Raw genomic sequence first — 40,916 nt, 5'->3', positions numbered from 1 at the left:
GGCCCACCCCCCTCCGGGGGGCGGCGTCCAGTATGTGGCGGGGGGGGGGCTTGCCGCGCCCGACCTCGGTGGCGCTGAAGATCCGGCCCTCGAAGCGGCCGTACAGTCCGGTACGGCCCAGGGTGTGGCGCATCTTCTCGTGGCTGCCGCTGGACGCCACACACGTGGGGAGCCGGATCGCGTCCAGCGCCTCCACCAGCCCGTCCACCGGCGTCAGCCCGGCGTCCACGGCCTCGGCGTGCAGCTCCCGGAAGCGCTTGTCGAACAACGTCGCGGCCTCCTCACCGAGCCGCTCGGCGACCACCGCGTGGTTGGCCGCCTCCGACCGCCCGACGAACCGCTCGATCACCTCGGCCTCGGTCAGCGGCCAGCCGAACTCCTCCCCCAGCTGCACCAGGACGCGGACGGCGATGATCTCGCTGTCCACCAGGACGCCGTCACAGTCGAATATCACCAGCTCTATCGGGTCGATCATCCAGACAGCATAGGGGCGGGCCCGATCCGGTCAGGACCCCGGCGGCGGGAAGTTCGTCGCCGACTGCGGAACGCTGTCCGGCAGGTGCAATGGGTTCGAGCACGGGTAGCTCGCCACGACGGCCTTGGCGTACTTCAACGCGAAGTCGAGGGCCGCCCGGTGAAGCGTCTCCGACCTCGGCCCCTCGGGACCGCCCGTGCTGATCACGACGTGCACGTACGGCCGACCCATGCGCGTGTTCTCCGGGTTGTCGCACCGGAACCCGAGATCCGCGAAGTACGGCCCGCTCCACCCCTGCACGTCCGCACCGAAGTCGAGCCGGCTCTGACCCGGGAGGTTCAGCTGCGAGCCTGCGCCGTCGGTGTAGTGCATGGTGGACTCGTCCATCAACTGCACGTCGACCAGCACCAGGGACTTCTCCGGGTTCTGGTGGAGATTGCACCTCTGATCCTCGATGCCCGGGCGAAGGCGTTCCCCGTGCCCGTTCAGGTAGTGCTCGACGAACGTCCTGGGCAACTCGTCCGTCAGCGGTGCGAGGTCGTCCCGGGTGAGCACCGACCAGCAGGCACTGGTCGACAGCGCCGCCGGCGCGTGAGCCGACCGCCACCACCACCCGAACCCGGCCCCGGCGAGAACCACCCCCGCGACCCCGGCGGCGAGCCACCGCCGCCGGCGCCGCCTGTCCTCAGCCACTGACGGCCCGGCCGAAGCGGTCCGCGGCGTAGGTACCGCCGGTCAGCACGCTCTTGGCGGCCCCTGTGGCCAGCGCCTGGACCCGCTCCTGATTCAACCCCGTTCCCTGCGCGGCCTGTTCCACCGTCTTCTTGGCGGAAGCGGCAGCCGCGTTGAAGCCCGCGTCGTCGGCGTTGCTGATCAGACCGGTGGAGATGTCCGCTATCGCCTGGCTGGTCGCCTGCGCCTGCGCCTCCCACATCTCGTGCGCGGCCTGGACCGCCCCCACGATCGCCCAGTCCTTGGACATGCCCTGGAGGCTGCTCTGGAGGTCCTTCCACACGTCCTTGGTGGCCTTGTCGAAGTCGGTGTGCAGAGTGCCCGCGCTGGTCCCCGCCTTGCGCAGCGCCTCCGGGCTCACCTTCACCGTCGGTCCGCCGGGGGCCGCCGTGGCCACCGGGGGCGGCGTCCATCCCGGGGCCGCCGTACCAGCCGCCGCGGCGGCGAGGTCCGGGAACTGCTTCTTCGCCGACTCCGTCAGGTTCCCGGAACTGTCGAAGAGCCACGGATTCATCTTGCGCTCGAAATCCAGATCAGTCACTCGTTCCCGCCCCCAAACCGTGTGGCCCCGGCCGACGAATAGCCCATTCGTTCGACCCCATGGCAGCCTAACCATTGGTCTTTGTTGCGTAAAAAAGTTGAGCGAAATTTGAGCGCGTAGCCGACGCCAAGCCGGAAGGGCCCGGCGGCCTGAGCCGCCGGGCCCCTCTCCACCGATGAGGCGTCAGCTGGCCTGGATCGAGGTGTCGTCGATCACGAAGCTCGTCTGCAGCGAGGAGTCCTCGACGCCGGTGAACTTCAGGGTGACGCTCTGGCCCGCGTAGGCCGAGAGGTCGAAGGTGCGCTGCTGGTAGCCGGTCGCGGCGTCCACGTTGGAGTAGGTCTTCAGCGTGGTGCCGTTCACCGACACGGTCAGCTTGTCGTACGCCGTCGCGCCCGCCTCCGCGGTGTCGATGTGCAGCCAGAAGCTCAGCGTCGCCTTGCAGCCCGCCGGGATCGCCACCGATTGGGACAGCGTGTCGGTGTGGCTGCTGCCGTAGCCGTCCAGGTACGCCTTCCAGCTGCCGCCGTGGGCCGGCTCGGAGGAGCCGTTGTCGATCACACCGCTCGAAGCCGCCCACGGCACCGCCGAGCCCGTCTCGAAGCCCGGGTTGCCCAGCAGCTGCGCCGGGGTGCAGGAACCGCCACCACCGGTGGTGACCGCCCAACCGAAGCTGGTGGTGGCCGACTTGCCGGCGGCGTCGGTGACGGTGACGGTCACGGTGGAGCTGCCGGCGGTGGAGACGGTGCCGGAGATCAGGCCGGTCGAGGAGTTGATCGACAGCCCGGCCGGCAGGCCGCTCGCGGCGTAGGTCAGCGGGGCGGTGCCGCCGGAGGCGTTGATCTGGAGGTTCACCGCCCCGCCGACCGCCGTGGACTGGTCACCGGGGCTGGCCACCGAGACGGCGGCGCCGGCCGGCTTGGTGAGCAGGCAGCCGGGCACGGTGAGGTCGACGGCGCGGCTGGAGTTCAGGCAGGTGGTGAACCAGTAGGTCTCCTCGCCGTAGCTCTGGCCCTTGGTGGCCGTGGTGGTGCCGTCGGCGGCGACCTCGCACGGGTTGTTGAGGGTGCACATCTGGCCGTCGTCGTTGCCGGTGTTGTTGATGCCGACGATCCGCCCGCTCGCGGAGTCGATGATCGGCGAGCCGGAGGTGCCGTGCGTGGTGTTGCAGCCGGAGCTGTAGCGCAGCGAGTCGTGCCAGGTCCACTGGTCCTCGCGCAGGGTGGGCACGAACCCGTTGACGGAGCAGTTCCAGACCTGCTTCCAGTACGAGGACGGGATGTACATCGAGGATCCGTCGACGGGGTGCGCGTCGTTGATCGTCAGCGCGGTGGCGCCGTACTTGGAGGTGATCGAGCCGTAGGTGTCGGTGAGTCGGTAGAGCGCGACGTCGGTGCCGGTCATCGTCGCGTAGATCACCCGGTCGGCCTGGACGGTGCCGAGGCTGTTGCCGGCACCGTCCAGCAGGGTGCCGCTGCGGCTGGCGCTGACGTTCTGGATGACCTGGCCGGCCGAGGGCATGGTGGGCAGGCAGTGTCCGTTGGTGAGCATCATGGCCCGGTCCCCGTCCACCGAGGCGGGGAACCGGACCAGCGAGGCCGAGCAGTCGTCCAGGGCGATGGTCGACGTCAGGTCGGCCGCCTGGACGGCGTGCGCGGGGGCGGCGGCGAAGGCCAGCCCGCCCGCAACGACGGCGGTCGCGCCGGCCACCGCGACAAGTCTCTTGAACATGGCTCTCCTTGTGGGGGATCGCGGAGTGCCCGGCTGGTCGCCGAGGTCCGCGCCCGCACGAAAGTGCCATGGTCACTTCAAGCGGTCAACGGTTCCTGCACAACTCGCCACCGGCTGGCGCATGTTGTGCCATCGAATGACAACCACCTGTCCCGGTATGCCCGTTACGGACTACGGCTGCGGGAATGAGTTCGGGTCCACGTCGTTGGTCTTGGCGTTGCCGTCGGCCACCGGCTGAAGGGTGATCGACCAGGACGTCGAGGTACTGCCGGTCTCGAACGGGAAGTTGTCCTCGAACTTGGTGAACGCACAGCTCTGCGTGAAGGCCTTGGTCGCGGAGTCCCAGTCCGCACCCTCGGAGACGTAGACGTCGTACGTCCCGTCCTCCACGCCCTCGATGCTGGCCTTCTGTCCCTTGGCCACGAACATCGAGTGCACCGTCTTGCCGTTCAGCACGAGCGAGACGACCGCATCCGTCTTGCCGCCGTTGTCGACCTTGAACACGCCCTCGCCGCGCAGCTTGCCCGTGCTGACCATCGTGCCGTTGTCCAGCGAGCGGGACTGCTGCTTGGGCAGCTCGGGGACGGTGAGGCTCGCCGAGTAACCGGCCGCTGCCAGTTTGGTGAGGAGCGCCGACACCGACGCCAGCCCCTGCGAGGCACCCAATTTGGCCTCCGCCGAGCTCAGGGCGCAGACGTCCCTGGCCTTGATGGCGCCACGGACACCCGCGACGTCGTCCTGGAACACGCTCAGCGCGATCGCCAGGTCATGCCTGTCCTCCGTGACCGCGGCCGGGGCGTCCGCGATGTCCAGAGCCCTGTAAGCGCTGTGCGCGGCGGTGCCGAGGGTGCTGAGCACGGCGTCGAAGTCGCTCAGGCTCTTGGCACCGGGGATCTGGGCCAGCGCGCTGTTGACCGGATCGATGTTCTTGCTGAGCACCGGACCGAACGGCACCTCGCTCGGCGTGGCCTTCGAGGAAGGCCCGCCCGCGGACGTGGCCCCGCCCGCCGCCGTACCGCCGGTCGACCCGCCCGAGCAGGCCGCGAGCAGCAGCGCCGAACCGATGGCCAGACCGGTCTTGCCGATGGACTTCATGATCCCACCCCAGTGACGCCCGGCGCACACTGCGTGCACACCCCTGCGACATGGTGCCGACCACGAACCATCCCGGTCAACCCGTTTCGGCCGATCACCCGAAGGGGCCGCCCCGGCCCACCCATCCGGGTCAACTACGATCGGGCCCGTGCTCAGTCTCACCGGACTCCCCCTCCAGATCATCGCCTCGGTCATCGCGATCGTCGTCTTCGCCGCCACCATGTGGTTCTGGCCGAAGTTCGGCGGGAAGGGCTGGAAGTCCTGGCTGGGCCGGATCGGCGCCTTCCTGGCCACCCAGCTCTCGGTGCTGGCCGCCATGGGCCTGATCGCCAACAGCTACTTCGGCTTCTACAGCTCCTGGACCGACCTGCTCGGCACCAGCGGCGGGCTCGGCACGGTGGTCGACCACCAGCCCAACGCCTCCGGCGTGTCCATCACCGGTGAGCAGAAGTTCTACTCGGCCCAGGGCTCGGACCGCGACCGCTCCGGCCTGATCCAGAAGGTCGACGTCAAAGGAGCCGGCAGCGGCCTGAGCACCGAGGCGTACGTCTACCTCCCGCCGCAGTACTTCCAGCCGGGCTACGCCAAGCAGCGCTTCCCGATGGCCGTGGTGCTCACCGGCTACCCGGGCACCCCGGAGAAGCTGATCTCGCTGATGCAGTACCCGGCGTCCACCCTCGACGCCATCGAGCAGAAGAAGCTGCCGCCGACCATCCTGGTGATGACCCGCCCCACCCTGGTCGGCGACCGGGACACCGAGTGCGTCGACGTGCCGAACGGCCCCCAGGTCGAGACCTTCTTCACCAGCGACCTGCCCAAGGCCCTCGCCACCACCTACCGGATCGGCACCGACCCGGCCAACCGGGCCGTGATCGGCAACTCCACCGGCGGCTATTGCGCGCTCAAGTTCGCGCTGCGCAAGCCCGACTCCTACCCGGCGGCGGTCGCGCTCTCCGGCTACTACAGCGCCGCCCACGACCCGACCACCGGCGACCTGTTCGGCGGCGACGACAAGCTCAAGCAGGAGAACGACCTGCTGTGGCGGCTGAAGAACCAGCCGGCCGCCCCGGTCTCGCTGCTGCTGACCACCGCGTACGACGAGAACAACTACGACGAGACCAAGGCCATGGTCGCCGCCTTCAAGGCCCCCACCAAGATGTCCACCATCACCCTGGACACCGCCGGCCACAACTTCCACACCTGGACCCGGGAGATCCCCCCGGCCCTGGAGTGGCTGGGCAAGCACATCACCATGCCGGCCGCCGCGTAGGACCCACCCAGGGCACCGTCCCGGGGAAACGGGGATACGGAGAAAGCGGCGCAGATCACCTGATCCTCCCGAGGAGGCCCCGGTCTTCTGGCCGGGGATGAATCGGGGTTCCGTAGAAGCCGGGACGGCTCTGAGAGCGAAGCTCGGAAGCGAGTTTGACGGTTCGTCTTACTCATGCGGGTTCCATGTGTAAGGCTCGGGCCGTGAGGGTGGCGTACAAGTGCCGGGCATACCCGGCCCCTGAGCAGGCGGCCATGCTGGGCCGCACGTTCGGGTGCGTGCGCCTGGTGTGGAACAAGACCCTCGCGGAACGCCACCGGGCGTACCACGGGACGGCGTGAAGACCTCGTACAAGCAGACCGACGCGGCGCTGACGGCGCCGAAGAAGACGGACGACCTGTCGTTCCTGTCCGAGGTGTCGTCGGTGCCGTTGCAGCAGACACTGCGCCACGTTCTCGAACTTCTTCGCCGGACGGGCGAAGTACCCGCGTTTCAAGTCCCGCACCGCGCGGCAGTCCGCGCACTACACGCGCTCCGCGTTCCGCATGAAAGCGGGTGAGCTGTGGCTGGCCAAGACCAGTGCGCCGCTGGTCTTCGTGTGGTCGTTCGGCGATGTGGACGTGACCGCACTGGACCCGACGATGGTGATCGTCTCCCGCGACCCCGACGGCCGCTGCTACGTGACCTTCGCCCTGGACACCGATGAGAACACCGCTTTGGAACCGCTCGGCCACGCCATCGGCGTGGACCTCGGGCTGAAGGACTTCGCCGTGACCTCGGATGGGGAGCGGATCGCCAACCCCCGGCATCTGGAACGCAAGCTCGCGAACCTCAAGCGGTACCAGCGCAGGATGGCCCGCTGCCAGCGCGGCTCCAACAACCGAACCAAGGCCAAGGCGAAGGTCGCCCGCGCCCACCGCAAGGTCAAGAGCGCCCGCCAGGATTTCCTGCACCGCGCCAGCACCAACCTGGTCCGCAAGGCCGGCGTGATCGCCATAGAAGACCTGAACGTGGCAGGCATGGCCAAGAACCGGAAACTGGCCCGTTCCGTCTCCGACGTCGGCTGGGGCGAGTTCCGCCGACCGCTGGAGTACAAGTGCGAGCGCTACGGCCGACAGCTCGTCGTGATCGACCGCTGGTACCCGTCGTCCAAGACCTGTAGTGGCTGCGGACATCTGCTCGCTGAACTCAGCCTCAGCACCCGGCACTGGACATGCCCTGCCTGCCGCACCCGGCACGACCGGGACAGCAATGCGGCGAAGAACATCCTTGCGGCTGGTCGAGCCGTAGCCCGAGGCGACTCGGGCGATGCCTGCGGAGCTGGTGTAAGACGGCAAGGGGCATCCCTTCCGCTGTCGGCTGTGAAACAGGAAGCATCCCAACCGGTGCGCTCACGCGCAGCGGCTCAGCCGCAAGGCTGAGGGGGCTCCCCCGCCCTCAGGCGGGGGAGGAAGTCAAAGCCTCGTCTCACGGTTCTCTCAGCCGCGCCACGCACCATATGGCGCATGACCACGAGCAGCTACTCCCCGCCAGCCGGCGATCCGTGGCCCGAGGCCGCGAACTACCCGCCGCCGGAGATGCCGCAGCCGGACACCAGCCGGCCGACCCCGGCGCCGCTCTTCCCCGAGCAGCCCCTGCCGCCCGTCGGCCCCAAGGGCCCGGCCTCCTGGTCCGGACGGCTGCGCACCCTCCCGGCCCGCGCCTGGCGCGGCCGGGCGGACGACCCGCGCTGGGTGCGCCCGGCCCTGCTGGCACTGATCGCCGCGACCGTCGTCCTCTACCTGTGGGGCCTGGGCGCCTCCGGATGGGCCAACGCCTTCTACTCGGCCGCCGTCCAGGCCGGCAGCCAGAGCTGGAAGGCCTTCTTCTTCGGTTCCTCCGACGCCGGCAACTTCATCACCGTCGACAAGCCCCCGGCGTCGCTGTGGCCGATGGCGCTGTCGGTGCGGATCTTCGGCCTCTCCTCGTGGTCGATCCTGGCGCCGCAGGCGCTGATGGGCGCCGCCACCGTCGGCGTGCTGTACGCCACGGTGCGCCGCCGCTTCTCCCCGCTCGGCGGCCTGCTGGCCGGCGCCGCGCTGGCGCTCACCCCGGTCGCGACGCTGATGTTCCGCTTCAACAACCCGGACGCGCTGCTGGTGCTGCTGCTCACCGTGGCCGCGTACGGGATGGTGCGGGCCATCGAGACGGCGAGCACCCGGTGGCTGCTGTTCACCGGGGCGGTGTTCGGCTTCGCCTTCCTCACCAAGACCCTGGCGGCGTTCCTGATCCTGCCCGCCTTCGCGGTGATCTACCTGGTCGTGGCCCCCACCGGCTTCTGGCGGCGGCTGCGGCAGACCCTGCTCGCGGGCCTGGCCCTGGTGCTCTCGGCCGGCTGGTGGGTGGCGATCGTCGAGCTGCTGCCCGCCTCGGCCCGCCCGTACGTCGGCGGCTCGCAGGACGACAGCTTCCTGTCCCTGACCTTCGGCTACAACGGCCTCGGCCGGGTCGACGGCAACGAGCGCGGCAGCGTGGGCGGCGGCGGACACCTCCCCGCCGGGCTCGACCTGCCGGCCGGCGCGATGCACAACCGGGGCTGGGGCCAGACCGGCATCACCCGGCTGTTCGGCAGCGACATCGGCGGGCAGATCGCCTGGCTGATGCCGGCCGCGCTGATCCTGCTGGTGGTCGGCCTGTGGGCGACCCGCCGCCACGCCCGTCCGGACACCGCGCGCGCGGCGTTCCTGGTCTGGGGCGGCTGGCTGATCTCCACCGCGCTGATCTTCAGCTTCATGTCCGGGATCTTCCACCAGTACTACACGGTGGCGCTGGCCCCGGCCGTCGCGGCGCTGGTCGGCATGGGCGCGGACGGGCTGTGGCGGGCGCGGCACCGGCTCCCGTACGCGCTGCTGCTGGCGGGCGTGCTCGCGGTGACGGCGGGGTGGGCGTTCGTCCTGCTCGGCCGCAGCTCCGGCTTCCTGCCCTGGCTGCGTTGGGCGGTGCTGGTCGGCGGGCTGGCGGCGGCGGCCGCACTGGTCGCCGGGCAGTACGCCGGAAGGGTCTCCGGCCGGACCGGCGCGCGGATCGCCTCGGTGGCGGGCCTGGTGGGCCTGGCGGCGGCGTTCGGCGGTCCGGCCGCGTACGCGGTGGACACCGTGAGCACCGCGCACAACGGCTCGATCATCACCGCCGGGCCGTCCGTGAAGGGCGCGTTCGGGCCGGGATCGTTCGGGCGCAAGGGCGGCAAGGGCGCGATGGGCAACGGCCGGATGTTCGGCCAGGGCGGCCAGGGCGGTCCGGGCGGCTTCGGCGGCCAGGGCTTCCCCGGCGGCCAGGGCGGTCAGAACGGCCAGGGCTTCCCCGGCGGCTTCCCCGGCGGCCAGGGCACCCACGGCTCCGGCCGGGGCTCCGGCGGCGCCAACACCCCCGGCAGCCACCACGAGCGCGGTGCCGGAGGCGGCAGCAACGGCGCCCCCGGCGCCAACGGCTTCCCCGGCGGCCAGGACCCCGAGGGCACCGGCCCGGGCGGCTTCGCCGGCGGCATGGGCGGCCTGCTCGGCGGCACCAAGGTGAGCGACGAGGCCGCGGCGCTGCTCTCGCAGGACGCCGACCACTACACCTGGGCGGCCGCCACCACCGGTTCGCAGAACGCCGCGAGCTACCAACTCGCCACCGGCAAGCCGGTGATGGCCCTCGGTGGCTTCAACGGCACGGACCCCTCGCTCAGCCTGGACGGCTTCCAGAAGTACGTCCAGGAGGGCAAGGTGCACTGGTTCATCGCCGGCGGCTCGCACCGCGGCTTCGGCGGCGCGGGCGGCGAGGGCGACGAGGGCGGTCAGCAGACCGAGGCCGCCCAGATCGAGGCCTGGGTGACCGGCCACTTCACCGCCAGGACGGTCGGCACCGCCACCTTCTACGACCTGACGGCCCCGAAGTCCTGACGGCCCCGAAGCCCTGACTCCGGAATCCTGATCCGGGAGCTTGATCCCCGCTCCCGGACCGGGCTCCGGAGTCCTCACCCGGGAGTCCACGCTCCGGGAAACCCTGATCCCGGAGACTCGACTCCCCCCGGGGGCGTGCCGCGTTCGCGCGGCGCGCCCCCTGTTCCTCGACTTCCGCACTGCTGCGGCATGGCCTTCCGGTCGGCCTCGGTGACGCCCGCTCAGCCGCCGATCGCGGACATCGGCCGCTCGGGCCGGACGAAGTCGGCGCTGCCGATGGCGTGTCCGGGCCCCTTGCCGGCGACCGAGGCCCGCCAGGCCTCCTCGATCCGGCCGTCGTCCGCGCCGCCGCGCAGCAGGGCGCGCAGGTCGGACTCCTCGGTGGCGAACAGGCAGTTGCGCAGCTGCCCGTCGGCGGTCAGCCGGACCCGGTCGCAGCCGCCGCAGAACGGGCGGGTGACGGAGGCGATGACCCCGATCACCGTGTCCGTCCCGGCGATCCGCCACTCCTCCGCCGGGGCGTTGCCGCTGCGTCCGACCGGCAGGAGGTCGAAGCGCTCGCCCAGCCGGGCCAGGATCTCGTCGGCCGTCACCATCGCGGCCCGGTCCCAACTCCCCTGCGCTTCCAGCGGCATGGACTCGATGAAGCGCATCCGGTAGCCGTGTTCGACGGCGAAGGACGCCAACTCCGGGATCTCGTCCTCGTTCACCCCGCGCACCGGCACGGCGTTGACCTTCACCGGGTCCAGTCCGGCCGCCTTCGCCGCCGCCAGTCCGGCGAACACGTCGCCGATCCGGTCCCGCCGGGTGAGCGCCGCGTACCGGTCCGCGCGCAGCGTGTCCAGGCTGACGTTCACCCGCCCCAGCCCGGCCTCCCGGAGCTGAACGGCCGTACGTGCCAGGCCGATCCCGTTCGTGGTCAGCGACAGCTCCACCCCCAGCCCGGCCAGCCGTCCGACCAGCCCGGGCAACCCCCGGCGCAGCAGCGGCTCCCCGCCGGTGAGCCGCACCGAGCGCACCCCAAGCCGCCGCACCGCGATCCGCACCAGCCGGACCACCTCGTCGTCGTCTAGCACCTCCGCACGGGGCAGCCAGTCCAGGCCCTCCGCCGGCATGCAGTAGGTGCAGCGCAGGTTGCAGCGGTCGGTCAGCGAGACCCGCAGGTCGGTGTGGACCCGACCGAAGCGGTCCACCAGCGGGCGCGGTGCGGTGTTCATCGACCCAGTACAGGGGCAAGCGCGCCGCCGGACCAGCGGCCGAACCGCCGGGGAGCACCCCCGACCTGCGCCTTCGTCCTGTGGATTCGTACAAGTCGCGAACCGCTGCACGACCGGGCCCGGACCGGGCAGGCTGGGCGCATGCAGAACACACCGCCCGCCGTCCCGGCCCTCGTCCTCGCCGCCGGGGGCGGACGCCGGCTCGGCGGGCGGCCCAAGGCGCTGATCCGGTACGCGGGCCGGCCGCTGGTGGAGCACGCGGTGGCCACCGTACGGGCCGGCGGCTGCCCGGACGTCACGGTGGTGCTGGGCGCGGAGCGCGAGCGGGTCCGCTCCACCGCGCACCTGCCGGGCTGCCGGCTGGTGGCCAACCCGGACTGGGCCGAGGGCATGGGCTCCTCGCTGCGGGCCGGGCTGGCCGCGCTGGCGCCGGACGCCCCGGCGGTGCTGGTGATGCTGGTCGACACCCCGGGCGTCACCCCGGCCGCGGTGGCCCGGCTGCTGGCCGCGCACCGGGCCGGCGCCGAACTGGCCGCGGCGGCGTACGGCGGGCGGCGCGGGCACCCGGTGCTGATCGGCGCGCGGCACTTCGCCGAGGCCGCCGAGGGCGCCGCCGGCGACACCGGGGCCCGCGCCCTGCTGGCGGCGCACGCCGCGGAGCTCGTCCTGGTCGAGTGCGCGGACGTCGCCGTCCCGGACGACCTGGACACCCCCGCCGACCTGGCCCGCTGGTCGGCCCGCTGACGTGCTCCGCAGGCCCGCCGCGCATCCTCCCTGCGAAGGGTCCGGCCTCGCCCTCCCCGGTCACCGCCCCCTGATCCGTCCCTGAGGATTGCCCCATTCCGCGCCCAGAGCCGGACGTTTCGGGGAGCATGGGATGCATCCACCCACCCGACACCGACGGACGGAGCCCGCGATGGCAGGACTGCCCGACGACTTCACCGGACACGACCCCGCGCGGCCAGGGCCCGGGGCGGGCGGTGGCGCCCGGGCGATCCGCTGCCCCGCCTGCCGCCGCGAGCACCTGTACGAACCGCCGGCGCTGCCCTGCCCGTGCGGCGCCTCGCTGAAGGTGCCGCTGCTGCGCGGCGGGGTGCCGGTGCAGGTGCGGTTCCGGTCCTGGGAGGACTCCTGGCTGAGCATGCGCTGCCCGCACTGCGGCCGCTCCGACCAGTGGCCGCAGCCCGAGTTCACCTGCAACTGCGGCGCCACCGTCCGGCTCCCGGTGGACCGCACCACCCGGCTGGGCAACGGCACGGCCGGACCGCTCGCCGCCCCCGGCCCGCAGGCCTCCCGCCCGTACCCCGCCCACCCGATGAACACCCCGGTGCCCGCCCCGCCCGCCCCGCCCGCGCCCCCCGGCGGCTCGGCCGGCGGCTCCCGCCCCTTCCGGCACCGCACCCCGTTCCGGCCCCACCCGGTGCGCACCTCGCAGGACGCGGTGTTCACGGCCGCCCGCTACCTGGAGTGGCTGGGCTTCGACGACCTGGAGCTGACCGAGGCCCAGGAACGCGACGGGGTCACCCTGCTGGGCAGCCGGATGGTCGCCCAGGTCGACACCTGGACCGAGCCCGCCGACGTGAAGTCGGTCGAGTGCCTGTGGCTGCAGACCCTGCACGCCGAGGAGATGGCCGCCGCCATGTTCACCCTGGCCGGCTACTCCCACCAGGCCACCGTGCGCGGCGAACAACTGCTGGTCGCCCTGTTCAGCCTGGACCTGGCCGGCGTGCCGCAGCCCGCCAACGGCGCCGCGGAGGCCCTGATGGAGACCGGCTGGACCTCCTGAGACGGGACATTGCCCCCCTAGATCATCTCGTCCGGAAAATCAACAACCTCCGCTCGTGATCTGGTGCACAAGCTCGCCCCCGTGTTGAATTGCCGCCACAGCGCGGGCCTTTCGCCCTGCCGTCGCCATGCGCACGGGTCGTGGCGGCAGGGCCCCAGGGGCAGGTCCGCGCCCTGCTGGATGGCGCACACAAGGAGGTGGCGTTGTCGGAGCACGGATGGAGCCCGAACGGCCCGGACGAACGGGGGCGGGCAGCAGCGGAGGAACCGGGCGACACCGTGTGGCGGCTGCGGTCCCGGGGGTGCTGGCAGGAGGCCGCCGAACTGCTGCGACCCGCCGCCGAACACGATCCGGCCGTCGCCCTCGCACGGGCCGAACTCCTCATCGAACAGTGCCTGTTCACCGCCTCGCAGTGGACCCAGGCGGAACAGGCGTTACGACTCGCCGAAGCCCTGGCGCAGGGCACCGAACAGCGCGCGGCCGCCGCCTGCGCCCGCGGCTTCCTCGCCTACCTCGCCAGCGTGCTCGGCCCGCGCGACCGGCTGGACGAGGCGCAGGCGGCACTCGGCCGCACCTCGGCCCTGCTGCCGCCGGACGCCCCGGGCCGCCCGCTGCTGGACTTCCGGCGCGGACTGGTCGCCGAGAACCTGTTGCGCGACCGCGGCGCCGCCTGGATCGCCTACCGCCGGGCGCACGAGGGCGCCGGCGAGCGCGGGGACGAACTGCTGCGCTCCTACACCTGGCGGCACCTCGCCGCGCTGGCGCTCTCCCGCGGGGACCGCGGCAACGCCCGGGAGGGCTTCGACGCCTCGCTGCGGCTGCGCGAGCAACTCGGCTTCACGGTGGGGGTGGCGCCGGCGCTCGCCGCGCTCGCCGAGGTGTCCGAGCCGCCGGAGGCCGTACGGCTGCGCGCCGAGGCCGCCCGCCTGGTGCACGCCCTGGGCGGGGTGCCGGTCTGGCTCGCGCGCCAGCTGGGCATCTCGCGCACGCCGGGGGGCACCCCGCGCACGCCGGGGCGCGCGCCGGGGGCTCCCCCGGATGGGCGCATCGCCAGCGAGACCGGAGGGACCATCAGCTAAGGTGAGGCTAACCTGTCCGGAGTGAGCAGTGCCCCGGACAGGTCGCCTTGCTGTTCCCCGGGCACCGCCGTGCCCCGGTCCGGCCGGGCCCCGGCGTCCCCGTGGCCGGGCCGCCGGGCGGTCCTCCGGCGGCCCCGGTCGACCCGATGGGGCCCGCCCATGACCGCGAGCAGCACCCGCCCCGGCCCCGCGCCGTGCGCCCCCCGCACCACCCAGGCGCACACCCCGGCCCACGCGCCGGACACCTCCACCCCCTGCGTCCCCTCGTACCACCGGCTGACCGCGCTGACCCCGATCCTGGACGTGCGCTGCGCCCCACCCCGCCGGGGCGGCGGCTGGCTGCCCGTCGCCGACCTCACCACGGACCCGGCCGCGGTGCGCGAGCTGATCGCCCACGACGCCCGACGGGGCCTCGCCCGCTACGGCCGACCGCTGCGCCCGGACGTCGCCGCCGGCTTCGGACTGCACCGCCTGGTCTGGTCGGTCTCACTGCTGTTCACCGTGCCGTGGTTCCTGGAACGGCGCGTGCCGCTGCTCGGCCCCGGCGACGTCTCGCTGCGCCGCGACCCCGCCTCGATCGAGCTGACGGTGCGCCCGGAGGCCTTCGGCTGCCTGCCGGACGACCCGGCGGCCGGCTCGCCCGAGGCCCGTACGGCGCCGGACGGGGCCGCACTGGCGGCCGAACTGCGGTACGCGCTGGGCGAGTTCCTGGCACCCGTGCTGGCCGCCTTCGGGCCTGCGGTGCGCCGCGGACCCCGGGTGCTGTGGGCGATGGCCACCGACGCGGTGGTGGAGGGGCTCTGGTACGCGGGTGGGCTGCTCGGGGAGCAGGAGCGGGCGCGCGCCGAACTGTCCGCGCTGCTGGCAGCCGGGGGCTCGACCTCCGAGCCAGCGCGCACGCCCGGCGCGGGCCAGGGCCCCGCTCCCGCCCCGGCCCCCTTCACCCCGGGCGCCGGTTTCGCGCCCCCGACGCCCGCCCGCACCGGCGCTTCGGGTACGGCCCGGGCCCGGGCCAGCTGTTGCCTCGTCTACACCGTGGAACCCGGGGCAATGTGTGGCGGCTGCCCCCGCGTCACGCGGCGTTGACGGAAATGCGTGCGATTCCAGATTCGAAAAGCCCGCAATTCCGGGAACCTCCCACGCCGAATTCATATGACCATGCGATTTGTGATGGGTCAGAAATCCCTCTCCCCAGCGCATTGACGGCGAATCGGCCATTCGCTCGCCAGGCATCCGCCATGATGGTCCCCGCCCCGCTGCCGGAACGCAGCGGCGGCGCAGGAACGCGACGCAGAAAGCGAGGCTGGTTCCGGCGATGAAATTGTCCGACATACCGCTCGGCTGGGCCGTCACCGGGGTGGCGGGGCTGCTGGTCAGCGCCCTCCTGGTGGCCCTGGCCCGGAGCCGGGGATCCGCCGCCGGCGGGGATTCCTGGGAGCGTTCCGAGGAACGGCGCCGCAACAAGGAGTCCCTGTACGGCGCCGCCTCCTACACGCTGCTGTTCTGCTGCGCCGGGGTCGCGGCCGCGCTCTCCTTCCACGGACTGGTCGGCTTCGGCGTGCAGAACCTCGGCCTCTCCGGCGGCTGGGAGTACCTCGTCCCGTTCGGGCTCGACGGCGCCGCGATGTTCTGCTCGGTGCTCGCCGTCCGCGAGGCCAGCCACGGCGACGCGGCGCTCGGCTCCCGGCTGCTGGTCTGGCTCTTCGCCGGCGCCTCGGCCTGGTTCAACTGGGTGCACGCCCCGCGTGGCTTCGGCCACGCCGGCGCCCCGCAGTTCTTCTCCGGCATGTCGCTGTCCGCCGCGATCCTGTTCGACCGCGCGCTCAAGCAGACCCGCCGGGCCGCACTGCGCGAACAGGGCCTGGTGCCCCGCCCGTTGCCGCAGATCCGCATCGTCCGCTGGCTGCGCGCCCCGCGCGAGACCTACGCGGCCTGGTCGCTGATGCTCCTGGAGGGCGTGCGCAGCCTGGACGAGGCGGTGGACGAGGTCCGCGACGACAAGCGGGAGCGCGCGCTGGAGAAGGAGCGGCGCAAACTGGCCGGGCGCCGCGAGCGGGCCGAGATCCGGGCGATCAACCGCGGCGGCAGCCACTGGCGCGGACGCGGCGGCGGCGCACGGCAGTTGGAGTCGGCCGGCTCGGAGCCCGCGATAGCCGGCTCAGCCGAGGCCGGTCGCGAGGTCGAGGCCGGTGTACGGGGAGCCGGTGCCCGGGAAGCCGGTGCGCGCGAGGTCGAGGCGGCCGAGGGCACCGTCGTCCAGCCGGGCCTGCCGGCCCGTCCGGAGCGGCGCACCATCGACCTCACCGTCGACGAGGACACCGTCACGCTGCCCCGGCTGGACTCGCTGGAGCGCAAACTGAAGGACCTGGAGCAGCAGTTCGGCTGATCCGTTCCGGGCCGGCCCCGGCCCGGAACGGTCAGGCCGCGTTCGACCCGCTGAGCTCGAACCACATCCGCTTGCCGGATCCGCGCGGCTCCACGCCCCAGGAGTCCGCCAGCGCCTCGACCAGCATCAGCCCGCGCCCGGAGGAGGCCTGCTCCCCCGGCGTCCGGCGGGTCGGCCACAGGTCCGACTCGTCCTCCACCTCGACCCGCAGCCGGGCCCGGCCGCCGTCCGAGGCCGGCTCCCGGTAGAGCCGGGCGGTGAACATGGCGTCCCGGTCGGTGTGCCGGATCGCGTTGGTGACCAGTTCGGAGGAGAGCAGCTCGGCGGTGTCGATGAACTCGGCGACGCCCCAGCGGCGCAGCGCGTCGCGCAGTTCGGCGCGGACCTCGGCGATCCGCGCCAGGTCGGCCTGGCCGATCCGGCGGCGCAGCTGCTGGGCGGCGAGCCCGCCCGCCGGGCCGTCCCAGCGCAGGAGCAGCAGCGCTATGTCGTCCTCGCGCTCGCTGGAGTCGGCGGCCTGGGAGGCGATCCGGTCGGCCAGTTCCTCCAACGGGTCGCGGGCCGCCTCGTCGGCGAGCGGCAGCGGGCGGGCCAGGGCGCGGGTCAGCCGTCCGATTCCCTCGTCCAGGTCCATGCCGCGGGCCTCGACCAGGCCGTCGGTGCACAGCAGCACCGTCTCGCCCGGGTCCAGGCTGAACCGGGTGACCCGGTACTCCTGGTCCGGGTCGATGCCCAGCGGCAGCCCGCCGGCCACCGGCACCACGGCGGCGGTGCCGTCCGCGCGGCGCACCACCGGGTCGAGGTGGCCGGCACGGACCGCGTAGACCACGCCGTAGTCCACGTTGACCTCGGCGTAGGTGCAGGTCGCGAAGTGGTCGGTGTCCAGGTCGGCGAGGAAGCGGGAGGCGCGGGCCATCACCGCGGCGGGCGGGTGGCCCTCGGCGGCGTAGGCGCGCAGCGCGATCCGCAGCTGGCCCATGATCCCGGCGGCGTGCACGTCGTGCCCCTGGACGTCGCCGATCACCAGGCCGACGTGCCCGCCGGGCAGCGGCACCACGTCGTACCAGTCGCCGCCGATCTGCAGGCCGGAGCCGGCCGCGAGGTAGCGCACCGCGGTGGTCACGCCGGGGATGGAGGGGACGGTGCGCGGCAGCATCACCCGCTGCAGGCCGGCCGCCAGCTCGTGCTCGGCGTCGTGCAGCCGGGCCCGGGCCAGCGACTGGGCGACCAGCCCGCCCAGGGTGGTCAGCAGGGTGCGCTCGTCGGCGTCCAGTTCGCGCTCGTCGTCGAAGCTGACCACGCAGACGCCGATCGCCCGGCCGCTGGCCACCAGCGGCAGGTAGGCCCAGGAGCCGCGGCCGGTGCGGCTGGTCTGTTCCCAGACGTCGGGGTGACGGTCGCGGAAGTCCTCGCGACTGGAGATGAAGACCGGGACGCGGTGCTTCAGCGCCTCGGCGGCCGGGTGGCCGGCGGGCAGCACGGCGCGGTCCCAGACGGCGAGCGCCTGGGAGCGGTAGCCGGAGGCGCCGAGGATCCTGGCCCGTCCGGCCTCGAAGGAGGCGAGCACCAGGCCGTCCGGCGGCAGTCCGGGCAGCGGCAGCTCGGTGAACACCCGGGCCACGTCACGGACGGTGACCGCTTCGGAGAGGGCGCGCGCGGCCTCCTTGATGAACCGGGAGCGCTCCTCGCGCAGCAGGGCGAGCCGGTCGGCCCGGTCGCGCTTGTGCAGCTCGACGGTGGCGTCCCAGACGAAGCCCACCATCCGGGAGGCGCGGCCGAAGGCGTCCGCGAGCACCCGGCCGCGGAAGCGCACCGCGCGCATCGTCCCGTTCGGCCCGACGGTGCGGTAGTAGGCGCCGCACTGACCCAGCTCGGCCACCGCGCGCTCGACCCGGCGGCGCACCACGGGCGCGTCCTCGGGGTGCAGCAGGGACAGGAAGGAGGCGGCGGTGCGGTCGAAGCGGTCCCGCTCGACGGCGTCCAGGCCGATGATCGCGCAGGCCCGCTGGTCGCCCTCCAGGACGTCGCGGCGGATGTCCCAGTCGAAGGAGCCGATGCCGTTGGCGGCCATCGCGGGCTCCAGCCAGTCCGGCATGGAGTCGGCGGAGGAGGGCGGCAGTCCGCCGGACAGCACCGGCGCCAGCCGCCCGGAGGCGAGCACGGGCGGCGTGCGCACGGAGTTGCGGCGGGTGGCCTGCGCGGGCGGGCGGGCGGCTGGCGGCGACTCCACGGCGGGCGCGCCGGGAGGAAGGGCCGGCCCCGGCGACTCTGGCTCAGTGGGCATGCTGCTCCTGCCGCTGCCGTGGCGGACCGCGCCGACCGTCCGGACGGGCCGCGTGGCGGTGTGATGGGTCGTGCTGGATCGGACGGTGCCGACGGACGGTGGTCAGTCGAGGTTCGGTCTCCCCGCTGCTTCCCGCACGTGGACACACATTCCCACCATCCTGTCCAATGTTCGGCCGAGCGGCAATGCCAACGGGCCGGAAATCTTGTGCCCCACCTTGTGTTCAGGGCTTGCTTCGGGAACGGATCGATCGATGGCGAACGACCCTGCGGGCCTGGGCGGTTGGGTGCGCGGTCGTCGCCGCGGTCGTCGTCGCGGTCAGCGCTGCGGTCCTCGTCGCGGTCATCGTCTCCGTCACGGCGTGGCGAGCTCGAACCAGGTGACCTTGCCGTCGCCGCGCAGCTGCACGCCCCAGGAGTCCGCGAGCGCCTCCACCAGCAACAGGCCTCTGCCGGAGGTCGCGTACTCGGCCTCCGGATCGCGCCGGCGCCCGGGCAGCCGGCTCGCGCCGTCCTGCACCTCGATCCGCAGCCGGCTGTCCGAGCCGAGCACGGCGTCGAAGACCGCGCCCTTGGTGGTGTGCAGCAGCGCGTTGGTGACCAGTTCGGAGGAGAGCAGTTCGGCGGTGTCGGACAGCTCCGGCACCCCCCAGTGGCTCAGCGCCGTGCGCAGCCGGTGCCGCACCGCACCCACCGCCACCAGGTCGGCCGGGTCGAGCGTCAGGTGCAGTCGGCGGTGCAGCGCGCACCCCGGGGCCGGCGCACCCGGCAGGTCCGCCCCGGTGCTGGTACTGGTGCTGGTGCTCGTACCGCTGCCGGCGGCTGGCCCTCGGGCCGGCCCGGACCGGTAGGCGTCGCCCGAACTCGTCCGCTGCCGCGGGAATCGCGACTGACCGTCCATCACCACATTCCCCCGCCCTTGAATCCGGACCCCCGCCTCCGGATCCCCCGCCGGCCGGGTGGCCCCCTCGTTCTGACCACCCATCCTCATGCCCAGTTGACGGCGTTTGCAACAGTGTGCGTCCGATCACGTGGGGTGAAAGGGGCACGGGGAGGTTCACGTGATCCAACTGCCCGCGCCGGACAGGTTTGCGAAGCGCAGAGGCTGTTTTCGAGCCCGCCCCCACCCGATCCCGCGCACGCCCGGCGCCCGTACGGCCCGCGCGCCCGCCCCTGCCACCACCGTGCGCCAGCCCGGTGTCCGCCCCCTCGGCGCCCCGCGCGCCCGCCCCTTTCCGGACCCTCAGCCCCGCCGCCCTCCCGACAAGCCGAACCCCCGTCGAGCGGCAACGCTGGACATGACGCCCCGGTGTGGGTTCAATGACCCGAGATGTTTGAACGCCGTTCTAACATCACCCCGGAAGCCCCGGCCCCGAGCCGACCCCCCTCCCCGGCGACCGTGAGCGAGGAACCGTGCGACTGACCCCCACCGAGCGGGACCGGCTGCTGATCTTCACAGCAGCCGAACTGGCCCGCGCCCGCCGAGCCCGGGGCGTACGCCTCAACATCCCCGAGGCCACCGCCCTGATCGCGGACACCGTCTGCGAGGCCGCCCGCGACGGCCTGCGCCTGGCCGAGGCCATCGAGGCCGGCCGCTCCGTGCTGACCGCCGACGACGTGCTGCCCGGCGTGCCGGACGTGGTCACCGTCATCCAGGTCGAGGCCGTCTTCGACGACGGCACCCGCCTCGCCGTCGTCAACGACCCCTTCAAGGGCGCCGGCTCGCTCGGCGACGAGGCCCCCGGCGGCGCGCTGATCGGCGACGGCGCCGGCTACGACCCGGTCGAGGAGACCCTGCTCATCCCGGTCCACAACACGGCCGCGGTACCGATCTCGGTCACCTCGCACTTCCACTTCTTCGAGGCCAACCCGCGCCTGGCCTTCGACCGCGCCGCCGCCTACGGCACCCACCTGGCCGTCCCGGCCGGCTCCTCGGTGCGCTTCGACCCGGGCGCCACCGTCGAGGTCGGCCTGGTCCCGATCGGCGGCGACCGGGTCGCGATCGGCTTCGCCGGCCTGGTGGACGGCCCCCTGGACGCGCCCGGCGCGAAGGAGGCCGCACTCGAGAAGGCCCGCGCGACCGGCTACCTGACCAGCTTCGACGACGCGGAGGTGCCGTCGTGACTTCGATCTCTCCCCACGACTACATCTCCGTGCACGGCCCGCGCGCCGGCGACCGGATCCGCCTCGGCGACAGCGGACTGATCGTCCGCGTCGAGTCCGACTCCCAGGCGCCCGGCGACGAGTTCCTGGCCGGCTTCGGCAAGACCGCCCGCGACGGCCTGCACCTCAAGCCCGCCGCCGTCCGCGACACCTGCGACGTGGTGATCAGCAACGTCCTGGTCATCGACGCCGTCCAGGGCATCCGCAAGACGTCCATCGGCCTGATCGGCGGCCGGATCGCCTCGATCGGGCGGGCCGGCAACCCGGACACCCTGGACGGCGTGGACGTGGTCGTCGGCACCGGCACCACGATCGTCTCCGGCGAGGGCCTGATCGCCACCGCCGGCGCCATCGACACCCACGTCCACCTGCTCTCGCCGCGGATCATGGAGGCCTCGCTCGCCTCCGGCGTCACCACGATCATCGGCCAGGAGTTCGGCCCGGTCTGGGGCGTCGGCGTCAACTCGCCCTGGGCGCTGCGCCACGCCTTCAACGCCTTCGACGCCTGGCCGGTCAACATCGGCTTCCTGGGCCGCGGTTCGTCCTCCGACGAGGCCCCGCTGATCGAGGCGCTGGCCGAGGGCGGCGCCTCCGGCTTCAAGGTGCACGAGGACATGGGCGCGCACACCCGCGCACTGGACACCGCGCTGCGCGTCGCCGAGGAGTACGACGTCCAAGTCGCCCTGCACACCGACGGGTTGAACGAGTGCCTGTCGGTCGAGGACACCCTCCGGGTCCTCGAGGGCCGGACCATCCACGCCTTCCACATCGAGGGCTGCGGCGGCGGCCACGTCCCCAACGTGCTCAAGATGGCGGGCGTGCCGAACGTCATCGGCTCCTCCACCAACCCCACCCTGCCGTTCGGCCGCGACGCCCTCGGCGAGCACTTCGACATGATCGTCTCCGCGCACGACCTCAAGGTCGACCTGCCCGGCGACGCCGCCATGGCCCGCGACCGCATCCGGGCGGGGACGATGGGCGCCGAGGACGTGCTGCACGACCTCGGGGTCATCGGCATCACCTCCTCCGACGCCCAGGGCATGGGCCGGGCCGGCGAGACCGTGCGCCGCACCTTCGCCATGGCCGGCAAGATGAAGGCCGAACTCGGCCCGCTCGACGGCACCGGCTCCTACGGGACCACCGAGAGCGGCGACGACAACGAGCGGGTGCTGCGCTACATCGCCAAGCTCACCATCAACCCGGCCATCGCCCACGGCCTCGCCCACGAGGTCGGCTCGATCGAGGTCGGCAAGCTCGCCGACATCGTGCTGTGGCGCGCGGACCACTTCGGCGCCAAGCCGCAGCTCGTCCTCAAGTCCGGATTCCCGGCCTACGGCGTGGTCGGCGACCCCAACGCCTCCACCGACCGCTGCGAACCGCTCGTCCTCGGACCCCAGTTCGGCGCCCACGGCGCGACCGCCGCCGACATCTCGGTCGCGTTCGTCGCCCAGGCCGCCGCCGACGCCGCCTACCTCGACCGCCCCGCCGACGGACTGCCCACCCGCCGCCGCCGCGTCGGCGTCCGGGGCACCCGCGGCATCGGGCCGCGCGACATGGTGCGCAACGCCCGGATCGGCCACGTCGACGTCACCGAGACCGGGCTGGTCTCCCTGGACGGCTCGCCGCTGCGCTCCGAACCCGCCGACAGCGTCTCCCTCAGCCGCCTCTACTTCCTCTGATCCCCCCATAGTTGAGGACTCCCACGATGACCACCCCCACGCCCGCCTCCCTCGGCTACCGGATGCCCGCCGAATGGCACCCCCACGACCGCACCTGGATGGCCTTCCCCACCACCAACCCCACCTTCGACGGCCCCGAGCAGCTGCACGCCGCCCGCCAGGCCTGGGCCGCCGTCGCCGACACCGTCGTCCGGTACGAGCCGGTGACGCTGATCGTCAACACCGGCGAGACCGCCGAGGCCCGCAAGTACGTCTCCGAGCAGGTCGAGATCGTCGAACGCCCGCTCAACGACGCCTGGATGCGCGACATCGGCCCGTCCTTCCTGATCGACGGCAAGGGCTCGCTCGCCGCCGCCGACTGGATCTTCAACGGCTGGGGCGCCCAGTCCTGGGCCCGCTGGGACAAGGACCAGCACATCGCCGAGCACATCAGCGAACTGACCGACGTCCAGCGCTTCGCCTCCCGGCTGATCAACGAGGGCGGCGGCATCCACGTCGACGGCGAGGGCACGGTGCTGGTCACCGAGACCGTCCAGCTCGGCGAGGGCCGCAACGCCGACTGGACCAAGGAGCAGGTCGAGGCCGAGCTGCACGCCTTCCTCGGCACCACCAAGGCGATCTGGCTGCCGCGCGGACTCACCCGCGACTACGACGAGTTCGGCACCCGCGGCCACATCGACATCGTCGCCTCCTTCGTCCGCCCCGGCGTCGTCGTCGCCCACGTCCAGCCCGACCCCTCCCACCCCGACCACGCGGTCTGCCAGGAACTGGTCGCCATCCTGCGCGCCTCCACCGACGCCCGGGGCCGGCAGCTGGAGGTCATCGAACTGCCCGCTCCCACCGTCCTGTTCGACGAGGACGGCGAGCCGGTCGACTACTCCTACATCAACCACTACGTCGCCAACGGCGCCGTCGTGCTGTGCGCATTCGACGACCCGCGCGACCAGGAGGCCGCCGACATCCTCGCCGCGGCCTACCCCGGCCGCACCGTCGAACTCGTCGACGCCCGCGAGATCTTCGCCAACGGCGGCGGCATCCACTGCATCACCCAGCAGCAGCCCCGGGCCTGACGTCTTCGGTGACCGGAGTGGGGGCGCCCTCCCCCGCTCCGGTACCGTTCCTTCCTCCCACTCCCCCGTCAGGAAGCAGCCCCCCACCATGGCCGACCCCCGCCCGCGCCGACCGGCGCGCCCCCGCGAGGAGGTCTTCGCCACCGCCCGGGCCGCCATCGCCGAACACGGGCTCGCCAAACTCACCATGGCCGGGCTCGGCAAACAGCTGCAGATGAGCGCCGGACACCTGCTCTACTACTTCGGCAGCAAGGACCAGCTCCTGCTGGAAACCCTCCGCTGGAGCGAGGACCAACTCGGCGCCCGCCGCCGCGAAGCCCTCACCGACCCCACCCTCGACCCCTGGCAACGCCTCGACGCCTACCTGCGCCTCTACCTGCCCGAAGGCCCCGGCGACCCGCGCTGGATCCTCTGGGTCGAGGTCTGGGGCCGCTCCCCCGCCAGCGCCGAACTCCGACAGGGCCAGCAGGAGATCGAAGCCCCCTGGCAGGCCGACCTGGTCGCCCTCATCGAAGCGGGCACCGCCACCGGCCACTTCACCCCCGGCCCCGCCCCCGCCCGCGCCGCCCAACTCCGCGCCCTCCTCGACGGCCTCGCCGTCCCCATCGCCATCGGCCTCCCCGACGCCCACCCCCCCACCGCCCTCACCCACGCCACCTCCGTCGCCACCACCCTCCTCCGCACCTGAACCCCGGCTGCGCGAGAAGTCGGCCCGGCCGACTTCTGGCGCCACCTCCTCACCCACCCGGCCCGCAGCAGCCGGGCCCGGGCCAGGTGCGGACGACAGCAGCGGGATCGCAGCCGTGCGACCGATGCTGGAAGCCGATCACTCGGGGTGAGGAAGCCCGGTGAACGAACAGGGGGTGCGTGAGAAGTCGAGCGGGCCGACTCCTGGCGCAGGCCCTCGTGCTCGGGCCGGCGTCACTCGGTCCAGACGGCGGCGGCGGTGCGGTCGTCGGCGTAGCCCTTGGCGCGGACTTGGACCTGGCGGAGGAAGTCGACGGTGCCCGGCGGGTGGGGGTGGGCCCAGTGGGCGGAGAGGAAGTGGGCGACGGCAGGCTCGTCGGCGATCGGGCGGGACAGGCCGGGGGTGCAGAGCAGCAGGATGTCGCCCGGGGTGGCGGGGACGAGGCGGAAGCGGAACGGGCGCGGGTCCGGCACCGGGGCTTCCGGGACGGGCGGCTGGCCGTCCGGGTGGTGGAGCAGCCGGGCCGCGTAGGCGTCGATCCAGTGGCCGGAGCGCAGCAGGTAGAGCCCGCCGGGGCCGACGCCGAAGGCCGCGCGGTAGCCCGCCGCCGGGTCCAGCGACACCAACAGGCAGTGCAGCGAGGCCGGGGACGGGCTGTCGTCCCCCTCCGCCCGGGGCGCCAGCGCGCGCAGTGGGGCGGCGGCGCCGGTGGCCAGGCGCTGGAGGCCGTAGCGCAGCCGGTCCCGGGCTCCGTCGCGCAGGTCGGCGGCCAGGCCCGCCCGACTGCGCCCGATCGCGGCGGCGAGCTGGCGGCAGGCCTCGCCGGTTGCGGCGGCGACGGCCTGCGCGGTGAGCGACTCGTCCTCGGCGCCGCCCGTGCGGTCGTAGCCCGCGAGGACGGCGAGCAGCAGTGCGTCGGGGCCGTCGCCGAACCTGGTGACCAGCAGGCTGTCCCGGCGCGGCTCGCCCCGATAGCGGGCGGAGTCACCCCGGACGGAGACCGCGCGCAGCACCGTCGCTCCGTACTGGGCGCCCTCCAGCGCGGTGTCCGGTACGACCGTGGCGAGCGAGTCCGGGTCCGCCTCCGGTACGGCCGTCGGCTCGGGCCCGTACGTCGGGGGACGCTCGCCGACGTGCGGGACGGCGGGACCGCTGTCGGTGAGCGGGACGCGGATGGCCAGGCGCGGGTCGGGGATGGGGGCGGCGGCCTCCGGGTCGGGCTGCGGGGCGTGGTCGGGTTCGGGTTCGGGGGTGGGTTCTTTGACCGCTGGGGGTTCGGCGGTGGGGGCGGGGGCTGCTTCGGGGGCGGGTTCCGGTTCCGGTGCCGGTTCTGCCGAAGGTCCGGGCTCGGGGGCGGGCTCGGGGGCGGGCTCGGGGGCGGGCTCGGGGGCGGGCTTCTCCAGGGAGACCGGGGTGGGCGGCACCTCGGGTTCCGGCTCCTCCGGCAGCGGCGTGTCGGCGGGGGCGGACAGCCGATCGGTCTCGGTCGCGTCGCGCTGGCGTCCGATGCCGCCGGTCCCCTCGATCACGCCGATCGCGGTGTCGAACCAGTCGTCGATGCTGTCCCGCGCCGGCACGGGTTCGGCGACGGGCTCCGCGACCGGCTCCTCGACGGGATCCGGCTCCGGCTCCACCTCCGGTTCCGCCGTGCGCTGTTGCCCGATCAGCCCGGCCGCCGTGTCGAACCAGTCGTCGACGCTGCCGTCGCCCGGGTCCGCGTGCGGGGTGTCGGGGAGGGTGCCCGCCGGGCCGTCGTAGACGGTGTCCCACCAGCCGTCGTCGGGCCGGGGCGGCTGTGCGGGTGCGCCCTGCTTGCTCATCTGGCGGCTCCTGGTCGGTCCGTGGTCGCGCCGCCCCCGGCGGGGCCGGACTGGCGTCATTGTCTCCAAGTGCAACGACCCTGTCCGGGTTTCGGCGACAACCGGTCACCGATCGGATCATCCCGGCCACCGCGTTCACCTGGCGCTTCGCCGGTGCCGGGGTGGCGGGGTGGGGCGGCCGCCACCGCCGCGTTCGTTTCCGTTCCGTCCGTGCTTGCCGGATGTGCCCCGAGCAGGGCGTTTCCTGGAGATTGCGGGGTGTTGGCGGTCGAAAATGAGGGCCGATGAGGGGCATCGCTTCACCCGTTCGGCTGATTAAATGTCCGCATGACCGCGTCGGCCCCGAGCTCACCCCGACCGGGGAGGGCCGCATCGGCGGGCCGCCCGGCGGGTGCGCTGTTGGTCCTGCTGCTGGTCACCCTGCTGGCCGCGCTGCCGTGTACGGGCCTGGCGAAGGCGGACGCGTCCGCCCGCCCGGCGCCGGACCCGGTCAGTGCCGTCTCGGTGGTCAGCGCCGCGGAGGCCACCGCCCAGTCCTCGCACGCCCGTGATGCCGCGCGCGATGCCGCCCGGGCGTCCGATCACGGCCACCTCCGGGTCTCGGAGCAGCAGGACCACTGGATCCTGTGCACCGCCGACGGCCAGCCACCGCGCAACAACGGCTGTTCCAGCCACCCGTTCTGCCCGCAGGACGCCCAGCTGCCGAACCCGCCGCCGCATCCGCAGCCCGCCGCGTGGCCACTCGCCTCCCCAGCGCCCGAGGCGCTGCCCCGGGTGATGCCCGCGGGCCTGCTGGACGGCCCGCACCCGGCCCCCGATCTGCACGAACTCCAGGTCCACCGGTCCTGAGCGGAACCCACCGCCGACGCTGCCCGTCGGCGGGTCCGCCCCTCCCCCCACTTCAGCCGACCGTCGCCACCAGCCGTGCGCGGCGGGGACAAGGACAACCATCATGGGTTCCGCCTCCAAGCAGTCCAACAAGCCCGGTGGCAAGGGTGCCGTCGACCGCCGCACCCGGATCGCCGAGCTGCGCGCCGCCGAGCAGCGCCGCGACCGCCGCAACAAGGTCGTCGCCTCGGTGGCCGCCGGTGTGCTGGTGATCGGCGCGATCGCGACCGGCACCTGGTTCGTCATGGACCAGAACCAGAAGAAGAAGGACCGCGAGGCCGCCGCCAACGCGGACATCCCGGGCGTGAAGACCTTCGGCGACCTGAGCCGCAACCACGTCAAGGACAAGGTCAACTACCCGATGACCCCGCCGGTCGGCGGCGACCACAACGCGATCTGGCTGGACTGCATGGGCCACGTATACGACCAGCCGGTCGAGAACGAGCGCGCCGTCCACTCGCTGGAGCACGGCGCCGTCTGGGTGACGTACAACGGCAAGGCCACGCCGGAGGACATCAAGACCCTCTCCGACAAGGTCAAGGCCACCCCGTACTCGCTGATGAGCCCGTACCCGGACGAGCAGGGCACCATCACCCTGAACGCCTGGAGCACCCAGCTGATCGTGGACAGCGCCAGCGACCCGCGGGTCAACCAGTTCTTCAACAAGTACGTCCAGGGCAAGCAGACCCAGGAGCCGGGCGCCTCCTGCACCATGGGGCAGATGTGAGCGCCGACCGGACCCGCCCCGAGGACGCCCTGGAACCGGAAGCGGACCCGCAGGAGGAGGCCACGGCCCGTCCCGGCCGACGGCGGATGTGGTGGCCGGCCGCGCTGGCCGCCGCGGTGGCGCTGGCGCTCGGGCTGCCGGCCGTGGTGGCCGGGGGGACCTCGGCCTCCGGTTCGGCCTCGATCACCATCCCCGCGGACGACTCGCCCGAGGCCGGGTTCGCCCGCGACATGGCGACCCACCACCAGCAGGCGGTGGACCTGTCGTTCATCGTCCGGGACCGCACCGGCGACGAGCCGACCCGCACCCTCGCCTTCGACATCATCAACACCCAGGCCAACCAGCGCGGGATGATGACGGGCTGGCTGGACCAGTGGGGGCTGTCGCAGCACTCGACCGCCAAGCCGATGGCGTGGATGAAGATGGACCACGACTACCAGGCGCACGACGGCTCGCTGATGCCGGGCATGGCCACCAACGCCCAGATGGCGAAGCTGCGCACGCTCAGCGGGCGGGACGCCGAGGTGTACTACCTGCAGCTGATGATCGAGCACCACAAGGGCGGCGTCGAGATGGCCCAGGGCTACGTCGACATGGCGAAGAACGACGTCGAGAAGCGGCTCGCCCAGTCGATGGTGGTCGCGCAGACGTCCGAGCTGGAGCTGATGACCGACATGCTCAAGGAGCGCGGCGCCGCCCCCGGCGTGCCCGCGTCCTGATCCCCGCAGTCCTCCCCTCCGTCCCCCTCGTTCCTCCCGTTCCCCTCGTTCCCCGGCCGGCCGGGGCGCGACGGCGGGTCCCGCGACCCGCCCGTACCGCGCCCCGGCCGGCCGCCGTCCGCACCTCCCTTGGAGCACCCCCGCATGACCACCGACGCGCCCTGGCTGATCGCCGGACTGGGCAACCCCGGCCCCTGGTTCCGGCTGACCCGGCACAACGCGGGTTTCCTGACCGTGGACCGGCTGGCCGAGCGGCACGGCGCCCGGTTCCGCCGGTGCGGGATCGGCAGCGTGGTCGCGGAGATCGAGGTGGACGGCCGGCCGGTGCTGCTGGCCAAGCCGCTGTGGTTCACCATCAACCAGTCCGGCCGCCCGGTGGCCGGACTCATGCGCCGCTACTCGGTGCCGGTCGAGCGTCTGGTGGTCGTCCAGGACGACCTCGACTTCGCCTACGGCACCGGCAAGTTGAAGCGCGGCGGCGGCCCGGGCGGGCACAACGGGGTGCGTTCGGTGGGCGACGTGCTCGGTACCCGGGACTTCGTCCGGCTGCGCTTCGGCATCGGCCGCCCGCCGAAGGGGCAGAGCGTCGGCGACTACGTGCTGAAGAAGTTCTCGGACGAGGAACTGACCGCGATGCCAGGGGTGTTGGAGCGTTGCGCGGACGCCCTGGAGACGCTGGTGCGGCTCGGCCTGAACCGCGCCCAGGACGCCCTGAACGTCAGCGCGTAGCCGTCGTACGGCAGGTCGGTGGCCGTCGCTACGGCAGGTCGGTGGCCGTCGTACGGCACCGCGTGGCCGCCGTACGTCAGCGCGTGGCCGCCGCCGGGCGGGTCCGGGCTGCGGCGGGGCGGGTCAGCGCGACGGCCGCCACCGCGACCGCCGCGAGGGTGACCAGCACCGTCCGCCCACCGGACGCCGCGCCCGCCAGGTGGACACCGAGGACGGACAGCGCCATCCCGAGCGCGGTGCCGAGGCTGCGTGCCATGTTCACCATGCCGCCGCCGACGGCCGAGCACTCCGCCGGGATCGCCCGCATCACCAGGGCGTTGTTGGCCGGCAGCAGCAGGCCCAGCCCGTACCCGGCGACCAGCAGCGGGACCGCCACCGCGGCGGCCGAGACCGGCAGCACCGCGAACGTCAGCAGTCCGGCGGCGGCGAGGCCCGCACCGAAGCGGCACCTGGTGACGTCCGACCAGCCCCGGGGCAGCAGCCCGCCGCCGACCGTCGCGGCGACGGCGAACGCGGCGGGCAGCAGGGTGACCACCAGGCCGGCGGCCGCCGTCGACACGCCCGCGCCGGTCAGCAGCACCGGGCCCAGCACGAGCGGGCAGAACAGCAGCAGGTAGCCGATGAGCGCGACCACCAGCCCGGATCGCACGCCCGGGGTGTTGACCAGCCCGGGCGCCAGGATCGGCCGGGCCGCCCGGCGCTCCTGGCGCACCAGTGCCACGGCGAGGACGGCGGCGGCCAGCAGCAGGACGGCGACCGCCCAGCCGGGCAGCGGCAGGCCGGAGGCCGTGGACAGCGCGAGCAGCAGCGCGGTGGTCGCGCCGGTGAGCAGCAGCATGCCGGGCAGGTCGAAGCGGGGCTCGCGCGGCTGCCGCCCGCTGCTGCGCGGCGTATCGTCGCGCAGCCTCTCGCCGCGCGGTCGTTCGCCGCGCGGCTTCGGGACCGCCGTCGGCGGGCCGGTCCGGGTGCGGGGCAGCAGGTACCGGCCGGCCACGATGCCGAACACGGCGATCGGCACGTTCACCCAGAACACCCACCGCCACGAGGCGTGCTCCACCAGCAGCCCGCCCAGGCTCGGCCCGAGCGCCAGCCCGAGGCCCTGGGCGGCGGCCTGGATGCCGAGCGCGCGGCGCATCGCGTGCTCCGGGACGCCGCGTGCGACCAGGGCCACGCTGTTGGCCTGCATCATCGCGGCGCCGACGGCCTGCACGGCCCGGCAGCCGACCAGGATCCACAGGCTGTCGGCGCACCCGGCACCGAGCGAGGACAGGCCGAAGACGGCGAAACCGCCGATGTACATGGTCTTGCGGCCGACCAGGTCGGACAGCCAGCCGATCGGGGCCAGCAGGGCGACCAGGACGAGCAGGTAGGCGAGGGCGACCCACTCGACGGCGGCGAAGCCCGCGTCGAAGTGGCGACCGAGGGCGGGGAAGACCAGGGCGATGACGCTGGCGTCGAGCTGGCCGAGGAAGGCTCCGAGACAGACGGTGCCGACGGCCAGCCAGTGGGCGTGGCGCCAGCCGGCGATGCCGCGGGGCCGGGGCCGCTCGGTGAGCAGGCGCGCGACAAGGGCGGTGGCGTTCATGGGACAAATATATCGGATGCAGATATGTTCTTTCTACGACTTGCTCGTGCTGCGATACGAAGGAGCCCGCGGTACGGCCACACCGCGGCCGAGGGGCGGACAGCGCCCCGGAACAGCCCCGTACCAGGCGATACGCTGTCCGCCATGCCGTCGTCACCACGCGTTCCCGACTCCGCCACCGAAAGCCCGGACCCGGCGGTCGAACACGCCCGGCGGCTGACCGACACCGTCACCCGGCTGCGCCGCGCCCTGCGCAGCAGCATCCGCACCGACTACCCGTGGGAATCCCTGCCGATGGCGCAGGTCGAACTCCTCCAGACCCTCGCCGCCGCCCCGCTGCGGGTCGGCGAACTCGCCGCCCGGCAGCGGCTCGCCCCCAACACCGTCAGCGGGCTGGTCGGCAAACTGCTGGAAGCCGGGTTCGTCGACCGCCAGGCCGACCCCGGCGACCGGCGCACCGCCCGGATCGCGCTCACCCCGGCCGGACGCCGCCAACTGGACGACTGGCAGCACGCCCACGAACGCCGGATCGCCACCGCCCTGGGCACCCTCGACCCGGCCGACCGCGACGCCGTCGTCCACGCGCTGCCCGCCCTCGACCGGCTCGCCCGCGCCCTGGCCCAGCCGGGCACCCTGCCCGAGGGGCCTGCGGCCGGCTGAAATCGGTGGCTGCCGGAAGGCGGCGGGGACTACCGTCCCCGACATGACCGACATCGAGGTACAGATCGAGCCCTGGACGGACGCCGACCTCGCACTGCTGCGCCGGGTGAACACACCGGACATGAAGACGCACGTCGGCGGGCCGGAGACGGAGGAGCAGTTGCTCGTCCGGCACGGGCGCTACCTGGACTTCGTCCCGTCCGGCCTGGGCTGCATGTACCGGATCGTGCTGCTGCCCGAGGGCGAGGCGGTCGGCACGGTCGGCTACGGCACCCGCACCTGGGCGGGCGAGACCGTGCACGAGATGGGGTGGAACGTGCTGCCCGGGCACCAGGGGAAGGGCATCGCGGTGACCGCCACCCGGGCCGCCGTCGCGGCCGCCCGGCGCGAGGCCCCGCACCGCTACCTGCACGCCTTCCCCTCGGTGGACAACCCCGCCTCCAACGCGGTCTGCGCGAAGGCCGGGTTCACGCTGCTCGGCGAGACGGAGTTCGAGTTCCCGCCCGGGCGGTTCATGCGCAGCAACGACTGGCGGGTGGATCTGCGGGGCTGACGCCCGTCGGAAGGGCCTGTTCGGCGCGTTCAGAAGAGCGTGCCGCTCTCCAGCTCCAACAGCCGGCGCTTGCGGTCCACGCCCGCCGCGAAACCGGTGAGCGAGCCGTTGGCGCCGAGCACCCGGTGGCAGGGGCGCACGATCAGCAGCGGGTTGGCACCCACCGCGCCGCCGACCGCCCGGACCATCCGCGGCGACTGCCCGGCCAGCTCGGCGAGTTGGCCGTAGGTGACGGTCGTGCCGTACGGGACCTCGTCCAGCGCGGCCCAGATCCGGCGGCGGAACTCGGTGCCCTCGGGGGCGAGCGCCAGGTCGAAGGCGGTGCGCTCGCCGGCGAAGTAGGCGGTCAGCTGGGCGACCGGCTCGGCGAGGGCCTCGGGGTCGAACTCCCAGTCGTCGGCGGGCTCGGCCAGCGCGTACTTCTGTCCGGGCGCGGTGACGGTGGCGAGGGCCGCCGCGCCGCCGTCGTCGGGCCGCACACCGCTGAGCAGCAGGCGACCGAAGGGGCTCTCCATGGTGGTGTAGACGGTGGTGCTCATGCCGGGTCGTACTCCGTTCCGGTGCTGGTGCTGATGTCGGGGCTGGTTCCGGTGACCGGGGCGGGGCTCGCGAGGCCGGCCCACAGGCGGTGGACGGCGTAGGAGCGCCACGGGGCCCAGGACTCGGCGGCGCGGGCGGCGGCCTTCGGGTCGCCGGGGGCGCCGAGCCGGATCAGGCCGTGCTTGACGCCGATGTCGCTCGGGAGGAAGACGTCGGGGTCGGCGAGGGCGCGCATCCGCAGGTAGCCGACCGTCCACGGGCCGATGCCGGGCAGGGCCAGCAGCCGGGCGGCGGCCTCCTCCCGGTCCACCCCGCCGTCCAGGCGCACCACGTCCTCGGCCAGCGCCGCGCACAGGCCGGTGAGCGCGCGGCGGCGGGCCGCGGGCATCGCGAAGTCCTCCGGGTCGGCGGTGGCCAGGGCCGCCGCCGTGGGGAAGAGCAGCCGCAGGCCGCCGTTCGGCTCGGGCAGCGCGGTGCCGTACTTCTCGGCGAGCCGGCCCGCCAGGGTGCGGGCGGCGCCGACGGTGATCTGCTGGCCGAGCACGGCGCGGACGGCGAGCTCGTGCGGCTCCACGTGACCGGGCGAGCGCAGGCCGGGGCGCTCGCGGACCAGCGGGCCCAGCACCGGGTCGGCGCCGAGTTGCTCGTCGACGGCGTCGGGGTCGGCGTCCAGGTCGAAGAGGACGCGCAGCCGCTGGACGGCGGTCGGCAGATCGCGCAGGTCGGCGAGCAGCAGGCGGCAGTCGAGCCAGCCGCGGGTGCGCGGGTCCCCCGGGGCGAGGCCGTCGACCTCGGCGATGCCGTGCCCGTACGGGAGCGCGAGGGTGCGCCGGTAGGTGCGCACGCCGGGGCGCGCGCCGGGCACGACCTCCTCCACGCCGGGCACGGCGCGCAGTCCGAGGAAGTCGATCAGGTGGTCGCTGTCGATCGCGCCGCGGTAGGCCAGGCGCAGGGTGAGGCCGCCGGCCGGGGTCGCGGTGCGGCGGCCCGCCACGACCTCGGCGCGCAGGCCGCTGGGGGTGCGGTCGTAGACCTCGCGAACGGTGTCGTTGAACTGGCGGACCGAGGCGAAGCCGGCCGCGAACGCGACGTCGGTCACGGGCAGCTCGGTGGTCTGCAGGAGCAGCCGGGCGGTCTGGGCGCGGCGGGCGCGGGCCAGCGCGATCGGGCCGGCGCCGAGCTCGGTGGTCAGCTGGCGCTGCAGCTGCCGGGCGCTGTAGCCGAGCCGGCCGGCCAGGCCCGCGACTCCCTCGCGGTCCACCACCCCGTCGCCGATCAGACGCATCGCGCGTCCGACCAGGTCGGCGCGGTGGTTCCACTCCGGGGAGCCGGGGACGGAGTCCGGGCGGCAGCGGCGGCAGGCCCGGAAGCCGGCGCCCTGGGCGGCTGCGGCGCTGGGGTAGAAGCGGCAGTTGGCGCGCTTGGGGGTCACGGCGGGGCAGCTCGGTCGGCAGTAGATGCCGGTGGAGGTGACGGCCGTGAAGAACACGCCGTCGAAACGGGCGTCACGGCTGTCCACGGCTCGGTACCGGATGTCGTCGTCGATCACGTTGTCCAGTCTGCGGCACGGGGGAGGACGTCACTGGCGGAAATCGGACATCACCGTTAGGGGCCTCCCCGTCGCCGCTCCGGCTGTGCCGAAGCGGCGACGAAAAACCCCCTGCACGGGAACTGATAGATGTGGCCGCATGAGAAAGGTGGGGATCACTGCCAGGTGCCGACCGGTACCGGCTCGGGGTGGAGCGTGAATCCGGTCGCGGTCCCGACCTGCGCCGAGAGTGCGGTGAGGGCCTGGGCGAAGCCAGCTGCGGTCGCTCCGTCGTGGGCGGTGAGGGTGAGGGTGCGGCGTTCCGAGCAACGGATGCCGTCTGCGATCTTGTAGCCGGGGCGGTAGCCGGTGTGCTCCAGCAGCCAGCCGGCGCTGGCCCGCAGCTGCCCGTCGCTGTCGGTGTGGACCGGGCAGCCGGCAGCCGACCAGCGGGCGGCCTGGGCGGCCGTGACGGGTGGGTTGAGGAAGACCGATCCGGCCTGGCGGGCGTCGGGTCCGTGGGGATCGAGGAGGAGTCCACGGCGGTGACGGTTGGCGAGGACGGCGGTGGCCACCTCGGCGACGGGCGGTCGGGCGCCGACGTGGATGCCGAGTTCGTCGGCGAGCGGCTGGTACGTGATCGGCGCAGCCGGTGAGCGGGTGAGGTGGAACGTCGCGGTGAGGATGGTCCAGCGGCCGGGGTCGTTCTTGAAGCGGCTGTCGCGGTGGCGGAGGCGGCATGCCTGGGCGGGCAGGGTCCGCAGGCGGCCCGTGTCCCAGTCCCAGGCGGTGAGGCGGTCGAGGGTGTCGGAGACCTGCTGGCCGTAGGCTCCGGCGTTCTGGACGGGGGCGGCGCCGACAGTGCCGGGTATGCCGGCCAGGCACTCGATTCCGGCGAGGTGTTCGGCTGCGGCCCACTGGACGAGGTCGGCGAGCGGGTGGCCAGCCTGGACGGTCGCGGCCATCGTGTCGTCGTCCACCCGCTTCACGGTGATGCCCCGGGTGTTCATCACGGCGACGGTGCCCTCGTGGCCGTTGTCGGAGGCGATGACATTGCTGCCGTGGCCGAGGGTGAGGGGTGCGTCCTCCTGCCGGTCGCCGATCGTACGGACCAGTTCGAACCAGTCGTCGGGGTCGGCGACCTGCAGGACGTCGCTGGCCGGGCCGCCGAGCCGCAGGGTGGTGAGGGACGCGAGCGTGCTGCTGGGCACGGGTGGCCCTCCTAGGGTTCGTCGGTGATCGCCTTGAGGGCGAGGGTCCGCAGTGGGGCGAGGCGGGTGCGGTTGTCCTGGTGGTGGTAGACGGCGTTGGTGCAGATGGCCAGGTAGCGGCCGGTGGCCGGGGCGAGGTAGAGGCTGGTCCCGGTGAAGCCGTGGTGGTAGGCGACCCTGCCCTCGTCCGCCAGGATCCAGGCCAGGCCACGGTCGAGGCCCGGCTCGATCTCGGCCTGCGGCCGCATGCTGTAGGCGAGCCAGCGGCCCAGGGGCCCATCGGCGGCGTGTGAGGTCAGCAGGTGGGTGGCGAAGGTGGCGAGGTCGGCCGGGGTGGTGAACACCCCGGCGTGGCCGGCGACTCCGCCGAGCAGGGCGGCGTTGTCGTCGTGCGGCATCCCCCACAGCCGGGGCCCGCCGGACAGTCGCTGCTCGGTCGGGGCGACCTGAGCGGAGCGGGGCACCGGTCCGTAGGTCGTGCTTGTCATGCCGAGGTGCTGCCAGAGCTCGGTCGCCAGCTCGTCCAGGCGCTGGCAGCGGTAGTGGGCCAGGGCCAGGCCGAGGAGGATGAAGCCGCGGTTGATGTAGCGGTGACCGGCTCCGGGGTCGGCGATCAGCGGCTCTCCACAGATCAGGTCGGCCAGCGGCTCGGCGCGGTGCCGGTACTGGTCGAGGCGGGTGTCGGCCCGCAGGCCGGAGGTGTGGGTCAGGACCTGGCGAACCGTCACCTGGCCTCCGGGTGCCTCGGTCGGGATGCCGGTCAGCAGTTCGCGGATCGGGGTGTCCAGGGTGAAGCCATCCATGAGGGAGGTGCCGACCAGCGGCCAGGTGGCCAGGACCTTGGTCAGCGAGGCCACGTCGTACACCGTGCCCGGCCCCGGCCGGGCGTCGCCGCACTCCGGGGCGACGACGCCGGACGCCAGGTAGCCGGGCTCGGTGTCGAAGGTGCCGTGGGCGATGACACCACCAGGCACGGTGCCGTCAGCGGTCATCAGATCCAGGCACTCGCGCAGGTCGGCGAGCGCGTTCGGCTTCCACGGCACGGTGAGGGTCACGGCTACTCCTGGTCGATCGTCAGGTCGGCACCGAGCGCGGCCAACTTCGGCAGCAGGCTGCCGTATCCGCGCCGCAGGTGATACATCCCTCGGATCGTAGAGGTGCCCTCGGCGGCCAGGGCGGCGATCACGAGAGCGGTCACCGCCCGGATGTCTTCCCCGGCCACGTCGGCGCCGGTGAGGGCGGACCGGCCCCGGACGGTGATCACCGAGCCGGTCGCGTTGACGGCGGCGCCGAACGCGGCCAGGGCGGGCAGGTGAGTGTCGCGCTGGGTGTAGATCCGCTCGTTGATGCGGGAGGTGCCCTCGGCCTGGGTGAGGAAGGCGGTCAGCTGCGGCTGCACGTCGGTCGGGAAGCCCGGGTGCGGGCCGGTGGCCATCTGCACCGGCCGCCGCCCGGCCGGGGTGCTGATGGCCGTTCCGCCGTCCAGCGGGTCGAGCTGGATTCCGGCATCGGCGAACACTGACACCAGCCCGTCCGGGAACGCGGCCGGCGGGAAGCCATCCAGATGGACGGTGCCACCGGTGATGGCGGCGGCCAGCGCGAGGGTGGCGGCCTCCAGCCGGTCCGGCGGCACGGTGAACACCCCGCCCCGAATGCGGCCGGTACCAGTGACGTTCAGGACCTTCCTGCCGCGCCACTCGATGCCGACGCCGGCCTGCGAGAGCAGGGCGGCGGTGTGGGTGACCTCGGGTTCCACACTGGGGTTGAGGATCGCGGAGGTGCCCGGAGTCCGGGCGGCCAGCAGCATCGCGGTGACCGTCGCACCCAGGCTCGGCCCCCACGAGCGGGTCTCGGCGTCGGTGATGAACGGCAGCCGTTTGCCGGTGAAGCGGGCCCGCACCCGGCCCCGGTCCACCTCGACCTCGGCCCCGGCGGCTTCCATCGCGGCCAGGTGCCGGTCGATGTAGCGGGCGCAGAAGGCGTCCCCGCCGGGCAGCGGGAAGGTGACCTTGCCGGTGCGGGCCAGCAGGGCGCCGCCCATCACCGCGGTGGTGCGGATGCGCCGTCCGAGGTCGTCCGGGATGACGGGGAAGTAGGAGTCGGCCGGGCGGGTGGCGAACTCGTCGCCGGTCACGGTGGTGCGGGTGCCGGTGCGGTGCAGGATGTCGGCGACGACCAGGGTGTCCAGGATCTCGGGTGCACCGGCCAGGGTGAGCGGGTCGTCGGCGAGGATCGCGGCGGCGTACAGGTGCAGGGCGATGTTCTTGCTGCCCTGGACGGTGGCGGTGCCGGCCAGGCGGCGGCCTCCGGTGATCCGTACGGCCCGCTGGTCGGTCGTCGTGGCGGTGTCGTTGGTGGGCATGGTCACCTTCCCTGGCTTCCGGCCGGGAAGAAACCCCCGACCTGGGTCTTCGGGTAGAGCAGGGTGTGCGCGCCGATCAGGGTGGCGGGCTGGAGCACGGTGCCGGCGGGAACGATCACGCCGTCGCCGATCACCGCGCCGAACTTCGTCTGGCCGGTGGCGATGCGGCGGCCGTCGAGGTGAGCGCAGACCTCTTCGGTGGCCGGTTCGGTGACCGGACCGGAGGTGACCCGCAGGCCGGTGGTGGACACGAACGCACCGATGTTGACGCCGAGGCCGAGCACGGAGTCCCCGACGAAACTGGTGTGCTTCATGAAGACGCCACCGGTCAGCAAGCAGCGGGCGACCTCGGCGCCGAAGCCGATCCGGCAGTCAGGCCCGATGACCGTGTTGTCGCGGACCCGGGCGCCGGCCTCGATCACCGCGCCGGGGCAGACCAGCACCGGGCCGGTGACGAACGCGCCCTCGGCGATGACAGCCCCGGGCGCCACGATCACCTGGCCCCGAACGGTGGCGCCGGGCTCGATGGTTCCGGTGGCCTTCGGCAGCGGGATGTCCAGGTTGCCGGCCAGCAGGTCGGTGATGGCCTTCTTGATGCCGAACACGGTCGGGCAGCGGCTCAGCAGGTGCAGCACCACCGGGTCAGTGATCTGCTCGGCGTCGAAGTAGTACGCGGGGGTGGTGCGGTAGTCGATGCGCTCCAGTTCGGTGTGCAGCGCGGGCGTGTCGGTCAACCGGTGCATGGCTGGTTCTCCTCTCGGGCGAGCGAGTGGAAAAGGGTTGGGGCGTTGTTGCGCCCCTGTGTTGGCGGGTGCGACTCGCGCGGATCAGTCGGCGCGATGCTGCGGGCAGGCGCAGGCGGGCCAGACCTCGATCCGGGCGACGTACTCGTCGGGCGCCGGGTTGGCGGCGATCACACCGGAGTCGTGTCCGGTCATGGCGTCGTGCATCGGGTCCCTCCCATTGCCGGCCACGGGCCGGTGCGCCAGTGGTACTGGACGGGGTGATCAGCAGGTGCTGCACGCCGCCCCGACATCACGCTTCGCTGTCAGTTGTGTGCGGATTGCGAAGTGCCGTCAGCATGGCGTCGAATGGTTACGCATCGATACGGCGTCGCTGCCGTCATGGCCTCGTCGTCGCCGGGAGCTGGTTGGCGTGGCCGACGACGTGGTGCGTCATGGCCACCGTCATGGCTGCCGTCATCTGGCCCGAGAGCCCTCCGGACGGGTTTCCTACGGACCGGCCATGGCTATCGTCAGAGCAGACGAACAGGGACGGAGAGGATTCGCTGTGGCCGAAACTCCCACTCTCTTAAGGGTCTTGACGCTGCAGCGGCACTGGCAGGTCTACGAGACCTTCCGCCTCCGGTTCGAGTCGACGGCGAACTCGGCCGCCGAGCAGGAGAACGACCTTCGGCTTCGTGGTTTGTCGGTCTCCAAACGGCAATTCGAGCGCTGGTACGGCGGCGCGGTGAAGACTCGGCCCTACCCTGACCAGTGCCGAGTGCTGGAGGCGATGTTCGGCGTCAGCGTCGACGTGCTCCTCGCGCCCGCACCCGCCGCTTCCTTGCCGGCGCCTGCGGTCGCCGGCTCGTTCGTCGTCCCGCCGCCACGGCCGGTCCCTGTCCTTCCCCCCTCCGAGCAGGCAGCGGTACTGCCTGCCGGTGGCCCGTCCAACAGCGAGACCCGCTTCGACGCGGGCACCACGGAATTGGAAAGGCAGGTCGCGATGGCGGCTCGTCGTGCACTTCGGTTCACCGCGTTGGCGGAGGGCAGCAGCATCGGCCCGGAGACCCTGGGACAGATCCACGACGAGGTGCGGCGGCTGACCGTCGCCTACCCGAGGCTGGCGCTGCCGACCCTGCTCGGCGACTTGGTCGAGGTCCAGGACCTCACCTTTCGCCTCCTCGAACACGGCCGCGTCAAGCCCCTGCAGGCCCGCGAGCTGTACCTGCTCGCCGGGATCACCTCCGGCATGCTCGCCAAGGCCAGCCACGACCTGGGCAACCCGAGCGCCGCGATGATGCAGGCCCGCACCGCCTTCGTCTGCGCCGACAACGCCGACCACCACGCGATGCGCGCCTGGGTCCGCTCGCTCCAGTCGCTCATTTCCTACTGGGCGGGCCGCCCCGGCGAGGCCGCCGAGTACGCCGCCCTCGGGCAGAGCGCGGCCGGCGACGTCCGCGGCACTACCGGCGTCTGGCTGGCCTGTCTTTCCGCCCGTGCCCACTCCCTCCTCGGTGACGGCGAGGCCACCCGCGCCGCAATCCAGCAGGCCGAGGAGTCCCGTGGGGCTGTCGAACCCGACGACCTCGACGCCTTCGGCGGCATCATGACCTTCCCAGTCCCCCGCCAGCTCTACTACGTCGCCGAGGCCACCGTGCAGCTCGGCGAGGACGCCGCACTCGGCGAGAGCCAGTCCGAGGCCGCCGTCGCCGCCTACCGCGACGCTTTCGAGGACGAGTGGGCCTTCGGCGACGAGGCCGGCGCCCAGACCGACCTCGCCCTCGCCCGCATCGCGCGAGGCGAGATCGAAGGGGCTGCCGAGGCCGTCCGCCCGGTGCTCGACCTCCCCATCGAGCAGCGGAACTTCGGCATCGTCAGCAGCACTCAGCGCGTCCACGCCGCGCTGAGCGCCGATAGCCGTGGCAACGGCATCGTGGGCGTCAACCTGCGGCAGGAGATCGAGGCCTTCACCGCCACCCCGACCTCGGTCCTCGTCCGGTGATCCCGCGGATAGGCTCCGCAGCCATGACCTCAGTCCACCTGGCCGGCCCCCGCCTGGCACTGCGCGAAGTCGAACCCGAGGACACCGACGCCCTCCTCGCCATCTACGGCGATCCCGTGGCCACCCGGCACCTCAGCTTCGAACCCCGCACCCGCGAGCAGGTCCAGGCGATCACCGCCCGCTCCATCGCCTCAGCGAAGACAACCCCTCGCACCGAGTACTGCCTCGCCATCACTCGGCTCGGCGCGCACCAGCTGATCGGCTACGCGCGTCTGGCGACTGAGCCCCAGCAAGCCGCCGCCATCGGGTTCGCCCTCCACCCGGCAGAGTGGGGCAAGGGCCTCGGCACCGAGACGGTCCACCTGCTGTGCGCACTCGGCTTCAATTACCTCGGCCTGCACCGCATCTGGGCGGCTCGCTCACCGCTGAACGAGGCCTCCGAGCGCACTCTGCTCCGAGTCGGCATGACCGAGGACGGTCGGATCCGCGACCACGTCTTCGTCCACGGTGCCTGGCGCGACTCGATCACCTACTCGATTTTGGAGCAGGAGTGGTCGCCGATCGATGGGCTGGAGGCCAGTGGGACGGTCGCTCCTGGAGGGATTCGGATCTGATGGCCCGGGGGCTGGGCCCCTCGCTTGTCCTCCCGTCGCCGCTTCGGCCTTGCCGCGCCAGACCGGTTGGTCCGGGGCGCGGAGCAGTTGGGGCGGTTCGGCCTCGACCTCGGCGAGCAGGCGGGACATGGTGCGGCC

The 40,916-nt window shown here is 73.1% G+C and carries 35 protein-coding genes and 3 pseudogenes; 20 read left to right on the top strand and 18 right to left on the bottom strand.

What is annotated here, in order from left to right:
• From ACWCYO_RS30055 to ACWCYO_RS30030, 6 genes and pseudogenes are all read right to left on the bottom strand, one after another.
• On the bottom strand, positions 1-475 hold a 475-nt coding region (locus ACWCYO_RS30055; protein ID WP_449785947.1), incomplete at its 3' end, for an HAD family hydrolase.
• Positions 476-505: 30 nt separating this feature from the next.
• Positions 506-1,114 (bottom strand): hypothetical protein, encoded by a 609-nt coding sequence (locus ACWCYO_RS30050; RefSeq protein WP_449785946.1) that lies wholly within the window; start codon positions 1,112-1,114, stop codon positions 506-508.
• A 46-nt stretch (positions 1,115-1,160) separates the two neighbouring features.
• Positions 1,161-1,748: a hypothetical protein gene (locus ACWCYO_RS30045; protein WP_449785945.1), complete on the bottom strand. Its 588-nt coding sequence runs from the start codon at positions 1,746-1,748 to the stop codon at positions 1,161-1,163.
• Positions 1,749-1,931: 183 nt separating this feature from the next.
• Positions 1,932-2,660, bottom strand: a pseudogene (locus tag ACWCYO_RS30040) (putative Ig domain-containing protein); the annotation flags it as partial.
• A 201-nt stretch (positions 2,661-2,861) separates the two neighbouring features.
• A pseudogene (locus ACWCYO_RS30035) lies at positions 2,862-3,479 on the bottom strand (S1 family peptidase); the annotation flags it as partial.
• Between the two features lie 171 nt (positions 3,480-3,650).
• Positions 3,651-4,574, bottom strand: coding sequence for a hypothetical protein (locus ACWCYO_RS30030; RefSeq protein ID WP_449785944.1), 924 nt, complete (start codon positions 4,572-4,574; stop codon positions 3,651-3,653).
• Positions 4,575-4,722: 148 nt separating this feature from the next.
• Between ACWCYO_RS30030 and ACWCYO_RS30025 the strand changes: the two genes are divergently transcribed.
• The 3 genes and pseudogenes from ACWCYO_RS30025 to ACWCYO_RS30015 all read left to right on the top strand — a co-directional run bounded on the left by ACWCYO_RS30025 (position 4,723) and on the right by ACWCYO_RS30015 (position 9,764).
• Positions 4,723-5,844 (top strand): alpha/beta hydrolase, encoded by a 1,122-nt coding sequence (locus ACWCYO_RS30025; RefSeq protein WP_270147947.1) that lies wholly within the window; start codon positions 4,723-4,725, stop codon positions 5,842-5,844.
• A gap of 185 nt (positions 5,845-6,029) precedes the next feature.
• A pseudogene (locus ACWCYO_RS30020) lies at positions 6,030-7,265 on the top strand (RNA-guided endonuclease InsQ/TnpB family protein).
• Positions 7,266-7,349: 84 nt separating this feature from the next.
• Positions 7,350-9,764 (top strand): glycosyltransferase family 39 protein, encoded by a 2,415-nt coding sequence (locus tag ACWCYO_RS30015; RefSeq protein WP_449785943.1) that lies wholly within the window; start codon positions 7,350-7,352, stop codon positions 9,762-9,764.
• 221 nt (positions 9,765-9,985) lie between these two features.
• Here the strand turns inward: ACWCYO_RS30015 and moaA are convergent, their stop codons facing one another.
• Positions 9,986-10,981 carry a GTP 3',8-cyclase MoaA gene (gene moaA / locus ACWCYO_RS30010; protein WP_270147943.1) on the bottom strand — a complete coding sequence of 332 codons (996 nt, stop codon included), beginning with the start codon at positions 10,979-10,981 and terminating at the stop codon, positions 9,986-9,988.
• Positions 10,982-11,122: 141 nt separating this feature from the next.
• Here moaA and ACWCYO_RS30005 point away from each other — a divergent pair, with 141 nt between their 5' ends.
• From ACWCYO_RS30005 to ACWCYO_RS29985, 5 genes are all read left to right on the top strand, one after another.
• Entirely contained in the window at positions 11,123-11,725 is a 603-nt protein-coding gene (locus ACWCYO_RS30005) for a nucleotidyltransferase family protein (RefSeq protein WP_449785942.1), read from the top strand.
• A gap of 172 nt (positions 11,726-11,897) precedes the next feature.
• A complete protein-coding gene (locus tag ACWCYO_RS30000) occupies positions 11,898-12,767 on the top strand; it encodes a hypothetical protein (protein WP_449785941.1) in 870 nt (289 codons plus the stop codon).
• 203 nt (positions 12,768-12,970) lie between these two features.
• Entirely contained in the window at positions 12,971-13,846 is an 876-nt protein-coding gene (locus tag ACWCYO_RS29995) for a tetratricopeptide repeat protein (protein WP_405000735.1), read from the top strand.
• Between the two features lie 159 nt (positions 13,847-14,005).
• Complete coding sequence (locus tag ACWCYO_RS29990) at positions 14,006-14,932, top strand: (2Fe-2S)-binding protein (RefSeq protein ID WP_449785940.1); 927 nt, start codon at positions 14,006-14,008, stop codon at positions 14,930-14,932.
• 229 nt (positions 14,933-15,161) lie between these two features.
• Complete coding sequence (locus tag ACWCYO_RS29985) at positions 15,162-16,232, top strand: DUF2637 domain-containing protein (protein WP_449785939.1); 1,071 nt, start codon at positions 15,162-15,164, stop codon at positions 16,230-16,232.
• A 31-nt stretch (positions 16,233-16,263) separates the two neighbouring features.
• Here the strand turns inward: ACWCYO_RS29985 and ACWCYO_RS29980 are convergent, their stop codons facing one another.
• Entirely contained in the window at positions 16,264-18,516 is a 2,253-nt protein-coding gene (locus ACWCYO_RS29980) for a SpoIIE family protein phosphatase (RefSeq protein WP_270147935.1), read from the bottom strand.
• Between the two features lie 354 nt (positions 18,517-18,870).
• Entirely contained in the window at positions 18,871-19,416 is a 546-nt protein-coding gene (locus ACWCYO_RS29975; protein WP_449785938.1) for an ATP-binding protein, read from the bottom strand.
• Positions 19,417-19,928: 512 nt separating this feature from the next.
• On the opposite strand from ACWCYO_RS29975, the gene ureA reads away from it, so the two are divergent.
• The 4 genes from ureA to ACWCYO_RS29955 all read left to right on the top strand — a co-directional run bounded on the left by ureA (position 19,929) and on the right by ACWCYO_RS29955 (position 24,115).
• Positions 19,929-20,639, top strand: a complete 711-nt coding sequence (gene ureA, locus ACWCYO_RS29970) for an urease subunit gamma (protein ID WP_270147931.1) — start codon at positions 19,929-19,931, stop codon at positions 20,637-20,639.
• Positions 20,636-22,357: an urease subunit alpha gene (locus ACWCYO_RS29965; protein ID WP_449785937.1), complete on the top strand. Its 1,722-nt coding sequence runs from the start codon at positions 20,636-20,638 to the stop codon at positions 22,355-22,357. The genes ureA and ACWCYO_RS29965 overlap by 4 nt, the downstream gene beginning before the upstream one ends.
• Positions 22,358-22,383: 26 nt before the next feature.
• Entirely contained in the window at positions 22,384-23,427 is a 1,044-nt protein-coding gene (locus ACWCYO_RS29960; RefSeq protein WP_449785936.1) for an agmatine deiminase family protein, read from the top strand.
• An 88-nt stretch (positions 23,428-23,515) separates the two neighbouring features.
• Positions 23,516-24,115, top strand: a complete 600-nt coding sequence (locus ACWCYO_RS29955) for a TetR/AcrR family transcriptional regulator (protein WP_270147793.1) — start codon at positions 23,516-23,518, stop codon at positions 24,113-24,115.
• A gap of 233 nt (positions 24,116-24,348) precedes the next feature.
• Here the strand turns inward: ACWCYO_RS29955 and ACWCYO_RS29950 are convergent, their stop codons facing one another.
• Positions 24,349-25,935: a protein phosphatase 2C domain-containing protein gene (locus ACWCYO_RS29950; protein ID WP_449785935.1), complete on the bottom strand. Its 1,587-nt coding sequence runs from the start codon at positions 25,933-25,935 to the stop codon at positions 24,349-24,351.
• A gap of 327 nt (positions 25,936-26,262) precedes the next feature.
• Between ACWCYO_RS29950 and ACWCYO_RS29945 the strand changes: the two genes are divergently transcribed.
• The 4 genes from ACWCYO_RS29945 (at position 26,263) to pth (ending at position 28,998) form a co-directional block, all read left to right on the top strand.
• Positions 26,263-26,784 (top strand): hypothetical protein, encoded by a 522-nt coding sequence (locus tag ACWCYO_RS29945; RefSeq protein ID WP_270147791.1) that lies wholly within the window; start codon positions 26,263-26,265, stop codon positions 26,782-26,784.
• 103 nt (positions 26,785-26,887) lie between these two features.
• Entirely contained in the window at positions 26,888-27,550 is a 663-nt protein-coding gene (locus tag ACWCYO_RS29940) for a DUF3105 domain-containing protein (protein WP_270147790.1), read from the top strand.
• A gap of 86 nt (positions 27,551-27,636) precedes the next feature.
• Positions 27,637-28,269: a DUF305 domain-containing protein gene (locus ACWCYO_RS29935; protein ID WP_449785948.1), complete on the top strand. Its 633-nt coding sequence runs from the start codon at positions 27,637-27,639 to the stop codon at positions 28,267-28,269.
• 144 nt (positions 28,270-28,413) lie between these two features.
• The gene (gene pth, locus ACWCYO_RS29930) at positions 28,414-28,998 is read left to right on the top strand and encodes an aminoacyl-tRNA hydrolase (RefSeq protein WP_449785934.1); all 585 of its coding nucleotides are present in this window, start codon (positions 28,414-28,416) and stop codon (positions 28,996-28,998) included.
• 76 nt (positions 28,999-29,074) lie between these two features.
• Here the strand turns inward: pth and ACWCYO_RS29925 are convergent, their stop codons facing one another.
• On the bottom strand, positions 29,075-30,583 hold the full coding sequence (locus ACWCYO_RS29925; RefSeq protein WP_449785933.1) for an MFS transporter: 1,509 nt from the start codon (positions 30,581-30,583) through the stop codon (positions 29,075-29,077).
• A 144-nt stretch (positions 30,584-30,727) separates the two neighbouring features.
• On the opposite strand from ACWCYO_RS29925, the gene ACWCYO_RS29920 reads away from it, so the two are divergent.
• Together ACWCYO_RS29920 and ACWCYO_RS29915 are read left to right on the top strand one after the other, a co-directional pair.
• Entirely contained in the window at positions 30,728-31,243 is a 516-nt protein-coding gene (locus ACWCYO_RS29920; protein WP_270147784.1) for a MarR family winged helix-turn-helix transcriptional regulator, read from the top strand.
• A 43-nt stretch (positions 31,244-31,286) separates the two neighbouring features.
• Positions 31,287-31,796, top strand: a complete 510-nt coding sequence (locus ACWCYO_RS29915; protein ID WP_449785932.1) for a GNAT family N-acetyltransferase — start codon at positions 31,287-31,289, stop codon at positions 31,794-31,796.
• A gap of 29 nt (positions 31,797-31,825) precedes the next feature.
• On the opposite strand, the gene ACWCYO_RS29910 is transcribed toward ACWCYO_RS29915, so the two are convergent.
• From ACWCYO_RS29910 to ACWCYO_RS29880, 7 genes are all read right to left on the bottom strand, one after another.
• On the bottom strand, positions 31,826-32,335 hold the full coding sequence (locus tag ACWCYO_RS29910; RefSeq protein ID WP_270147781.1) for a methylated-DNA--[protein]-cysteine S-methyltransferase: 510 nt from the start codon (positions 32,333-32,335) through the stop codon (positions 31,826-31,828).
• Positions 32,332-33,885 (bottom strand): DNA-3-methyladenine glycosylase 2 family protein, encoded by a 1,554-nt coding sequence (locus ACWCYO_RS29905; RefSeq protein WP_270147779.1) that lies wholly within the window; start codon positions 33,883-33,885, stop codon positions 32,332-32,334. Before ACWCYO_RS29905 ends, ACWCYO_RS29910 begins: the two co-directional genes overlap by 4 nt.
• Positions 33,886-34,040: 155 nt before the next feature.
• Positions 34,041-35,075: a UDP-N-acetylmuramate dehydrogenase gene (locus tag ACWCYO_RS29900; RefSeq protein ID WP_449785931.1), complete on the bottom strand. Its 1,035-nt coding sequence runs from the start codon at positions 35,073-35,075 to the stop codon at positions 34,041-34,043.
• An 11-nt stretch (positions 35,076-35,086) separates the two neighbouring features.
• Positions 35,087-36,130, bottom strand: coding sequence for a serine hydrolase domain-containing protein (locus ACWCYO_RS29895; protein WP_270147777.1), 1,044 nt, complete (start codon positions 36,128-36,130; stop codon positions 35,087-35,089).
• Between the two features lie 2 nt (positions 36,131-36,132).
• On the bottom strand, positions 36,133-37,437 hold the full coding sequence (locus ACWCYO_RS29890; RefSeq protein WP_449785930.1) for a UDP-N-acetylglucosamine 1-carboxyvinyltransferase: 1,305 nt from the start codon (positions 37,435-37,437) through the stop codon (positions 36,133-36,135).
• 2 nt (positions 37,438-37,439) lie between these two features.
• The gene (locus ACWCYO_RS29885) at positions 37,440-38,180 is read right to left on the bottom strand and encodes a hypothetical protein (protein ID WP_449785929.1); all 741 of its coding nucleotides are present in this window, start codon (positions 38,178-38,180) and stop codon (positions 37,440-37,442) included.
• Between the two features lie 84 nt (positions 38,181-38,264).
• Entirely contained in the window at positions 38,265-38,387 is a 123-nt protein-coding gene (locus tag ACWCYO_RS29880) for a hypothetical protein (protein WP_270147773.1), read from the bottom strand.
• A 370-nt stretch (positions 38,388-38,757) separates the two neighbouring features.
• Here ACWCYO_RS29880 and ACWCYO_RS29875 point away from each other — a divergent pair, with 370 nt between their 5' ends.
• Together ACWCYO_RS29875 and ACWCYO_RS29870 are read left to right on the top strand one after the other, a co-directional pair.
• Positions 38,758-40,164 (top strand): hypothetical protein, encoded by a 1,407-nt coding sequence (locus ACWCYO_RS29875; RefSeq protein ID WP_449785928.1) that lies wholly within the window; start codon positions 38,758-38,760, stop codon positions 40,162-40,164.
• Positions 40,165-40,187: 23 nt separating this feature from the next.
• Positions 40,188-40,778 (top strand): GNAT family N-acetyltransferase, encoded by a 591-nt coding sequence (locus ACWCYO_RS29870; protein WP_270147770.1) that lies wholly within the window; start codon positions 40,188-40,190, stop codon positions 40,776-40,778.
• Positions 40,779-40,916: the final 138 nt, after the last annotated feature.

Source organism: Kitasatospora sp. NPDC001683 (assembly GCF_053596495.1).
Note: the sequence above shows the minus strand (reverse complement) of the source record. Positions and strands in the feature narration are given on the sequence as shown.

Bases quoted from the DNA above. Each gene is read 5' to 3' on its own strand.
- ACWCYO_RS29915 (WP_449785932.1), top strand. From the start codon at position 31,287: ATGACCGACATCGAGGTACAGATCGAGCCCTGGACGGACGCCGACCTC.
- ACWCYO_RS29990 (WP_449785940.1), top strand. From the start codon at position 14,006: ATGACCGCGAGCAGCACCCGCCCCGGCCCCGCGCCGTGCGCCCCCCGC.
- ACWCYO_RS30005 (WP_449785942.1), top strand. From the start codon at position 11,123: ATGCAGAACACACCGCCCGCCGTCCCGGCCCTCGTCCTCGCCGCCGGG.
- ACWCYO_RS29870 (WP_270147770.1), top strand. From the start codon at position 40,188: ATGACCTCAGTCCACCTGGCCGGCCCCCGCCTGGCACTGCGCGAAGTC.
- ACWCYO_RS30000 (WP_449785941.1), top strand. From the start codon at position 11,898: ATGGCAGGACTGCCCGACGACTTCACCGGACACGACCCCGCGCGGCCA.
- ACWCYO_RS30030 (WP_449785944.1), bottom strand. From the start codon at position 4,574: ATGAAGTCCATCGGCAAGACCGGTCTGGCCATCGGTTCGGCGCTGCTG.
- ACWCYO_RS29980 (WP_270147935.1), bottom strand. From the start codon at position 18,516: ATGCCCACTGAGCCAGAGTCGCCGGGGCCGGCCCTTCCTCCCGGCGCG.
- ACWCYO_RS29925 (WP_449785933.1), bottom strand. From the start codon at position 30,583: ATGAACGCCACCGCCCTTGTCGCGCGCCTGCTCACCGAGCGGCCCCGG.
- ACWCYO_RS29920 (WP_270147784.1), top strand. From the start codon at position 30,728: ATGCCGTCGTCACCACGCGTTCCCGACTCCGCCACCGAAAGCCCGGAC.
- ACWCYO_RS29945 (WP_270147791.1), top strand. From the start codon at position 26,263: ATGACCGCGTCGGCCCCGAGCTCACCCCGACCGGGGAGGGCCGCATCG.
- ACWCYO_RS29940 (WP_270147790.1), top strand. From the start codon at position 26,888: ATGGGTTCCGCCTCCAAGCAGTCCAACAAGCCCGGTGGCAAGGGTGCC.
- ACWCYO_RS29885 (WP_449785929.1), bottom strand. From the start codon at position 38,180: ATGCACCGGTTGACCGACACGCCCGCGCTGCACACCGAACTGGAGCGC.
- ACWCYO_RS29880 (WP_270147773.1), bottom strand. From the start codon at position 38,387: ATGCACGACGCCATGACCGGACACGACTCCGGTGTGATCGCCGCCAAC.
- ACWCYO_RS29935 (WP_449785948.1), top strand. From the start codon at position 27,637: ATGTGGTGGCCGGCCGCGCTGGCCGCCGCGGTGGCGCTGGCGCTCGGG.
- ACWCYO_RS29910 (WP_270147781.1), bottom strand. From the start codon at position 32,335: ATGAGCACCACCGTCTACACCACCATGGAGAGCCCCTTCGGTCGCCTG.
- moaA (WP_270147943.1), bottom strand. From the start codon at position 10,981: ATGAACACCGCACCGCGCCCGCTGGTGGACCGCTTCGGTCGGGTCCAC.
- ACWCYO_RS29955 (WP_270147793.1), top strand. From the start codon at position 23,516: ATGGCCGACCCCCGCCCGCGCCGACCGGCGCGCCCCCGCGAGGAGGTC.
- ACWCYO_RS29960 (WP_449785936.1), top strand. From the start codon at position 22,384: ATGACCACCCCCACGCCCGCCTCCCTCGGCTACCGGATGCCCGCCGAA.
- ACWCYO_RS29975 (WP_449785938.1), bottom strand. From the start codon at position 19,416: ATGGACGGTCAGTCGCGATTCCCGCGGCAGCGGACGAGTTCGGGCGAC.
- ACWCYO_RS29890 (WP_449785930.1), bottom strand. From the start codon at position 37,437: ATGCCCACCAACGACACCGCCACGACGACCGACCAGCGGGCCGTACGG.
- ACWCYO_RS29950 (WP_449785935.1), bottom strand. From the start codon at position 25,935: ATGAGCAAGCAGGGCGCACCCGCACAGCCGCCCCGGCCCGACGACGGC.
- ACWCYO_RS30015 (WP_449785943.1), top strand. From the start codon at position 7,350: ATGACCACGAGCAGCTACTCCCCGCCAGCCGGCGATCCGTGGCCCGAG.
- ACWCYO_RS29985 (WP_449785939.1), top strand. From the start codon at position 15,162: ATGAAATTGTCCGACATACCGCTCGGCTGGGCCGTCACCGGGGTGGCG.
- pth (WP_449785934.1), top strand. From the start codon at position 28,414: ATGACCACCGACGCGCCCTGGCTGATCGCCGGACTGGGCAACCCCGGC.